Source organism: Volucribacter psittacicida, from assembly GCF_004339025.1.
GTDB classification, from domain to species: domain Bacteria; phylum Pseudomonadota; class Gammaproteobacteria; order Enterobacterales; family Pasteurellaceae; genus Volucribacter; species Volucribacter psittacicida.
The window spans coordinates 115,343-171,792 of record NZ_SMFT01000003.1; the positions used below are offsets into that span (position 1 = coordinate 115,343).

General features: G+C 36.9%; 61 protein-coding genes and 7 tRNA genes (2 of these 68 running past the window's edge). 35 read left to right on the plus strand and 33 right to left on the minus strand.

Annotation, left to right across the window (positions count from 1 at the left end; genetic code table 11):
• Positions 1 to 27, minus strand: partial view of an inorganic diphosphatase gene (gene ppa, locus EV694_RS07295; protein WP_132691054.1) — the 5' end (the start) only. The gene continues 501 nt to the left of window position 1, outside the view; only the first 27 of its 528 coding nucleotides appear in the window; the start codon lies at positions 25 to 27; the stop codon falls past the left edge of the window.
• 58 nt (positions 28 to 85) lie between these two features.
• A complete protein-coding gene (locus EV694_RS07300) occupies positions 86 to 520 on the minus strand; it encodes a GNAT family N-acetyltransferase (RefSeq protein ID WP_132691056.1) in 435 nt (144 codons plus the stop codon).
• Positions 521 to 688: 168 nt separating this feature from the next.
• Between EV694_RS07300 and tpiA the strand changes: the two genes are divergently transcribed.
• Entirely contained in the window at positions 689 to 1,456 is a 768-nt protein-coding gene (gene tpiA, locus EV694_RS07305) for a triose-phosphate isomerase (protein ID WP_132691058.1), read from the plus strand.
• A 76-nt stretch (positions 1,457 to 1,532) separates the two neighbouring features.
• On the opposite strand, the gene EV694_RS07310 is transcribed toward tpiA, so the two are convergent.
• A complete protein-coding gene (locus tag EV694_RS07310) occupies positions 1,533 to 2,087 on the minus strand; it encodes a YggT family protein (protein WP_132691060.1) in 555 nt (184 codons plus the stop codon).
• 264 nt (positions 2,088 to 2,351) lie between these two features.
• Between EV694_RS07310 and EV694_RS07315 the strand changes: the two genes are divergently transcribed.
• The 5 genes from EV694_RS07315 (at position 2,352) to EV694_RS07335 (ending at position 5,119) form a co-directional block, all read left to right on the plus strand.
• Entirely contained in the window at positions 2,352 to 2,570 is a 219-nt protein-coding gene (locus EV694_RS07315; protein ID WP_132691062.1) for a YceK/YidQ family lipoprotein, read from the plus strand.
• Position 2,571: 1 nt separating this feature from the next.
• The gene (gene rep, locus EV694_RS07320) at positions 2,572 to 4,599 is read left to right on the plus strand and encodes a DNA helicase Rep (RefSeq protein ID WP_132691064.1); all 2,028 of its coding nucleotides are present in this window, start codon (positions 2,572 to 2,574) and stop codon (positions 4,597 to 4,599) included.
• A 202-nt stretch (positions 4,600 to 4,801) separates the two neighbouring features.
• A tRNA-Ser gene (locus EV694_RS07325) sits at positions 4,802 to 4,894 on the plus strand.
• Between the two features lie 10 nt (positions 4,895 to 4,904).
• Positions 4,905 to 4,981, plus strand: a tRNA-Arg gene (locus EV694_RS07330).
• 61 nt (positions 4,982 to 5,042) lie between these two features.
• Positions 5,043 to 5,119: transfer RNA gene (locus tag EV694_RS07335), tRNA-Arg, on the plus strand.
• A gap of 28 nt (positions 5,120 to 5,147) precedes the next feature.
• Here the strand turns inward: EV694_RS07335 and EV694_RS07340 are convergent.
• On the minus strand, positions 5,148 to 5,564 hold the full coding sequence (locus EV694_RS07340; protein WP_132691066.1) for a PRD domain-containing protein: 417 nt from the start codon (positions 5,562 to 5,564) through the stop codon (positions 5,148 to 5,150).
• 202 nt (positions 5,565 to 5,766) lie between these two features.
• On the opposite strand from EV694_RS07340, the gene EV694_RS07345 reads away from it, so the two are divergent.
• From EV694_RS07345 to purT, 4 genes are all read left to right on the plus strand, one after another.
• Positions 5,767 to 6,369, plus strand: coding sequence for a beta-phosphoglucomutase family hydrolase (locus EV694_RS07345; protein ID WP_132691068.1), 603 nt, complete (start codon positions 5,767 to 5,769; stop codon positions 6,367 to 6,369).
• Positions 6,362 to 6,847 (plus strand): YqaA family protein, encoded by a 486-nt coding sequence (locus EV694_RS07350; protein ID WP_132691070.1) that lies wholly within the window; start codon positions 6,362 to 6,364, stop codon positions 6,845 to 6,847. The genes EV694_RS07345 and EV694_RS07350 overlap by 8 nt, the downstream gene beginning before the upstream one ends.
• 423 nt (positions 6,848 to 7,270) lie before the next feature.
• Positions 7,271 to 7,777: an S-ribosylhomocysteine lyase gene (luxS, locus tag EV694_RS07355; RefSeq protein WP_132691072.1), complete on the plus strand. Its 507-nt coding sequence runs from the start codon at positions 7,271 to 7,273 to the stop codon at positions 7,775 to 7,777.
• A 69-nt stretch (positions 7,778 to 7,846) separates the two neighbouring features.
• The gene (gene purT / locus EV694_RS07360; protein WP_132691074.1) at positions 7,847 to 9,028 is read left to right on the plus strand and encodes a formate-dependent phosphoribosylglycinamide formyltransferase; all 1,182 of its coding nucleotides are present in this window, start codon (positions 7,847 to 7,849) and stop codon (positions 9,026 to 9,028) included.
• A 74-nt stretch (positions 9,029 to 9,102) separates the two neighbouring features.
• On the opposite strand, the gene tsaA is transcribed toward purT, so the two are convergent.
• Positions 9,103 to 9,831: a tRNA (N6-threonylcarbamoyladenosine(37)-N6)-methyltransferase TrmO gene (tsaA, locus tag EV694_RS07365; protein WP_132691076.1), complete on the minus strand. Its 729-nt coding sequence runs from the start codon at positions 9,829 to 9,831 to the stop codon at positions 9,103 to 9,105.
• 219 nt (positions 9,832 to 10,050) lie between these two features.
• Here tsaA and EV694_RS07370 point away from each other — a divergent pair, with 219 nt between their 5' ends.
• The 3 genes from EV694_RS07370 to EV694_RS07380 all read left to right on the plus strand — a co-directional run bounded on the left by EV694_RS07370 (position 10,051) and on the right by EV694_RS07380 (position 12,035).
• On the plus strand, positions 10,051 to 10,956 hold the full coding sequence (locus EV694_RS07370; RefSeq protein ID WP_132691078.1) for a 1,4-dihydroxy-2-naphthoate polyprenyltransferase: 906 nt from the start codon (positions 10,051 to 10,053) through the stop codon (positions 10,954 to 10,956).
• 50 nt (positions 10,957 to 11,006) lie between these two features.
• Positions 11,007 to 11,504 carry a ribonuclease E activity regulator RraA gene (gene rraA, locus EV694_RS07375; RefSeq protein ID WP_132691080.1) on the plus strand — a complete coding sequence of 166 codons (498 nt, stop codon included), beginning with the start codon at positions 11,007 to 11,009 and terminating at the stop codon, positions 11,502 to 11,504.
• Between the two features lie 81 nt (positions 11,505 to 11,585).
• On the plus strand, positions 11,586 to 12,035 hold the full coding sequence (locus tag EV694_RS07380) for a DNA polymerase III subunit chi (protein WP_132691082.1): 450 nt from the start codon (positions 11,586 to 11,588) through the stop codon (positions 12,033 to 12,035).
• A 1-nt stretch (position 12,036) separates the two neighbouring features.
• Here EV694_RS07380 and EV694_RS07385 read toward each other — a convergent pair whose 3' ends face one another.
• Together EV694_RS07385 and rsuA are read right to left on the minus strand one after the other, a co-directional pair.
• Entirely contained in the window at positions 12,037 to 12,267 is a 231-nt protein-coding gene (locus tag EV694_RS07385) for a zinc ribbon domain-containing protein (protein ID WP_132691084.1), read from the minus strand.
• Between the two features lie 11 nt (positions 12,268 to 12,278).
• Complete coding sequence (rsuA, locus tag EV694_RS07390) at positions 12,279 to 12,971, minus strand: 16S rRNA pseudouridine(516) synthase RsuA (RefSeq protein WP_132691086.1); 693 nt, start codon at positions 12,969 to 12,971, stop codon at positions 12,279 to 12,281.
• 360 nt (positions 12,972 to 13,331) lie between these two features.
• On the opposite strand from rsuA, the gene EV694_RS07395 reads away from it, so the two are divergent.
• Entirely contained in the window at positions 13,332 to 17,738 is a 4,407-nt protein-coding gene (locus EV694_RS07395) for an exo-alpha-sialidase (protein WP_132691088.1), read from the plus strand.
• Between the two features lie 163 nt (positions 17,739 to 17,901).
• Here the strand turns inward: EV694_RS07395 and EV694_RS07400 are convergent, their stop codons facing one another.
• The 10 genes from EV694_RS07400 to mlaF all read right to left on the minus strand — a co-directional run bounded on the left by EV694_RS07400 (position 17,902) and on the right by mlaF (position 25,661).
• Positions 17,902 to 19,362, minus strand: a complete 1,461-nt coding sequence (locus tag EV694_RS07400; protein WP_132691090.1) for a DASS family sodium-coupled anion symporter — start codon at positions 19,360 to 19,362, stop codon at positions 17,902 to 17,904.
• A 298-nt stretch (positions 19,363 to 19,660) separates the two neighbouring features.
• The gene (locus EV694_RS07405; RefSeq protein WP_424580054.1) at positions 19,661 to 19,975 is read right to left on the minus strand and encodes a DUF5339 domain-containing protein; all 315 of its coding nucleotides are present in this window, start codon (positions 19,973 to 19,975) and stop codon (positions 19,661 to 19,663) included.
• A 175-nt stretch (positions 19,976 to 20,150) separates the two neighbouring features.
• Complete coding sequence (locus EV694_RS07410) at positions 20,151 to 20,852, minus strand: YggS family pyridoxal phosphate-dependent enzyme (protein WP_132691094.1); 702 nt, start codon at positions 20,850 to 20,852, stop codon at positions 20,151 to 20,153.
• A 56-nt stretch (positions 20,853 to 20,908) separates the two neighbouring features.
• Entirely contained in the window at positions 20,909 to 22,189 is a 1,281-nt protein-coding gene (gene murA / locus EV694_RS07415; RefSeq protein WP_132691096.1) for a UDP-N-acetylglucosamine 1-carboxyvinyltransferase, read from the minus strand.
• Positions 22,190 to 22,207: 18 nt separating this feature from the next.
• Complete coding sequence (locus tag EV694_RS07420; RefSeq protein WP_132691098.1) at positions 22,208 to 22,465, minus strand: BolA family protein; 258 nt, start codon at positions 22,463 to 22,465, stop codon at positions 22,208 to 22,210.
• Between the two features lie 23 nt (positions 22,466 to 22,488).
• Positions 22,489 to 22,863: an STAS domain-containing protein gene (locus tag EV694_RS07425; protein WP_132691100.1), complete on the minus strand. Its 375-nt coding sequence runs from the start codon at positions 22,861 to 22,863 to the stop codon at positions 22,489 to 22,491.
• Complete coding sequence (gene mlaC / locus EV694_RS07430; protein ID WP_424580055.1) at positions 22,863 to 23,465, minus strand: phospholipid-binding protein MlaC; 603 nt, start codon at positions 23,463 to 23,465, stop codon at positions 22,863 to 22,865. Before mlaC ends, EV694_RS07425 begins: the two co-directional genes overlap by 1 nt.
• Positions 23,466 to 23,542: 77 nt before the next feature.
• Entirely contained in the window at positions 23,543 to 24,043 is a 501-nt protein-coding gene (mlaD, locus tag EV694_RS07435; RefSeq protein ID WP_132691102.1) for an outer membrane lipid asymmetry maintenance protein MlaD, read from the minus strand.
• Positions 24,044 to 24,072: 29 nt separating this feature from the next.
• Entirely contained in the window at positions 24,073 to 24,855 is a 783-nt protein-coding gene (gene mlaE, locus EV694_RS07440) for a lipid asymmetry maintenance ABC transporter permease subunit MlaE (RefSeq protein WP_132691104.1), read from the minus strand.
• On the minus strand, positions 24,852 to 25,661 hold the full coding sequence (gene mlaF / locus EV694_RS07445) for a phospholipid ABC transporter ATP-binding protein MlaF (protein ID WP_132691106.1): 810 nt from the start codon (positions 25,659 to 25,661) through the stop codon (positions 24,852 to 24,854). Before mlaF ends, mlaE begins: the two co-directional genes overlap by 4 nt.
• A gap of 446 nt (positions 25,662 to 26,107) precedes the next feature.
• Here mlaF and EV694_RS07450 point away from each other — a divergent pair, with 446 nt between their 5' ends.
• From EV694_RS07450 to recC, 18 genes are all read left to right on the plus strand, one after another.
• Positions 26,108 to 27,658, plus strand: coding sequence for a cytochrome ubiquinol oxidase subunit I (locus EV694_RS07450; protein ID WP_132691108.1), 1,551 nt, complete (start codon positions 26,108 to 26,110; stop codon positions 27,656 to 27,658).
• 14 nt (positions 27,659 to 27,672) lie between these two features.
• Positions 27,673 to 28,809 carry a cytochrome d ubiquinol oxidase subunit II gene (gene cydB / locus EV694_RS07455; RefSeq protein ID WP_132691110.1) on the plus strand — a complete coding sequence of 379 codons (1,137 nt, stop codon included), beginning with the start codon at positions 27,673 to 27,675 and terminating at the stop codon, positions 28,807 to 28,809.
• An 11-nt stretch (positions 28,810 to 28,820) separates the two neighbouring features.
• Positions 28,821 to 28,931, plus strand: a complete 111-nt coding sequence (locus EV694_RS07460) for a cytochrome bd oxidase small subunit, CydX/CbdX family (RefSeq protein ID WP_132691112.1) — start codon at positions 28,821 to 28,823, stop codon at positions 28,929 to 28,931.
• A complete protein-coding gene (gene ybgE, locus EV694_RS07465; RefSeq protein ID WP_132691114.1) occupies positions 28,924 to 29,208 on the plus strand; it encodes a cyd operon protein YbgE in 285 nt (94 codons plus the stop codon). The genes EV694_RS07460 and ybgE overlap by 8 nt, the downstream gene beginning before the upstream one ends.
• 243 nt (positions 29,209 to 29,451) lie before the next feature.
• Positions 29,452 to 29,853: a tol-pal system-associated acyl-CoA thioesterase gene (ybgC, locus tag EV694_RS07470; RefSeq protein WP_132691116.1), complete on the plus strand. Its 402-nt coding sequence runs from the start codon at positions 29,452 to 29,454 to the stop codon at positions 29,851 to 29,853.
• A gap of 30 nt (positions 29,854 to 29,883) precedes the next feature.
• Entirely contained in the window at positions 29,884 to 30,579 is a 696-nt protein-coding gene (gene tolQ, locus EV694_RS07475; protein ID WP_132691118.1) for a protein TolQ, read from the plus strand.
• An 83-nt stretch (positions 30,580 to 30,662) separates the two neighbouring features.
• Positions 30,663 to 31,085, plus strand: coding sequence for a colicin uptake protein TolR (gene tolR, locus EV694_RS07480; RefSeq protein WP_132691120.1), 423 nt, complete (start codon positions 30,663 to 30,665; stop codon positions 31,083 to 31,085).
• A gap of 24 nt (positions 31,086 to 31,109) precedes the next feature.
• Positions 31,110 to 32,291 (plus strand): cell envelope integrity protein TolA, encoded by a 1,182-nt coding sequence (tolA, locus tag EV694_RS07485; protein WP_132691122.1) that lies wholly within the window; start codon positions 31,110 to 31,112, stop codon positions 32,289 to 32,291.
• A 44-nt stretch (positions 32,292 to 32,335) separates the two neighbouring features.
• On the plus strand, positions 32,336 to 33,637 hold the full coding sequence (gene tolB / locus EV694_RS07490) for a Tol-Pal system beta propeller repeat protein TolB (RefSeq protein ID WP_132691124.1): 1,302 nt from the start codon (positions 32,336 to 32,338) through the stop codon (positions 33,635 to 33,637).
• A 10-nt stretch (positions 33,638 to 33,647) separates the two neighbouring features.
• Positions 33,648 to 34,103 carry a peptidoglycan-associated lipoprotein Pal gene (gene pal, locus EV694_RS07495; RefSeq protein WP_132691126.1) on the plus strand — a complete coding sequence of 152 codons (456 nt, stop codon included), beginning with the start codon at positions 33,648 to 33,650 and terminating at the stop codon, positions 34,101 to 34,103.
• Positions 34,104 to 34,361: 258 nt separating this feature from the next.
• Positions 34,362 to 34,437, plus strand: a tRNA-Lys gene (locus tag EV694_RS07500).
• Positions 34,438 to 34,455: 18 nt separating this feature from the next.
• Positions 34,456 to 34,531: transfer RNA gene (locus tag EV694_RS07505), tRNA-Lys, on the plus strand.
• Between the two features lie 18 nt (positions 34,532 to 34,549).
• Positions 34,550 to 34,625, plus strand: a tRNA-Lys gene (locus EV694_RS07510).
• Positions 34,626 to 34,820: 195 nt separating this feature from the next.
• Positions 34,821 to 35,342, plus strand: coding sequence for a prepilin-type cleavage/methylation domain-containing protein (locus tag EV694_RS07515; RefSeq protein WP_132691128.1), 522 nt, complete (start codon positions 34,821 to 34,823; stop codon positions 35,340 to 35,342).
• Position 35,343: 1 nt separating this feature from the next.
• A complete protein-coding gene (locus EV694_RS07520) occupies positions 35,344 to 36,072 on the plus strand; it encodes a hypothetical protein (RefSeq protein WP_132691130.1) in 729 nt (242 codons plus the stop codon).
• 25 nt (positions 36,073 to 36,097) lie between these two features.
• Positions 36,098 to 36,769: a DUF2572 family protein gene (locus tag EV694_RS07525; protein ID WP_165865510.1), complete on the plus strand. Its 672-nt coding sequence runs from the start codon at positions 36,098 to 36,100 to the stop codon at positions 36,767 to 36,769.
• Complete coding sequence (locus tag EV694_RS07530; protein ID WP_132691134.1) at positions 36,747 to 37,067, plus strand: DUF5374 domain-containing protein; 321 nt, start codon at positions 36,747 to 36,749, stop codon at positions 37,065 to 37,067. The genes EV694_RS07525 and EV694_RS07530 overlap by 23 nt, the downstream gene beginning before the upstream one ends.
• Positions 37,068 to 37,130: 63 nt before the next feature.
• Positions 37,131 to 40,460, plus strand: a complete 3,330-nt coding sequence (gene recC, locus EV694_RS07535) for an exodeoxyribonuclease V subunit gamma (RefSeq protein ID WP_132691136.1) — start codon at positions 37,131 to 37,133, stop codon at positions 40,458 to 40,460.
• Between the two features lie 90 nt (positions 40,461 to 40,550).
• Here recC and cpxA read toward each other — a convergent pair whose 3' ends face one another.
• The 13 genes from cpxA to EV694_RS07605 form a co-directional block, all read right to left on the minus strand.
• A complete protein-coding gene (gene cpxA, locus EV694_RS07540; protein ID WP_132691138.1) occupies positions 40,551 to 41,969 on the minus strand; it encodes an envelope stress sensor histidine kinase CpxA in 1,419 nt (472 codons plus the stop codon).
• A gap of 58 nt (positions 41,970 to 42,027) precedes the next feature.
• Positions 42,028 to 42,735 carry an envelope stress response regulator transcription factor CpxR gene (cpxR, locus tag EV694_RS07545; RefSeq protein WP_132691140.1) on the minus strand — a complete coding sequence of 236 codons (708 nt, stop codon included), beginning with the start codon at positions 42,733 to 42,735 and terminating at the stop codon, positions 42,028 to 42,030.
• Positions 42,736 to 43,568: 833 nt separating this feature from the next.
• A complete protein-coding gene (locus EV694_RS07550) occupies positions 43,569 to 45,773 on the minus strand; it encodes a DUF927 domain-containing protein (RefSeq protein ID WP_132691142.1) in 2,205 nt (734 codons plus the stop codon).
• Positions 45,773 to 46,030, minus strand: a complete 258-nt coding sequence (locus EV694_RS07555; RefSeq protein WP_132691144.1) for a hypothetical protein — start codon at positions 46,028 to 46,030, stop codon at positions 45,773 to 45,775. The genes EV694_RS07550 and EV694_RS07555 overlap by 1 nt, the downstream gene beginning before the upstream one ends.
• Before the next feature lie 13 nt (positions 46,031 to 46,043).
• On the minus strand, positions 46,044 to 46,385 hold the full coding sequence (locus tag EV694_RS07560; protein ID WP_132691146.1) for a hypothetical protein: 342 nt from the start codon (positions 46,383 to 46,385) through the stop codon (positions 46,044 to 46,046).
• Positions 46,378 to 46,875, minus strand: coding sequence for a host cell division inhibitor Icd-like protein (locus EV694_RS07565; protein WP_243646003.1), 498 nt, complete (start codon positions 46,873 to 46,875; stop codon positions 46,378 to 46,380). Before EV694_RS07565 ends, EV694_RS07560 begins: the two co-directional genes overlap by 8 nt.
• A 114-nt stretch (positions 46,876 to 46,989) precedes the next feature.
• A complete protein-coding gene (locus EV694_RS07570) occupies positions 46,990 to 47,226 on the minus strand; it encodes a transposase (protein WP_132691150.1) in 237 nt (78 codons plus the stop codon).
• Entirely contained in the window at positions 47,223 to 47,408 is a 186-nt protein-coding gene (locus EV694_RS07575; RefSeq protein ID WP_132691152.1) for a helix-turn-helix transcriptional regulator, read from the minus strand. The genes EV694_RS07570 and EV694_RS07575 overlap by 4 nt, the downstream gene beginning before the upstream one ends.
• A gap of 48 nt (positions 47,409 to 47,456) precedes the next feature.
• A complete protein-coding gene (locus tag EV694_RS07580) occupies positions 47,457 to 48,446 on the minus strand; it encodes a phage major capsid protein, P2 family (RefSeq protein ID WP_132691154.1) in 990 nt (329 codons plus the stop codon).
• 254 nt (positions 48,447 to 48,700) lie between these two features.
• On the minus strand, positions 48,701 to 49,759 hold the full coding sequence (locus EV694_RS07585; protein ID WP_132691156.1) for a hypothetical protein: 1,059 nt from the start codon (positions 49,757 to 49,759) through the stop codon (positions 48,701 to 48,703).
• Between the two features lie 135 nt (positions 49,760 to 49,894).
• On the minus strand, positions 49,895 to 50,551 hold the full coding sequence (locus EV694_RS07590) for a hypothetical protein (protein ID WP_132691158.1): 657 nt from the start codon (positions 50,549 to 50,551) through the stop codon (positions 49,895 to 49,897).
• A gap of 183 nt (positions 50,552 to 50,734) precedes the next feature.
• Positions 50,735 to 50,968: a helix-turn-helix transcriptional regulator gene (locus tag EV694_RS07600; RefSeq protein WP_132691162.1), complete on the minus strand. Its 234-nt coding sequence runs from the start codon at positions 50,966 to 50,968 to the stop codon at positions 50,735 to 50,737.
• The gene (locus EV694_RS07605) at positions 50,955 to 51,647 is read right to left on the minus strand and encodes a phage virion morphogenesis family protein (protein WP_132691164.1); all 693 of its coding nucleotides are present in this window, start codon (positions 51,645 to 51,647) and stop codon (positions 50,955 to 50,957) included. The genes EV694_RS07600 and EV694_RS07605 overlap by 14 nt, the downstream gene beginning before the upstream one ends.
• Before the next feature lie 432 nt (positions 51,648 to 52,079).
• On the opposite strand from EV694_RS07605, the gene EV694_RS07610 reads away from it, so the two are divergent.
• Positions 52,080 to 52,340, plus strand: a complete 261-nt coding sequence (locus tag EV694_RS07610) for an ogr/Delta-like zinc finger family protein (RefSeq protein ID WP_132691166.1) — start codon at positions 52,080 to 52,082, stop codon at positions 52,338 to 52,340.
• A 9-nt stretch (positions 52,341 to 52,349) separates the two neighbouring features.
• Here the strand turns inward: EV694_RS07610 and EV694_RS07615 are convergent, their stop codons facing one another.
• Positions 52,350 to 53,558, minus strand: coding sequence for a tyrosine-type recombinase/integrase (locus EV694_RS07615; RefSeq protein ID WP_132691168.1), 1,209 nt, complete (start codon positions 53,556 to 53,558; stop codon positions 52,350 to 52,352).
• A gap of 212 nt (positions 53,559 to 53,770) precedes the next feature.
• Positions 53,771 to 53,860: transfer RNA gene (locus tag EV694_RS07620), tRNA-Ser, on the minus strand.
• A 154-nt stretch (positions 53,861 to 54,014) separates the two neighbouring features.
• On the opposite strand from EV694_RS07620, the gene dauA reads away from it, so the two are divergent.
• The gene (gene dauA, locus EV694_RS07625; RefSeq protein WP_132691300.1) at positions 54,015 to 55,742 is read left to right on the plus strand and encodes a C4-dicarboxylic acid transporter DauA; all 1,728 of its coding nucleotides are present in this window, start codon (positions 54,015 to 54,017) and stop codon (positions 55,740 to 55,742) included.
• Here dauA and ampD read toward each other — a convergent pair.
• Positions 55,729 to 56,313 carry a 1,6-anhydro-N-acetylmuramyl-L-alanine amidase AmpD gene (gene ampD / locus EV694_RS07630; protein WP_132691170.1) on the minus strand — a complete coding sequence of 195 codons (585 nt, stop codon included), beginning with the start codon at positions 56,311 to 56,313 and terminating at the stop codon, positions 55,729 to 55,731. The two genes, dauA and ampD, sit on opposite strands and share 14 nt — an antisense overlap.
• A 127-nt stretch (positions 56,314 to 56,440) precedes the next feature.
• On the opposite strand from ampD, the gene ppdD reads away from it, so the two are divergent.
• Positions 56,441 to 56,450 carry the beginning of a prepilin peptidase-dependent pilin gene (ppdD, locus tag EV694_RS07635; protein WP_132691172.1) on the plus strand. It continues 446 nt past the right edge of the window, so 10 of the gene's 456 nt are visible here — the first part of the coding sequence; it begins with the start codon at positions 56,441 to 56,443; the stop codon falls past the right edge of the window.

A 56,450-nucleotide genomic window follows, 5' to 3' on the forward strand; every position in this document is an offset into this window, starting at 1 on the left:
ACCAGCAGGTACATTTTTTAAACCCATTTTTTCTTCCTTTTTATCTATTTTTACTTATGAAAAAGATTTGGCGATTATAGCTTGATTATAGTCTCAATTCAAACACTGCTTTTTTGTGATTAAGTTTAAATCCTTCAGCTTCCCATAACTGGCGATGTTGTTGATTTTGTTCCACTACTAAAAAATGGGATTGGGTATAACACACAAACTCTTTAGCTTTTTCAATAAGTGCGGTGTAAATTTGCCATTTATTCGGGCTATCCTGAACAAAAATATCGGTTAATTGCCAATAGCGTTGTAACTGTAAAGAGGAAAGGCGAGGGTAAAGCTGAATAAAACCTTGAGCATTCTGTTGTGAATCAAGGGCGATAAATAAAATACTTTCACTAAAACGAATACGATTATTTAAAAAGGTCAAGGTTCGTTCGGGGTTTGCTGGCATACCTTGTTGTGTACGATATTGCTCAAATAAAGGCAATAATAGGGGGAGGTTCCATTGTTCGGCTTTAAAAATTTTCATCGTTATTATTCATTTTATCAACAATCTATACAGTGGATTGTAGCTTTTTAACACAAAATAATCATCTTTTATTAACGAAAAGGCGAAAATTTTTGATCTAAAACTAAAGTTTATAGGTAAAATTTGATATAGTAAGCAAATTATTAATTGATTATATGGAGAAAAATTATGGCACGTCGTCCTTTAGTTATGGGGAATTGGAAATTAAATGGTAGCAAGGCTTTTACTCGAGAGCTAATTGCTGGATTAAAAGCAGAATTAGCGGGTGTTGATGGCTGTGATGTGGCGATTGCACCGCCTGTGATGTATTTAGCTGAAGCAGAGCAAGCCTTAGCAGGAAGCCAAATTTTCCTTGGGGCACAAAATGTTGATGTGAATGTGCAAGGTGCTTTTACTGGGGATATTTCCACCGAAATGTTAAAAGATTTTGGTGCAAAATACATTATTATTGGTCATTCAGAACGCCGTCAATATCATCAGGAATCTGATGAATTTATTGCCAAAAAGTTTGCCGCATTAAAACAAGCGGGTTTAGTGCCTGTGCTTTGTATTGGTGAATCTGAGGCAGAAAATGAAGCTGGGCAAACTGAGCAGGTTTGTGCTAAACAAATTGATGCGGTAATTGACGCCCTTGGTGTAGAAGCCTTTAATGGTGCAGTGATCGCTTATGAACCAATTTGGGCGATTGGTACTGGTAAATCCGCCACTCCAGAACAAGCTCAAGCGGTACACGCCTTTATTCGTGGACATATTGCCAAGAAATCACAAGCGGTGGCAGAGCAAGTAATTATCCAATATGGTGGTTCAGTGAATGATGCTAATGCGGCTCAATTATTTACTCAACCTGATATTGATGGGGCATTAGTAGGTGGCGCATCATTAAAAGCCCCTGCATTTGCTGTGATTGTAAAAGCCGCCGCGGCAGCTAAAAATTAATGATTGATTGAAAAAGTAAAAACGGCATTATTTTTGGTAATGCCGTTTTTTATAGCACGATTTCAATTTAAAACCATTAAGCCAATAGCCATAATGGTCCAAAAAAGTCATAGCCTAATTTATTGGCAAAAATCAGAATAAAACCGAGGATCATTACCGAGAAATCAATCATACCTGTGCGAGGTAAAATACGGCGAATCGGTGATAATAAAGGCTCTGTAATTTGATAGAGTAAATATTCTGCTTGATTATTACCTCGACTAAACCAACTCATAATCGCACGAATTAAAATTGCCCAAAAGATCAGCTCACCAAAGGTTTTCACCACACTTAATGCACCTATAAGCAAGGCTAAGCCCCAGTTTATTGTCGTCTGTCCTACAAGAAAATTTAATACAGGGTATTTTAATGCACAAAGAATAAATGCCAAGAAAATAGCGGCGAAATCAATATTATGGATACTAGGGATCATTTTACGTAGTGGGGTAAGCACTGGTTGGGTAAGTTTCACTACGGTTTGTGATATAGGATTATAAAAATCCACTCGGCAATATTGTAGCCAAGTGCGTAAAATCAGGATAAAGGCATAAAGCCCCATAATAGTTAAGATTAAGTATTGAATGGCATTCATATTGTCTGATTTTTCCTTTTGTTTTGAAGTTTGGTTCTATAATGCGGGTTATTAAGGAAAAATTCAAGTATAGTCGTTCCACTTTAAAATAATACTGCGTTGGTATGTCTTGTTGTGCGGTTTTGTGCTGTTTTCGGCGTATTGCCTCGTCTTATTTTAAATTGAAACCACTATAGATGTTTATTTAGCGGGGTAAAAACAAGATGAAGCGAGGGGGAAAGATCTCTATAATAACGCCCATTCTATTTTTAATGAGTATCTGCAATGAAAAAAATTTTTCTCATATTGACCGCACTTTTCAGTTTATCGGGGTGTGGGACTATCGTGAGTTTGATTAATCCTAGCGAGCCTTATGGGGCTTATGCGGGGACGAAATATGATCTTGCTATGGCAAAAAAATGGGGATTGCCTATTTTAGATTTGCCTCTTTCTTTTTTATTAGATACGGCATTATTACCCTATGCGTTAGTACAAGAGAAATAATATGAAATTAAATTCACAACAACAACAAGCCGTTGAGAGTGTCCATGGGGCTTGCCTTGTGTTGGCTGGGGCAGGCTCGGGGAAAACACGCGTTATTATTAATAAAATTGCCCATTTGGTGGCGAGTTGTGGCTATTTGCCACGCCAAATTGCGGCAGTCACCTTTACCAATAAAGCCGCTAGAGAAATGCGAGAACGTGTGGCACATTCTATTGGTAAATCACAAAGCCGAGGGCTAATTGTTTCCACATTTCATACCTTAGGTTTTGATTTGATTAAACGTGAACACCGCCATTTAGGTTTGAAAAGCAGTATTACTTTGTTTGATGAACAGGATCAGTTGGCATTATTAAAAGAACTGACTCACGAAGTAGAAAATAAATTAGGCGAGGAATATAAGGATTTTTTGCGTGCTTTGGTGGCAAAAATTTCCCATTGGAAAAATGATTTAATTTTGCCTGAACAGGCTTTATCCCTCGCTCAAGAACCTAAACAGCAATATTTTGCCCAATGTTATCAACATTATGTCCAGCAAATGCGCGCTTATAATGCCTTGGATTTTGATGATTTGATTATGTTGCCCACCTTATTATTACGGCAAAATGAAGAAGTGCGGTCAAAATGGCAACAAAAAATTCGTTATTTATTGGTTGATGAATATCAGGACACCAATACTAGCCAGTATGAATTGATTAAATTATTGGTGGGCAAACGAGCTTGTTTTACCGTTGTAGGCGATGATGATCAATCCATTTATTCCTGGCGAGGGGCAAAACCGCAAAATATTATGCGGTTGCGTGATGATTTCCCGAATTTACAAGTGATTAAACTTGAGCAAAATTATCGTTCTACCCAGCGGATTTTGCACAGTGCCAATATTTTAATTGAAAATAACGAGCATATTTTCAGCAAGAAATTATTTTCTAATTTATCGCAAGGGGAATTATTGCAGGTTATTGAGGCAAAAAATGAAGAGCATGAAGCGGAGCGTGTGGTAGGCGAGTTAATTGCTCATCGCTTTTCCCATAAAACCAAATATAAGGATTATGCCATTCTTTATCGTGGTAATCATCAGTCACGTTTGCTAGAAAAAATGTTAATGCAAAACCGAATCCCTTATAAAATCTCAGGTGGCACGTCCTTTTTTTCTCGCACAGAAATTAAGGATATGATGGCGTATTTGCGTTTGTTGGTTAATCAAGACGATGAAGCCGCATTTTTGCGTATTGTGAACACACCGAAACGAGAAATTGGGGCTGTAACTTTGCAAAAGTTAGGGGAATTAGCTCAGCAAAAGCAAATCAGTTTATTTGAGGCGATTTTTGCCGCCGAGTTAATTGAATTTATTACGCCAAGAGCCTATGATGCTTTGCAAAAATTTGCTCGCTGGATTGTGGAATTAAATGATGAAAGTTTGCGATCTGAGCCTGAACAGGCGGTAAAATCCTTGTTGGCAGGGTTACAATATGAGGAATATTTGTATGAACAAGCCAATAGCCCTAAAATGGCGGAAATGCAGGCTCGTAATGTGGCAACTTTATTTGAATGGGTTGCCGATATGTTAAAGGGCGATGAATTTAATGAACCTTTAACCTTAAATCAAGTGGTGACGCGTTTGACTTTGCGAGATATGTTAGAACGCAATGAAGAAGACGATGAGAGCGATCAGGTGCAATTAATGACCTTACACGCCTCAAAGGGATTAGAATTTCCTCACGTTTTTTTAATTGGTATGGAAGAGGGGATTTTACCACATCAAACCAGCATTGATGAAGATAATGTGGAGGAGGAGCGGCGTTTAGCTTATGTGGGAATTACCCGAGCCCAACAAAGTTTAACCTTTACCCTATGCAAGGAACGCCGTCAGTTTGGTGAATTGATTAAACCACAACCGAGCCGTTTTTTGTTAGAGTTACCTCAAGATGATTTACAGTGGGAACGAGATAAACCTGCATTAACCGAGCAACAACGCCAACAAAAAGCCGAGCGTAATTTTGCTAATTTGCGAGCGATTTTAAATAAAAAATGATATTTTTGTAGATATCGTCGTCCCACTTTAAAATAATACGGCGTTGGCACACCTCGCCGTACGCTTGGTACTGTCTTCGGCGTGCTGCCTTGTCTTATTTCAAATTGGAACGACTATAAATTAGTCAAACAAATTAAAAGCGTAAAAAAAGGGTTTGACTTATTTTCAAAAGAAAGTATCATACCGCCCACAAACCGATTGCGGTGAGATGGCCGAGAGGCTGAAGGCGCTCCCCTGCTAAGGGAGTATGGGGTCAAAAACTCCATCGAGGGTTCGAATCCCTCTCTCACCGCCATTTACTCAGAGCACCCGTAGCTCAGCTGGATAGAGTACTCGGCTACGAACCGAGCGGTCAAAGGTTCGAATCCTTTCGGGTGCGCCATTTTATTTTTTACTCTAGGATAAATATGGTTCAATGAGCGGTTTATAGAATTTCAAACAACGCACCCGTAGCTCAGCTGGATAGAGTACTCGGCTACGAACCGAGCGGTCAAAGGTTCGAATCCTTTCGGGTGCGCCATCTTAATTTTCTTATCTTTCCATAAATTTTAATTTACTTTCAATATGATTTCTTTATGCATTTTTTGTTCTATTCTTGTTAAAACTTGTGGTTGAGCAAGTGTCAAAGAATAAATATTGGTAATAAAATGGGTTTGTTCACTTTCTGGTATGGCAAAGGGTAAAAAACCGAGAATGTGTTGATGTAAATAAAAAACTTTTGCAAAATCCACCGCACTTTTTATTTCTGCAAACATAGCTTGATTTAGTGGCTGAGCGGCATAGCCACGTTTAATTCTTCCTAACGCATTGGCTAGATGAATAAGTAACATTTGTACTTGATCGGTTTCTGTATTAACTTGCCATTGGTGACGCAATAATCCTTCAATATTAAGGACAATTTCAACAATCTGGTAGTTGATCAAGTTTCGTTGTTGCAATAGCAATAAGCGTTTTAATAATCCCATATATGTTGGTCTCTAAGAAAAGATGAGCTATTTTAATGAAATTATTTTGCTTTACAAAGTGCTATTTAAGGGGCATTACTGTATTGGCTCATTTATAGTCGTCCCACTTTAAAATTGAAATGACGATAATGAAATGCGGTTTGCTATCTGACTTGGATAAGGTTAAGATCTCGGCAAATTAAAGAAGAATGATGAAAATACTATGATTGATGTAAATTTATTTCGCCCATATAAAGGGTTAATTTTTGATATGGACGGTACATTAGTGGATACTATGCCTTGCCACGCACGGGCTTGGGAAATGGTGGGCGAGCATTTAGGTTATCCAACTAAAGGCGATGTGCTTTACCAGCTTGGTGGGGCGTCAGTGCGTACGATTGCTATGGAAACCATGAAAAAATATGGTATTCCTATGGAGTTGTTAGAGCAGGTTATTCAACTTAAACGCCAATTTGGTATTGAATTAATTCAGCAGCAATCCACATTATTGCCTGCGGCCGAGGTGGTAAAGCATTTTTATGGGCAAGTTCCCTTGGCTCTAGGCACAGGGTCGCATAAAGTGGTGGTGGATATGATTTTGCAAAAACACCAAATTGCGCCTTATTTTGAGGCGATAGTTACCGCTGATGATGTTACCAAGCATAAGCCTGAGCCTGATACTTTTTTACGTTGTGCCGAATTAATGGCGGTTGATCCTCGTCAATGTGTGGTATTTGAAGATGCTGACTTAGGTGTGCAAGCGGGATTGCGGGCTGGTATGGATGTGTTTGATGTGCGAATCAATCAGTTAATTAAATATGCTTGATTGGCTTTTTTCTAGTCAATTTTGGCTAGATTTATTGCCCAAATATGGATTATGGGTGATGTTTTTGAGTGCTTTGTTAAGTGCGACATTATTACCCGGTAATTCAGAGATTATTTTTGCAACCTTAGCCATAAACAGTTTTACTGTAGAAACAAATTATATAACGATAGGGAAATTATGGTTGGTGGCAACCTTGGGCAATAGTCTCGGCAGTATTTCTACTTATTGGCTTGGGCGTTTATTTCCTTCCTATTCTTTAGCCGCAACATCAGCAAAATCCGCTTGGGTTATAGAAAAAATACAGCGATTCGGTGCGTGGGCATTATTATTGAGTTGGTTACCTGTGGTGGGCGATATTTTCTGTGTAGTGGCAGGTTGGTTACGTTTAAACAGCTTTTGGGCAAGTTGGTGTATTCTGTTAGGTAAGGCATTGCGTTATGGTTTTTTATTGTTAATGTTATTGCCTTTTGTAAGGTGAATTTTCATTGGAATATATCATCGCTCCAAAATTGGAATGACTATACTTTTTCCGTTAGAATGGAAAGCCAATAAAAAAACCGCCCATAAAGGGCGGTAAAATAACCTAAGGAACCAATTTATAAAACAACTGTAAGTTGTACTAACTAAGACTGGCTAAATCACAAAAAGTTCAGTATTCTGAGAAAAAATTTTATTTTTATTATAGAATTGCTCTTTTGCTTTATTTTTGCACAGAATGATGAGGATTATCGTCATAAAAAAACCGCCCACAAGGGGCGGTAAAATATAACCTAAGGAACCAATTTTATAAAACAACTGCAAGTTGCTTGTTAAATAAGACTGGTTAAATTGGGAAAAGTTCAGAAAAAATTGAAAAAATTTTTTAATTTATCTAACCTAATGATTTATAAGAGGAAATACAATGCCATTATTAGATAGTTTTAAAGTTGATCATACCATTATGCAAGCTCCAGCCGTACGCATTGCAAAAACGATGACCACACCGAAAGGGGATATTATCTCGGTGTTTGATTTACGTTTTTGTCGTCCTAATAAAGACATTATTTCGCCACGAGGGATTCATACCCTTGAACATTTATTTGCGGGTTTTATGCGTGAGCATTTAAATGCTGAGGATGTGGAAATTATTGATATTTCGCCAATGGGGTGCCGTACGGGGTTCTATATGAGTTTGATTGGAACACCTGATGAGCAACGAGTAGCCGATGCTTGGTTATTGGCAATGCAAGATGCTTTGGCGGTAAAAAATCAACAAGATATTCCTGAGTTAAATGAATATCAATGTGGTTCTTATCAAGAACATTCTTTAGCTGATGCTCATCAGGTTTGTCGTCAAGTGGTGGAGCAAGGTATCGGGATCAATAAAAACGAAGATTTATTATTAGACGAAAAATTTTTGCAGCAATAACAATAAGGGCGTTGATAAATTAACGCCCTTATTATTTATTCAATCATAATGAAAGATAAGGATAACAATATGACAACAATAGGTACCGCATTAACTCCCACTGCAACTAAGGTTATGATGCTTGGGGCGGGGGAATTGGGCAAAGAAGTGGTAATTGAATTACAGCGTTTAGGGGTAGAAGTGATCGCCGTAGATCGTTATGCCAACGCACCTGCTCAGCAAGTGGCACATCGTGCTTATACGCTTTCTATGTTAGATGGCGAAGCCTTAAAAGCCTTAATTGAGGAGGAAAAACCTGATTATATTGTGCCAGAAGTAGAAGCGATAGCCACCGATACCTTACTTGAATTAGAGCAGGCAGGATTTAATGTTATTCCTACCGCAAAAGCCACCAAATTAACCATGAATCGTGAAGGTATTCGCCGACTGGCGGCAGAACAACTAGGCTTACCAACTTCGCCTTATCAATTTGTGGACAGCTTTGAGGATTTTTGTACCGCTGTTGATAATATTGGTATTCCTTGTGTGGTTAAGCCTATTATGAGTTCTTCTGGGCATGGGCAAAGTATTTTGAAATCTAAGCAAGATTTGAGCAAGGCTTGGGAATACGCGCAACAAGGCGGACGAGCAGGCGGTGGTCGTGTGATCGTTGAAGGTTTCGTTAAATTTGATTATGAAATTACCCTATTAACCGTCCGTCATATTGGCGGAACCGCTTTTCTCGCCCCTATTGGGCATACACAGGTTGATGGCGATTATCGTGAATCTTGGCAACCACAAGCAATGTCTGAAATTGCTTTGCAAAAAGCTCAACAAATTGCCGAGAAAATTACAACGGCATTGGGCGGACGAGGAATTTTTGGGGTAGAAATGTTTGTGTGCGGTGATGAAGTGATTTTTAATGAAGTCTCGCCACGCCCACATGATACAGGTATGGTAACGCTGATTTCGCAAGAGCTTTCTGAGTTCGCCTTACACGCCAGAGCCATTTTAGGCTTGCCTATTCCTGATATTCAGCTGATTTCCCCTTCTGCTTCAAAAGCCATTGTGGTAGAGGGGAAATCGCAACAGGTGCAATTTGCCCAACTGGAGCAAGTGCTAAGTGAACCTAATACCAATATCCGTTTATTTGGTAAGGGCGAAGTTGATGGGCATCGCCGTATGGGCGTATTGCTAGCACGAGATAATAATGTTGAGCAAGCCTTAGCACGAGTTCGCCGAGCCTATGATAAATTGGAAGTGAAGTTGTAGTTTGATTATACTTTCCCTTAAATATAGTCGTTTTATTTTAAAGTGAAACGACTATTAAATAAGGGAAAATCCGATTAAATAGGCTCAATTCGCAAAACTTCCGCAATATTGACCGCACTTTGGCTTTCATTAGGCTTAATTCGCCAACGAATATTAAATTGATCCAATTTCATACCATAAATACGTCCATTATATTTGCCTTGATGATAAGCAGGGCGAGGGTCTTGTTGTAACACTTCTCGAATAAAACGCTCAAAGTGCGGTGCGTTTTGACAAAATTTTTGCAGGTTTTGTTGAGCGTTAGGGCTAAACGCCACCTGTAATAAAGGACGTGGCTTATCTTGTGCAAACCCCGATTGAGCAAAAGGCTCACTATCGGCATAGGCAAGATAAGGTTTTATATCAAAAATAGGGGTTTTATCCACCAAATCTACCGAACCTACTTGTAATAATACCTTGCCTTGCTGTTGTTCAATATGTTGCAATTTTACCTTAGATAATCCCAATGGATTAGGGCGATGCGTAGCACGAGAAGCTAAGACCCCAATGCGTTGATTGCCACCTAAACGAGGCGGACGAACCGTAGGTTGCCATTTGCCGGTAGGCACTTGATCAAATTGAAAGATTAACCATAAATGCGAAAATTGCTCTAAGCCTCTTACCATATCAATGGAATGATAAGGGGGAAGTAATTCAATGGTACCTGTGCCATCTTGAACAAGTTCAGGTTGACGAGGCACACAAAATTTTTCTTTATAAGGGGTATGAATAATTGCTATAGGTTGCAGGGTTAAATTTTGCATATTTTGCCTAAATTTGATCTGGAATAGTTAAAAAGTGATGAATTACCTTGTAAAATAGCCGACCTATTTATTTTAAAGTGGAAGGACTATAATACGACATTGGTATGCCTTATCCTATTTTAAATGGAAAGGACGATATTTTAAAATAGCCGATGATTTATAATCGTCCCATCTTGTCTATTTTAAATTGAAACGACGATAATTGTTTTATGGGGATCTATGAGCCAAAGCACATTAAAAATGTGGTTAGAAACCGCAAGACCCAAAACGCTGCCTTTAGCATTAGCTTCTATTTTAACAGGTTCAGCGCTAGCTTATTGGCAAGGCACATTTAGTGGGCTTATTATGGGATTATGCCTATTAACCACGCTGTTGTTGCAGATTTTATCCAATTTTGCCAATGATTATGGCGATCATCTCAAGGGATCGGATACAGAAGAACGCATAGGGCCGTTAAGAGGTATTCAAAAGGGCGGTATCAGTTTTCATCAATTACGCCAAGGATTAATACTCATGGTGTTAGCGAGCTTGCTATCAGGGGGATTATTAATTGCGGTTTCCTATCAACATTTATCCGATATTTTGGTTTTTGCTGGATTAGGTGCATTAGCGATTATTTCTGCGATTACCTATACAGTAGGTGAAAAACCTTATGGTTATATGGGATTAGGCGATATTTCTGTACTTATTTTTTTCGGTTTATTAGCGGTAGTTGGAAGCTATTATTTACAAGTCCATCAATTCAACGGCGCTATTTTATTACCTGCTTGTGCAAGTGGTTTATTGGCAGTTGCGGTATTAAATATCAATAATTTACGGGATATTGAGCAAGATCGCAAAGTAGGCAAAAATACCTTAGTGGTAAGATTAGGGGCAGAAAAAGGTCGGCTTTATCATTTAGGATTATTGAGCTTGGCAATCTTGTTTAACCTTATTTTCGCCACAGTTTATATACAACGCTGGCAAGGTTTTCTATTCCTTATTGCTATTCCTTGGCTAATAAAGCATGGCTATTTTGTTTATCGTCATAAAGATCCCCTTGCCCTAAGACCCATGTTGGCACAAATGTCAATGTTAGCCCTATTAACCAATTTATTATTCAGCCTAGGATTATTGCTTGCATAAGCAAAGGGGCTTATACTATGACAGATTTTATATCTAAGAAAGGAAATGTTATGACAATCGATACTTCAGCGTTATGCGATATTTATCTTGACCAAGTTGATGTCGTCGAGCCTATTTTCTCGAGCTTTGGCGGCGTAGCAGAATTTTATGGACAAATTACAACCGTAAAATGCTTTGAAAGTAATGGATTAATTGCAGAAGTATTGCAAGAAAATGGCGAAGGTCGTGTGTTATTGGTCGATGGCGGAGGTTCAGTACGTCGAGCATTAATAGACGCCGATATTGCGCAACTTGCCGCCGATAATGGTTGGGAAGGGATTATTGTTTATGGGGCTGTTCGTCAAATTAGCCAACTTGAAAATATTGATATTGGTATTCAAGCATTAGCCCCTATCCCCGTATCAGCAGATGATAACACTATTGGCGAAACCGATGTTTCCGTTAATTTTGGCGGGGTAACCTTCTTCCCAGAAGACTATCTCTATGCAGATTTAACAGGCATTATCCTCTCGCAAGATCCTTTAGATCTTGAGGAATATGAAGATTAACCTCAATATTTGCACCTTTTATTAAGGTGCAATTTTCTTACTTATGTTATATAAAATTCTCTTGATTTCTGACCAAATATAATGAATAAACAAGCCACTTTCTATCTTATGCAACAAGAACAATCTTCCATAGAAAACCTAACGGCGATTGAAGCATTGGCTTGTGAGCTAGCTGCAAAAACTTGGCGTTTAGGAAAACGGATATTGATTGCTTGTGAAACAGAACAACAGGCTTTTAAATTAGATGAAGCCTTATGGCAACGTGATCCTGATGAATTTGTACCACATAATTTATCGGGTGAAATTAGCCATTATACAACGCCAATTGAAATTTGCTGGAAAGAAAAACGTAATGTACAACGGCGTGATGTACTCATTTCTTTGCAACAACAAATCCCTGAATTTGCTCAAATGTTTAACCACGTCATTGATTTTGTGCCAGAGCAAGAACAACAAAAAAACTTAGCAAGAGAACGTTATAAACAATACCGCCAACTTGGTTTTCAAATGAATATGGAACAACAGAGCTAAGTTAATTATGCCACCAACCCATAAAGAGAAGAATAACAGCGAAGATAACTAACCAAATTAAATGTAATTTCGCACTTTTTTTGTTAATTTCTGCATTTTGCAAACGCCGTTGTTCCATAAGGTGTTGATATTTAATAATGTTTTCCGAATCAAAGGAAAAACCACAATGTGGACAAGAGGCGACACTTGAGCTTATTTTTTTGCGACATTCTGGACAGGCTTGTAATGCCATAGTAGCAATCCTTAAAATAGTTTTTGTTCATCAAGCGTTAATGGACGATATTCCCCCTCGGCAAGATTTTCATCTAAAAGAATATTGCCAATACGCCAACGATGTAATGCCACCACTTTGTTACCTAAGGCAGCAAACATACGTTTTACTTGGTGGTAACGCCCTTCGCTCAGCGTAAGATTAACATTGTAATCATCAATAATTTGTAAGCTAGCCGGTTTGGTAGGTGTTTTTTCGCCACGCAATAAAATACCTTGCTGACAAGCAGTTTGATAGTGGCTTTCTACAGGATCAGCGAGGGTCACTAAATAGGTTTTTTCACAATGATGTTTCGGTGAAGTAATACGATGCGACCATTGCCCATCATCAGTTAATAACACTAAGCCTGTAGTATCCACATCTAAACGCCCAGCACTATGTAATTTATTGGTTAGAGGATAATCAAAGAATTGATAAATTGAGGGATAATCGCCATCATCATGACTACAAACATAGCCCTGTGGTTTGTGTAACATAAAATATTGCCCATTTTCAACCCAAGTAAGCAACTCACCATCAAAATAGATTTGATCGCTAGATTGAATCTTAATGGCACCTGTTTTAATGATTTCATCATTAACAGTAACCAAGCCCTGTTTTAACGCCTTACCCGCTTGTAAGCGAGTAAGTCCTGTCTGTTCTGCTAAAAATTTATCTAAACGCATAGTTTATAAGTAGTTCGTAAAAAGAAAAAGTGCGGTTAATTTTGTCATTAAATTTTGTGCTGAATTATAGCAAAATCTTTTTGTGATTGACTATTAAATGGTATGAGTAAATATCGCATGACTTTAAATTATAATTATTTTATTTCTGTAAAAAAATTTTTTGCGATAGAACGGAATTTTTACTCAAAGATATTCATCTTTTTAGGGTTTTTATGGATAACAATATTTATACAATAAATATTTAACTTAAATTTTGTGATGTAGTTCTAAAAATAATACTCCAAAATTTTACTTCATAATGGAGAAAAACTATATTATTTGTATAACAATGTAAATACGAAGAATAAAAGGAGTATTTTTATGAAAAAAAGCCTGTTAGCGCTCACTATTAGTGCAGTTTGTTTATCTGCCTATTCCGCCACACAAGATCTTGCTTTTAACTATACCAGTACAAAAGATTTGTTACAACCTATTGATATGACGACAACTTTTAAGGAGAAAGATTTATTAAATTTATCAAGTGGTTCGGTGACCTTTCGTATTAATGCAGGAAGTGGATTTGGAGCAATGTTAGGGGCATCAGATCCTACTCAAGATACCCGTTATTTAAACTTCTATTCTATGCGTAATAGAGCAGGAAAACAGGTTTTTGGTATTGAAATTAAAGATGGTCAAAACCTTATTGCAAATAATCAATTAACAGCGACAGTTGATGCTATTGATGATTTTCAGAATGTTACCTATACCTTTGATGGTGATAATCAAGAAATTAATATTTATGTAGATGGTCAAAAATTACGAACTAATAGTGGCTCTAAATTTTTTGCAGATATAAAAGGATTAACCGAAGTTTATTTGGGACAGACAAAACGAGCAACGATGCATAATATGCGATTCGCTGGCGAGGTTTTTCATTTTGATTTAGATGAAAAAGTATTATCTGAACAGGAAATTCAACAGAAACACCAACAGCTGACAGAATTGCATTTACATAGTTTAGATAAATATGATGAAACAGGCGCTTATAAAACGTCTCCTTATCCTGTTTTCCAAGGTGGTGAGGGAGAAGAATATACGGCTAAAAATTATCGTATTCCTTCTTTATTAACTACTCAAAGTGGGGTGGTTATTGCAGCGATTGATAAACGTAACCAACACGCTAGCGATTGGGGAAATATTGATACCGCTATTCGCCGTAGTTTTGATGGCGGACAAACTTGGCAGGAAGAACAGGTTATTATTGATCTTGTTAGTCAGCCTTATGGTAATCAAAATGCTGCATTTTTAATTGATCCCTTAATGGTACAAGATAAAAATACTGGGCGTATTTTTATGTTAGTGGATATGTTCCCAGAAATGAGAGGATTATTTGGGTTTGGTAATAACGCACAGGGAAGCGGTTATACTAAAGATCCTGAGGGAAATTTATATCGGGTGTTGTCTGATAAAGACAATAATTTATATAAAGTTAATGAACAAGGTGTGGTATTTGATGAAAACGATCAAGCCACAGATTATCGTGTCGTAGTAGAAGGAACACAAAGCCTTGCCTATAAAGACTTAGGCGATTTATATTTAAATGATCAACGTGTTGGCAATATTTTCTTAAATACAGCTCAAGACGGGAATGATACAGCCCCTTTACAAGCCAAGCGCACCAGTTATTTATGGCTAACTTACAGTGATGATGACGGTGCAACTTGGTCAAGCCCTGTGGATATTACTCCACAAGTTAAAGCCGATTGGATGCAGTTTTTAGGCGTTGGACCGGGTAATGGTATTCAACTTAAAAACGGCAATTTAGTTATGCCAGTTTATTACACCAACAATACAGGAAAATTAAATTCGCAATCTGCGGCAGTGATTATTAGTACGGATGGTGGTAAAACTTGGGTAAGAGGCGAATCACCGATTGATCGTTGGGAATATCAAAATGGTGGCTCACAAGCATTAAATAATGCGAGTAAACAACTCACAGAATCACAGATTATTGAGCTAGATAATGGCGAATTAAAAATGTTTTCTCGTAATATGGGCGGTAAGGTAGTGATTTCTACCAGTAAAAATGGTGGATATAGTTGGACTAACCAAAAAATAGTTGATGATATTTTGCTCGATCCTTATTCTCAATTATCGGTAATAAAATATTCTAAACGAATTAATGGTAAAGAAATTGTGTTGTTTGCTAACCCTCATTCAGGTACTCGTAGCCGAGTTAATGGTAAAGTCTGGTTAGGGGAAGTACAGGACGATGGCTCTATTGAATGGAAATATAACACCTCTATTACCACAGGAAGCTATGCTTATAATAGCTTAACTGAATTACCAAATGGCGATATAGGTTTGTTATATGAAGAAAGCAATCAAAAAATTCAATATGTTGCCTTAAATATACAAGATCTGGTTTGGCACGATAATTATATTCATCATGACATACGCAAAAATCCATTAGAGTTTCGTTTAAATTCCAATTTTGAGGAAACTTTCTATAAAATTGGCGATGGTGAAATGATTAAACTTGGAAAAGGTACTAATCAGGCAAGTATTGACGTTTATGAGGGGACTGTTACTTTAAATCAAGAGGCAGATGATAATGGTGCTAAACAAGCCTTTAAACAAGCGGTAGTACATCCACAAGGCACTTTACGTTTAGGTTCAACTGATCAAATGCCATTATCTTCAATTACCTTAAAACAAGGTACATTGGATTTGAACGGTCAAGATCTTCAGCTTACAGCCAATAATGGCGAAAATACGGGGTTATATCAGACTGACTTACAAGGTAATTTAGTTAATCATAGCTCAACGCCTGCTAATATTCATTATAGTCTTTCAGGCGAGAGAAGTATTGATGGGCAATTAGGCGATAAAAATGGGGCGATAAACTTGATTTATCAACCTGACAATGATCGTGCTAATTTATCCTTGTTAGGCAATTCTTTGCTCAATGTAATTGATGTAAAAACAGGACGTATTACTTATGCAGACAATAGCCAACATCAAGCAACATCTGCAAATGTTAGAATGAATGCTGAGTTAGCCATTAAAGGCAATAGCCAAGTTCAAATTAATCATTTAAATCTAGAACAAGATGCTAAATTAATTGTAGATAATCAACAAAATCAATTAGCTCAGTTGAATGCTATTATTGAGGGTGCTGGTGATTTGATTAAGCGAGGCGAAGGCGTATTGCAGTTAACGGGGTATGCTAATCATAGTGGTAATATCAATGTTCAGCAAGGTACTTTAGCACTAGACGGTATTTTAACGGGTAATTTGAATTTACACGCACAAGCAAATTTAGCTGGCTCAGGAGTGGTACTGGGAACAACAACTTGGCATGCAGGTAGCTTAATTGCACCAGGTATGAATTATTTACCTCAGTCAAATGCTTCTCGTACAAATACCGATTTTACTGCTCAACAATTATCCTTTGCCAATGTTGAAGATATGGGCGGGCAAGTTACCTTACGAGTCAATAATGACAATAACGATGTTAGCACTTGGCAGCATGATCGTTTATTGATTACAGGTAATCTTAGTACATCAAATGCTTCGGGCTATATTCCGGTTAATTTGCGTTTATTAAGTGATGGTGCTGGTCCAACCGATACCAATAATAATGGTAAATATGATGCTGACGAAGGAATTTCATTAATTCAAATTGGCGGTAATGCTACATTAGGTATTTTTAAAGCAGATAACGTGAGTGTTGTAGATAGCCCTTATCAATATACCCTCGTTGCTGTAGATAAAGGTAGCGCAGTTGCCGAACAGAATTTGGTAAATGATCAAGGAAATCAATATTATGATTATCGTTTGCAAACTGTTTTACAAACTGAAGATGGGAATGATCTTGAGCCGATAGTGGTAACGTCACAGCCTTTATCCACTCGAGCTAAATTAAAATCTCATATTCCAAATTATCTTGTAGCAAATACCGCAATGACAAATCAAGCTCGAGAAGTAGCCCATTTATTTAGTCAGCAATTTAATCGTGATAATGGGCTTTATTTGTTACAACAACATCAAGGTGCAAATTATACCTCTAATTTAGGATTTGACGAGTATGGTTATGGATATAAATCTCGTCAAAATCTGACCGCACTTGGTATTAATCAAAGCATTAATGAACAGACCAGTTTGAATGCGATGATAAGCCATGGAAGAACGAAAGTAGAGCCTAAAGCTGAGGAATATAGCAAAACAAACTATAAGTCCACTGGTTTATTGGCTGGTATACAACATCATATAGATAATTTCTCAATCCAAGCTGGGTTAGGCTATTATTGGCATCGTAGCGATGTAAGTGGTGGTTCAAGTATTAAAGGTAAACAATATCAAGTATTTGGTACTTTAGATTATAAATTACCATTTACCGATAATTTAGCATTGATTCCAACTATCGGATTAAAATATCAACAACTTAAAGCTGAGATTAATGATGTTGAATTAAATGTTCAATCAGATACCCATAAAGTATTTAGTCAATATGTTGGAGCGAGATTGAACTATCAATTATCTAATATGACCTTTAATTTAAGTACAGGCTATGAGCATAATGCAGAAAAAGAGCATTATGTGCATATTAGTCAACAAACCTTTAAAACAGGTAAGTTAGGTAATGCAATAGTACTTGGAGGAGATGCCAATATAAATATAGGTAAGTCTTGGAATATAGGTGTATTAGTTAACCATCGTATTGGTGTATCTCAGGCTAAATTAAAAGATACTAGCGTTACAGCTAAGTTAGCCTTTACTTTCTAAGAATTTGCTATTAATAATAAAGATCGCTTAATGGGCGATCTTTATTTTTATTATAGCTAGAGAAGTTCTAGCTATAGAAACCATAAGTTATGTATACGGAATGCAGTGATACACTATTTGATAGTTTTCAATGGGAGAGAAACTATCAGTAAAAATATAGTTCTTAATATAACCCCAACACTTTCCACCAAGCGAGTCCAATGGTAAAGAAAATACCTTGGTTTAATAGGGTAACAATAAAACCTGTTTTCCACCAAGTTGCGGTGCTGACATAGCCTGAACCATAGAGAATAGGGCCTCTGGCGTGGGTGTATTGGGTGAGTGATGAATAGAGATTACTTGTAAATGCAAACATAAAGGCGGCTACGGCAACCGGAATATTTAAGGTTATGGCAACGCCGAGGAATACGGTATAAAGTGCGGCAATTTGTGCATTACCGCTAGCAAAAAAGTAGTGGGTGTACATATAGATTGCATTTAAGATGAGTAAGATGATAACCCAATTCATACCGCCCATAATATGGGAAAGCTCATAACCAATGATTTGCCCAAACCAGTCGGTAAAACCTAATTTTTTCAGTTGACTTGCCATCATTAATAACGCTGAGAACCAAATTAAGGTATCCCATGCCCCTTTTTCTGCTTTAATTTCTTCCCAGGTTAGGGTGCTGGTAAGAAGCATAACGGAAAGTCCAATTAATGCGGCAACTGTGGCATCAATATTGAATGATGAGCCGAATACCCAGAGAATGAGCAATAACGCAACGGTAAATAACATTACCCATTCGCCATAATTTATTTTTCCCATTTCCGCTAATTGTTGTTTGGCTAGAGCGGGAGCTTCTGGTGTGCTTTTTACTTCGGGTTTGGTGATGAAATAAACTAATAAAGGCACTAAGATTAAAGCCACTAAGCAAGGTACGATAGCAATTAATAGCCAGCCACCCCAGCTCATTTCTACGCCTGCATCTTTAGCGAGTTTAGCCGCAAGTAGGTTGCCTGTGAATGCTGTCATAAAGATGGTTGAGGTAATATCATTAATATTTCCAATACAGGTAATGAGAAAAGTGCCAAGTTTACCTCTTGTTTCTTTATCTGGGTTGGAATGATAACTGCTGGCGAGGGAACGAGCGATAGGATAAATAACACCACCACAACGAGCGGTATTACTAGGCATTGCAGGGGCTAAAATAAGATCGGCAAGGGCTAAGCCATAGGCTAATCCTAAAGAATGTTTGCCAAAAAAACGGATCATTAATAAGGCGATACGTTTGCCTAGCCCTGTTTTAACGAAGCCTCTTGCAATTAAAAATGCACAGACGATTAACCAGATAAGGCTACTATTAAATTCACTTAATGCAGTTTTAATGGACGCTGAGGCAGTGGTATCTCCGCCAGCAAAGGTTAAGGCATAAATTGTGATGCCAATAATACCAATCGCTCCAATAGGAAGTACATTAGCAACGATAGCAAAAATACAGCTGACAAAGATAATTAAGGTATGCCAAGCAGGTTCAGTAAGTCCTTCGGGGGGCTGAATAAACAGCCATATACCACAAGCTAAAAGGAAAATAATTATCAGGGGAATAAATTTCACTTGATTAGGATATTGATGATGAGACATGATTCACTCCAATTAATTAATATATAAAAATAAATATCTTACGGAGTAAATATAGCTTATTTGCTTTGAGAATAATTTGATCTAAATGGGGATTTTCTACGTCTTTTGATAAGTTGTTATTTTTTTACATTACTTGAGTTTTATTTGATTAATGAATATAAGATGAGGCTGATATTGAATAAAAGTGCGGTGGGTTTTTCAATTATTTTTGTGATTATATTTTTTATAGACGTTTCAATTTTAAATAATACTGCGTCAGTTTTATTTTAAATTGAAACGTTGATATAGATATAAAGCTTTATTCGCTGTCTTGTTGTAAGGCGTTAAGTTTGGCTAAACCATGATCACAGCTTTTGGTTTGGGTCGCTAATTCCATTTCTAAAATTTGTTTTTTACTTTGGTTTAGGCGGTTCTTCATTTTATGAATTTGGGTGTGTGTACCGGGTTGCTTTTCTGCATCAGCAATTAATTCTTCTGCTTTTTGAAAAAGCTGTTGGCATTGTTGAGGCATGGCATTTGTTTCGGTTGCTGAGGAAAGGGGATTATTAGCCAGTACGGAAAAACTGACGAGTGAACCTGTAAAAATAATGACTGTTGAGAGGATTTTTTTTATCATTTTTTATTCCGTGAAATTCTTTAAAGTTAATTGATATTCATTTGCTATGTTATAGGAATCGCAAAAACTAGCAGAAAATAACAAAATTTATAGATTATGTCTATATGTTAAATAGATTTTTTCTAAATAATTTTGTTATTTTATGTGATTATTTTTAGATTTGTGAGCCTGTTCACATTTCGCGTTGACCAAAAATAGCTGTGCCAATTCTTACCATGGTTGATCCGCATTTTATTGCATTTGCCATATCCGCAGACATTCCCATGGAAAGGGTATCAATTTGCTGAGTTGGGCATTGCTGTTGTAATTGCTGGAATAGGTTTTGCATTTGGCTAAATACTTTTATTTGCTCCTCTGGATTATCCGTATTTTCTGGTATCGCCATAATACCCCGTAAACGTAAGTGCGGTAGTTTTTCCAGATGTTTTGCCAACGGAATTAATTCGTTAGGTTGAATACCTGATTTACTTTGTTCGTCACTAATATTAATCTGAATTAATACATTGAGTGGCGCTAAATGTGCAGGACGTTGTGCATTTAAACGATCGGCAATTTTTGCCCGAGAAAGGGTTTGCATCCAATCAAAATATTCTGCCACCAGTTTGGTTTTATTTGATTGCAATGGGCCAATAAAATGCCATTCAAGTTGGATACCTTGTTGTTGGCAATATTGGATTTTTTCTACCCCTTCTTGTACATAATTTTCGCCAAAGGCATATTGTCCACTTTGATGGGCGGCTAAAATGGCTTGTACGGGTTTGGTTTTACTGACAGCTAAAAGGGTTACACTATTTGGTTGTCTATTAGCTTGTTGGCAGCATATAGCGATTTCTTGTTGAATTTGACTAAGGTTTTGTTGAATTAAATGACTCATAGTTTGTTTAGGTTATTTCTATAAAAAGGCTAGCGTATGGCGCTAGCCTTTTGATGTTAGATTTCATTATGTTCTGTTGCGGTAAAGCGTTCTATCCGTCCACCTAAGGCACGCAGTTTTTCTTCAATATGTTCATAACCACGATCGATATGATAAATACGATCAACGAGGGTTTCGCCACTGGCAATACAACCTGCTAAGACTAAGCTAGCGGAAGCTCGTAAGTCGGTTGCCATGACTTCTGTTCCTGATAGGCGTTGCACGCCATGACAAATGGCGGTATTTCCCTCAATTTCTGCTTTAGCGCCCATACGAATAAGTTCAGGGATATGCATAAAACGGTTTTCAAAAATGGTTTCGGTAATAATGCTTGTTCCTTCTGCCACCATATTTAATAAGGTAAATTGTGCTTGCATATCAGTTGGAAAGCCTGGATAAGGGGCGGTACGGATATTGACTGCTTTAGGGCGATAGCCAAGCATATCTAAGGTAATGCTATCTTCTTCAATATCAATTTGGGCGCCTGCTTCTTTGAGTTTATCAATTACCGCATCAAGGGTATCGGCTTTTGTGCCTTTACAGGTTACTCGCCCTCCTGAAATGGCGGCTGCCACTAGAAATGTACCTGTCTCAATACGATCAGGCACAATATGATGTTCGCCACCGCCTAAACGTTCAACGCCTTCAATGGTAATCATATCGGAGCCAGCACCTGAAATTTTTGCTCCCAATTTATTTAAGAACAAGGCGGTATCGGTAATTTCAGGCTCGCGGGCGGCGTTTTCAATAATGGTTGTGCCCTTGGCTAAGGTTGCGGCGATCATTATGGATAAGGTTGCGCCTACGCTTACTTTTTCCATAACGATACGGGTTCCTTTCAAACGCCCTTGTACAAAGGCTTTGACATAGCCATCTTCTAATTGAATGGTGGCACCTAATTTTTCTAATCCACTAATATGTAAATCTACGGGTCTTGCCCCAATAGAGCAACCACCGGGTAAGGAGACTTGTCCTTGATTAAAGCGTGCCACAAGAGGAGCTAATGCCCAGATAGAAGCACGCATGGTTTTTACTAATTCATAAGGGGCGACAAAATGATCAATGTTGGCACTATTGAGATGGACTCGCCCTTGTTCATCACGTTCTGCCACTACCCCTAATTGACGTAAAATTTTTAAGGTAGTATCAATATCCTTTAAATGAGGAACATTGGATAAGATGACAGGTTCTTCAGCAAGAATGGCCGCAAATAAAATGGGTAAAGCGGCATTTTTTGCTCCAGAAATATTCACCGTTCCCTTTAAGCAAGTAGGCCCTTGTACACGAAATTTTTCCATAATGAAAATCCTAATTGGTTAGCTTGGCAAATTGAATAAGCGTTCACGTTTCCATTTTTCAACGGTAAAGGTTTTAATGGTTAATGCGTGAATTTCATTGCGAGAAATATGTTCCATAAGCGGAGCATAGATCATTTGTTGTTGTTTGACTTTGGATAAGCCAGCAAATTCATCGCTAACTGCAATAACGCCATAATGTGCGTTTTCTCCTTGTACATAGACTTCATCAAGATTTAAGGCTTGTTTCAAGATTTTTTCAATGTCTTGAGTTTCCATATTCTGTTTCCGTTTTAGTGAGATTAAATTAAAAATTGTTTTACCCAAGCGGATAACCCAAATAAATCACTTAGGGTTAATAATTGCGAAGGGGCATTGTTAATGACAACCTGCTTTGTTGTATGATCTAGGCTATCTCCGCCACCAAGGTTTGTTTGGGATTGATGAAGCAAGTCGCATAAAAAAGCAAATCCTGCTGAATCAATACGTGTAACTTGCTTTAAATCCCAATAAATTTGGTGGGCTTTCACACATTTATGAAGTAAAGGTTGTTGTTGCTCATAAAGTGATAATAAATGTTCACGTGTAAGCTCGCCAACAAGATGAATGTGAATTATAGCATCTTGTTCGACAACTTCCCATTGTAATACTTTGGCTGTGGTGTGATTTTTCAGCATTATTTACTCAATGTAATAGGTGCATTGGCAGATTGTTGAATTTGGGCAGTTAATGCTTCAATGCCTTGTTGACGCAAAATGCCACTCCATTCATTTTGTTTGGTCACGACCATACTGACCCCTTCGGCAGCCATATCATAGGCTTGCCATTCGCCTGTACGGCTATTTTTACGCCATTTGAAGTCAAGTTTAATCGGTGGTTGGTTGCCCGATTGAATAATATTGACGCGAATACTCACGATTGTTTTATCGCCCACTGGCTTTTCTTTTTCAATCTCAATTTTTTGATCGCTATACATGGTTAATACTTGGGCGTAAGTTTGCTCAATAAAATTGCCAAAGGCTTGGAAGAATTTTTCTCGTTGCTCTGGCGTTGTTGATTTGAAATAAGAGCCTAAGACTAATGAACCCGCATAATTAACATGCACATAAGGCAAGAGATCTTGTCTTACAATGGTGCGTAAATAATTAGGATCTTGTTTGATCTTGGCTTGATTAGCTTGAATATCGGCAAAAAGTTTATCTGAGGCTTTTTGCATTAAAACATAAGGATTATCTGCCGCCATTGCATTAAAGCTAAAAAGTGCGGTCAAAATAATCATTATTTTTGTTGTCCATTGAATCATTTGTTGTTTTAGCATAATGTTCTCCATCTTGAGTTTTTAAACAACTTTGGCAATTATGGGGTATTGCCCTTTGTTTCCTGTTGACTATTGTTGCGATCGCCATATAAAAATTGACCGATCAAATCTTCCAACACCATGGCGGATTTTGTATCCATAATTTTATCTCCCTCTTTTAACATTGCTACTTCACCATCATCAAATCCCATATTGAGGGCAATATATTGTTCTCCCAATAATCCAGAGGTTCTAATGGATAAAGAGCTTGTTTCGGGGATTTTATTGTATTCTTGGTTAATTGCAATGGTTACCTTAGGCAGATAATCATTTTCATCGAGTTGAATATCCGTTACACGACCAATAACCACGCCGCCTAATTTTAGGGGGGCTCTTACTTTCAAACCGCCAATATTATCAAAATTGGCTGTAATTTTATAAGATTTTGTTTCGCTAAATCCCTGTATATTGGCAACTTTTAAGCCTAAAAAGACCAAACAAGCAATGCCCAATAACAGAAATAAACCTACCCAAAATTCAGATTTTATTGTTTGTTTCATTGTTTTCCCTATTTATTTTTAACGCAATGTTATCCGCCAAACATCATTGCGGTTAATACAAAGTCTAATCCTAATACGGCTAATGAGGCTTTTACTACCGTATTTGTGGTTGCTTTACTGATACCTTCTGAGGTAGGCACACAATCATAACCATTAAATAAAGCAATCCAAACCACCACAATGGCAAAGCAAAAACTTTTTATTAAGCCATTGAAAATATCAGTTGTCCAGCTGACCGAGTTTTGCATAACTGACCAAAAACTGCCCGCATCAACCCCTTTCCAATCTACGCCCACTAAGGATCCCCCCCAAATGCCGACTGCAATAAAAATAATGGAAAGGATTGGCATACTGATTAATCCTGCCCAAAAGCGTGGGGCAATAATACGGCGTAGGGGATCTATCGCCATCATTTCTAAGCTAGAAAGTTGTTCAGTCGCTTTCATTAAACCGATTTCTGCGGTTAATGCTGAACCTGCACGCCCAGCGAATAACAATGCAGTAACCACAGGGCCTAGTTCTCGTAATAAAGACAGCGCCACTAATTGCCCTAAGCTGGTTTCGGCAGAAAAATCCACTAAAACCACATAGCCTTGCAAGCCTAATACCATACCGATAAATAAACCAGACAGTAAAATAATCAGTAGAGATTGTACGCCTAACACATAGAGCTGTTTAATGACGAGAGGAAAATGCTTTTTAAATTGTGGTTTACCGATTAAAGCGCCGATCAGCATAAATCCAGCACGCCCTAACGCACGACAAAAATGAATCGCACTTCGTCCTAATTGGCTAATCAGATCGATAATCATACAAATAATTCCTCTATATAGTCGGGGGCAGGATAATTAAATTGTACGGGGCCATCGGCTTCGCCTCGTAAGAATTGTAATACCTGAGGATCTTGACTCTGGCGTAATTGTTGTGCGGTGCCTTCGGCAATAACCCGTTTATTGGCGACAATATAAGCATAATCGGCAATGCTCAGCACCTCATTAACATCATGAGATACTACAATAGAGGTAAGCTGTAAGGCTTGATTTAATCGCTTAATTAAACTGACAATTACCCCCATACTAATGGGATCTTGTCCTGTAAAGGGTTCATCAAACATCATTAAATCAGGATCCAGTGCTATAGCACGAGCCAGTGCCACACGCCGAGCCATACCACCAGATAATTCGGCAGGCATTAAATCCCTTGCTCCTCGTAACCCCACGGCTTGTAATTTCATTAACACAATTTTGCGAATGAGGAATTCGGGTAATTGAGTATGTTCCCGCAACGGAAAAGCCACATTATCAAAGGTGGAGATATCGGTAAATAATGCGCCTGATTGAAATAACATGCCCATACGTTTTCTTAACCCATATAAAGCCTGATTGGATAGCTGACAAATATCAATCCCATCAAACAAAATTTGCCCTTCTTGTGGGCTGAGTTGTCCACCAATTAGTTTTAATAATGTAGTTTTACCAATACCAGATGGCCCCATTATGGCAGTAATTTTGCCTTTAGGCACATTGAGGTTTAGGTTCTGATAAATAGTGCGTTCACCTCGTTTAAAGGTTAAGTTTTTTATCTCTATCAGATTTTCACTTGCTTGCTTTATTTCCATAAGGAGTAATTAAGTATAAATAATAGACAAAAGAGTATTTTGTTAAGGGTGCATATTCTATGAAAATGCTACGCAAGTCAAATTTAAGCATAAAATTTACCAAATTTTGACCGCACTTTGCATTAGATAAAAACCGATGATTGTTAATAATATGTAACAAAATAGATAAATTTGATACAAATCAACAATGAATTAGCTAATTATTTAGGGGTATTTTTGATTTATGTTAGAAAATGTGATCAAGATAATATTTTTACTGTTTTTTATCCTTATATTTAGTAGTAGAATAGCCCCGTTGAATTTAGCTGCATAATAATTTGTTATAAAACTGCAAATTTTTATGTAGAAATTTCAAAAATAACTTTAAGGAATCTTAAGGATATTTTATCTGGGGTGATTACATTGTAATCATAATTATCAGCTTATAGCATGTAAGGGGTTGAGAGATGTTAGACGTAGTTGAACTCTCGAGATTGCAGTTTGCATTAACTGCGCTATACCACTTCTTATTTGTGCCATTAACATTAGGGTTATCTTTTATTCTTGTGATTATGGAAACCCTTTATGTGGTTACAAATAAAGTGGTATATAAAGACATGACTAAGTTCTGGGGAAAGTTATTTGCTATTAACTTTGCTTTAGGGGTTACCACTGGTATTACGATGGAGTTCCAGTTTGGTACTAACTGGTCATATTATTCTCATTATGTTGGTGATATTTTTGGTGCACCACTTGCCATTGAGGCATTATTAGCATTCTTCTTAGAATCAACATTCTTTGGTCTTTTCTTATTTGGTTGGAATCGTTTATCTAAACGTCAACATTTATTGGCGACCTATTGTGTGGCATTCGGTTCTAATTTATCTGCCATGTGGATTTTGGTGGCGAACGGTTGGATGCAACATCCTGTGGCCTCTGAATTTAACTTTGAAACCATGCGAATGGAAATGACCAGCTTTATGGATCTTTGGTTGAACCATACCGCACAAGCGAAATTCTTGCATACCTTATCCGCAGGTTATGTTTCAGCGTCTATTTTTGTATTAGCCATCAGTGCATACTACATCTTAAAAGGTCGTGATCTTGGTTTTGCTAAGCGTTCATTCTCTGTGGCAGCAACTTTCGGTATCATTTCAATTTTCTCTGTATTAATTATGGGTGATGAGTCAGGTTATGATATTGGTAAAGCACAGCCTGTAAAATTAGCCGCAATGGAAGGGGAGTTCCATACCCAGCCTGCGCCAGCTAATTGGAATATGATTGTTGTGCCAGATCAAGCGGAAATGCGTAATACCTTTGAGTTACAAATTCCTTATATGGCAGGGATCATTGCAACCCGTTCTTTAGATAAAGAAATTACCGGTTTAACCGAGTTACGTCAGCATAATGAGCAACGTGTGCGTAATGGTATTGTGGCTTATGATTTGTTAGAAAAATTACGTGCAGGTCAAACGGATGAACAAACTAAAGCAGAATTTAGTGCCGTATCCAAAGATCTTGGTTTTGGTTTATTGCTAAAACGCTATACCCATAATGTGGTTGATGCCACTGAAGCACAAATTAAACAAGCGGCAGCAGATACCATTCCTAATGTGGGGCCAACATTCTGGTCATTCCGTGTGATGATGGCAGTGGGTGGTTTATTACTTTTAGTGATTGTGATTGCTTGTGTGAAAAACTTGCGTAATACTGTAAGTAAACATCCATTATTCTTAAAAGCATTATTATGGTCTTTACCATTACCATGGATTGCTATTGAGAGTGGTTGGTTCTTAGCGGAGTATGGTCGTCAACCTTGGGCGATTTATGAAGTTTTACCTGTCGGTGTAGCGAATTCAGCCTTAACTGAGGGCGATTTATGGTTCTCTATTGGCTTGCTATGTGGACTTTATACCTTGTTCTTGGTAGTAGAAATGTATTTAATGTTCAAATACGGCAGATTAGGCCCAAGCTCATTAAAAACAGGTCGCTATCATTTTGAACAATCAGCGAAATAAGCAGGAGCCTAATCATGATTGACTACGAAATTTTACGTTTTATTTGGTGGGTGCTTGTTGGTGTGCTGTTACTGGGTTTTGTTGTAACAGACGGATTTGATATGGGCGTATTAAACTTACTTCCTTTTGCTGGGAAAAAAGAAGTTGAAAGACGCATTATGATCAACTCAATCGCCCCACATTGGGACGGTAACCAAGTATGGTTATTAACCGCAGGTGGTGCAATGTTTGCGGCTTGGCCAACAGTATATGCCGCATCATTCTCAGGTTTTTATATTGCAATGATTTTAGTGTTAGCCGCATTATTCTTCCGCCCTGTGGGCTTTGAATATCGTGCTAAAATTGATAATCCATTGTGGCGTAAAGCATGGGATTGGGGTTTATTCGTTGGTGGCTTTGTACCTTCATTGGTTTTCGGGGTAGCATTTGGTAATTTATTACAAGGTGTACCTTTTGAATTTAATGAATTATTACAAGTGAAATACACTGGAAGTTTCTTCGGATTACTTAATCCATTTGCTTTATTATGTGGTTTAGTGAGTGCGGCAATGTTGACCACTCATGGTGCCGCTTGGTTACAAATGAAAACTAAAGCGGAATTGCACGATAGAGCAAGAACTATTACCCAAGTGGGCGCTTCTGTTACCTTAATTACCTTTGCTTTAGCAGGGGTATGGTTATTCTTTAAAGATGGTTTTGTGGTAACCAGCGTGATCGATACCAATGGACCTTCAAGCATTTTAAATAAAGAAGTGGCGATTGAAACAGGGGCTTGGTTTAATAATTATAAAGCAGCACCAGTATTATGGATCTTCCCAGCCTTGGTGGCAGTGGGGGCTTTATTAAATATTTGGGCGTCTAAAGCAGATCGTTCAGGTTTTGCTTTCTTCTTCTCAGCTTTAACCATGTTAGGGGTCATTTTCACTGCAGGTATTGCAATGTTCCCATTTGTTATGCCATCAATTACTCACCCAAGTATGAGTTTATTGATGTGGGACGCTACCTCAAGTAAGCTAACACTGACCTTAATGCTAGGTTTTGCTTTAGTCTTTGTGGTTATCCTATTGTCTTATACTATTTGGGCATACTACAAAATGTTTGGACGTCTTGATAAAGAGTTCATTGAAGAAAATAAACATTCATTATACTAAGGAGAATAGATATGTTTTATGCGATTTGGGTATTGGGTGTTTTACTTGCGATTATGCTATCCGTTGTAATCAATATTAGTATTGAAAAAACGGGGCGTTTTGATGAGCATGATAATGATTAACAAACTTTATCAATTCACAAATAAGGGTTCATGGCGAACCCTTTCTTTTCTATTAGCTATCGCTTTAACACTTTGTTTCTTTTTTAATATTCAGCAATTTGCAACTCAATTACGCACCGTCAATCCGATTTTAGTATTCATTATCCTTTGGTCGGTGGTTATAAATTGGATTCACGGCATTGGTTTTGAAATTCGTTTGACCTTATGGCGAGCGGTTTTTTTACCTATGATAGGGCTGATTGTGGGAACATTTGCGTTGGTTTATGGTCTATTATAGTCGTTCCAATTTAATATCGTCGTCTCATTTTAAATTGAAACAAAGAGATTAATCAATCTAGGTGGCGAAAAGAAATATCACCACCTAAATTTTATCCCTTGATTTTGGCAAAATTTTTTTATGATTTAAGGTGTTGGGGGCTTGTTTATTAACTATACTCTCATTACAATACGCCGAAATTGTATCATCGTTCATTTTAAAATGGGACGACGATAAATTCCTTAAAATAAGAGTTGTAACAATATGATCTTTACATTTCCTATACGGATTTATTATGAAGATACTGACGCAGGTGGCGTTGTTTATCACGCACGTTATCTACATTTTTTTGAACGTGCCAGAACAGAATTTTTAAGAACACTTTGCTTTAGTCAGCAACAATTATTAACGGTACAAAAACAGGCTTTTGTGGTACGCAAAATGGAGATTGATTTTCGGTTACCCGCAAAATTAGATGAGCAACTGCAAGTGCTGACAAAAATTGTGTCATTAAAAGCAAGTAGCATTATTTTTGAACAACAATTAATGCGTGAACAAACGTTACTTTGTGATGCCACCAGCAAAATAGCCTATGTAGATTTAATTAAAATGAAACCGATAGCAATGCCAGAAAGCATTAGAGCGGAATTACATCAACATCTTTAGATTTTTAATCAACACATTATGGAGCAGTTAATGGCGACAGAATTAAATTTTTTAGAATTATTTCTCGCAGCAAGTATTGTAGTACAAATTGTTATTGTGGTTTTAATTCTTTTCTCGGTCATCTCTTGGGCAATTATTATTCAGCGTAGTCGCATTTTAAGTAAAGCATTAAAAGAATCACAACGTTTTGAAGATCGTTTTTGGTCAGGTGAAGATCTTCATCGTTTATATGACGGGCTATCTAATCGTCGTGATGGTTTAACAGGCAATGAACAAATTTTTTATGTAGGCTTTAAAGAGTTTTCACGTTTAAAACAAGCCAATACACAAAATCCAGAGGCCATTATTCAAGGTAGCTCAAGAGCGATGAATTTAGCGATGAATCGCGAAATAGAAAGTGCAGAAAATAGCATTCCTTTTCTTGCCACAGTGGCGTCAATTAGCCCTTATATTGGTTTATTTGGCACCGTTTGGGGAATTATGCACGCCTTTATGGCATTAAGTGGTGCGAAACAAGCCACATTACAAATGGTTGCCCCAGGAATTGCTGAAGCCCTTATTGCTACCGCCATTGGTTTATTTGCGGCGATCCCTGCAGTGATGGCATATAATCGTTTAAGTTTACGGGTAACCAAACTTGAACAACAATACGAAAATTTTATTGACGAGTTTACCACCATTTTACATCGCCAAGTGTTTACTACTCGTCAGCATTCAGAAAAATAATCCTATTTTTGACCGCACTTCTCGCTAAAGCCTATTTTGCGTAAAGTGCGGTGGTTTTTTAACAAGTTTTAAGAAGGTAAAAAATGTCGCAACGTCGTCAGCGTCGAGAGATAAAATCTGAAATTAATATTGTTCCTTTTCTTGATGTATTATTAGTGTTATTGCTGATTTTTATGGCAACAGCGCCTGTGATAAGCCAAAGTGTTGAGGTTGAGTTACCAGATTCTGTGGAGAGTAAAACCGTTTCCAATGAAGATAAAACACCGGTTATTTTAGAGGTAGCAGGTACTGGACAATATACCTTATTAATCGGTGGTGAACGCAACGAAAACTTAAGCGAAGAAACGGTAGTACAAATGGCAAAAGAGGCCTTTGATAAAGATAATCAAACCACCTTCCTCGTGGGCGGAGCAAAGGATATTGCCTATGAAGAAGTAATCAAAGCGATAAATTTATTTCACTTAGCGGGAATAAAGCAAGTTGGTTTAATGACTAACCCTATTTAATACCAGCAAATAATAGGATTCATTGTGCAAAGTAAGCAACAAAATAAATTTAAAAGTGCGGTCTTTATTTCCGTTATTTTGCATCTCGTGTTGTTTGCACTACTTATTTTGGGATCTTTAGCAAGTAAAGTAACCATAATGGGCGGTGGCGAAGGCGATACTGATGTGATTGGTGCTGTGATGGTGGATACAGGATCGGCGGCGCAAGAATGGGGACGTATTCAACAGCAAAAAAAAGGGCAACAACAGCAAGCCATGACAGAAAATGTGGCGGACATTGCTCAAGAGCAAAAACAACGAGAACTTGAACAGCAACAACGATTAGAGCAGCAGCGAATAGAGCAACAGCGATTAGAACAACAGAGAATCGAACAGCAAAAATTAGAATTACAAAAACAACAAGAGAAAGAGCGCCAACAACAGTTAGCGGAACAACAAAGAATACAACAAGAGAAAGCCCAGCAGGAAAAATTACAACAGCAAAAATTAGCTGAACAAGCAAGATTAAAAGCGGAAGCAGAAGCAAAGGCTAAGGCGGAAGCGAAAGCCAAAGCGGAGGCGGAGGCAAAAGCCAAGGCGCAAGCAGAAGCGAAAGCCAAAGCAGAGGCAGAGGCAAAAGCCAAGGCGCAAGCAGAAGCGAAAGCCAAAGCGGAGGCGGAGACAAAAGCCAAGGCACAAGCAGAAGCCAAAGCTAAAGCGGAGGCGGAGGCAAAAGCCAAGGCACAAGCAGAAGCAAAAGCCAAAGCGGAGGCAGAAGCAAAGGCTAAGGCTCAAGCCGAGGCAAAAGCCAAAGCACAACGTAAAGCACAACAAGCAGCTTTAGATGATTTCTTAACAGGTGGAGATATTGGGGGCGGAAGTGCTAATGTTGGTGGTAGCACCAATCGTCAAGGATCTTCAGGCTCAGGTGCCGCTTTAGGTAGTGGCGATGGTGGTAAAACAGGCGATCAATATGCTGGCGTGATTAAACGAGAGATTCAGCGTAGGTTCCTTAAAGATCCGAGTTTTGCTGGAAAAGTGTGTAGTATCAGATTATATTTGGAACGTGATGGCACAATTAGTAATTATCAACGCATTTCTGGCCCTGATGATATTTGTGCCGCAGCCATGAGTGCAGTGGCAAGAACGAAAAAAGTGCCAGCTGCACCTTCTGATGCGATTTATAACCGTTATAAAACGCCAATTATTGATTTTGATCTTAAATAATAGTTTGTTATATTGTGATAAATAAACCAACTTAGGTGGTAGGAATGAAGTTAGTGACTAAAATAGGCGGTTTTCTCGCCCTATTCATGTTGATGGTATGCTCGGTCGCGAGAGCAGAAGTGCGTATTGTTATTGATGAAGGTGTTGATAGTGCAAGACCCATTGCCGTTGTGCCATTCAAATGGAATGGACCAGGCAATGCCCCTGTGAATATTGCCGAGATTATTTCAGCAGATTTACGCAATAGTGGGAAATTTAACCCCTTAGCCGTAAGCCGTATGCCACAATTACCCACCTCAGCCGCGGAAGTAAACCCCGAGGCTTGGTCGGCATTGGGTATTGATGCCATTGTGGTGGGACAAGTTACGCCAGCAGGCGATGGATTTAATATTGCTTATCAGCTGATTGATACTATCGGTGCAACTGGCACCGCGGGAGCAGTATTGTCGCAAAATCAATATAACGTAAGCCAAAAATGGCTGCGTTACGGTGCTCATACTATTAGTGATGATGTTTTTGAAAAATTAACAGGCATTAAAGGGGCATTTAGAACTCGCATTGCCTATATTGTACAAAAAAATTCTGGGGCACAACCTTATGAATTACGTGTATCAGATTATGATGGCTATAATCAATTTGTGGTAAATCGTAGTGCACAGCCACTTATGTCGCCCGCTTGGTCGCCAGATGGTAAACGCCTTGCTTATACCACCTTTGAAAATAAAAAATCGCAATTAGTGATACAAGATTTAAATTCAGGCAGTCGTAAAGTGGTGGCATCATTCCCTCGCCACAATGGATCGCCTGCTTTTTCGCCAGATGGTACACGTCTTGCTTTTGCTTCCAGCAAAGATGGACTTTTAAATCTTTATGTTATGAATCTCGCAAGTGGACAAATTAGTCAGCTAACGAGCGGAGCAGGCAATAATACAGAGCCTAGCTGGTCGCCAGATAGCCAAACTATTGTGTTTACTTCAGATAGAAGCGGTTCACCACAGGTTTATCAAATGAGTGCTGCAGGTGGTAACGCCTCATTATTAAGCTCGGGTGGTCGCAGTTTTAGTGGCAAAATTGCCGATGATGGGAAAACCTTAATTATGATTTCAGGTGATAATATTGTGAAAAAAGATCTTAATACAGGGACAACTGAAGTATTAAGCTCCACTTTCCTTGATGAAAGCCCAAGTTTTTCGCCAAATGGAATTATGGTTATTTATAGTTCTACCCAAGGTCTAGGCAAGGTGCTACAATTAGTGTCCGCCGATGGGCGTTTTAAAGCTCGGTTACCGGGTAATGATGGGCAAGTCAAATTCCCAGCTTGGTCGCCGTATCTCAACCAAAACTAAGGAAATGTAAATGAAAAAATTTGCTAAAGTATTATTCGTTGCTCCAGCACTTTTATTAGCAGCATGTAGTTCATCTAACGACTCTGATGCTAATGCTAACGCCACTCAAACATTCGGTGGTTATACTGTGCAAGATTTACAACAACGTTATAACACTGTTTACTTCGCATTTGATAAATATGATGTAAACAATGAAGGTGCATTATTATTAGATGCTCACGCAGCATACTTATCAGCTAACCCAGCAACTAAAGTATTAATTGAAGGTTATACTGATGAGCGTGGTACACCTGAGTACAATATCGCTTTAGGTCAACGTCGTGCTGATTCTGTACAATCTTATTTATCAGCGAAAGGTGTTGGTGCACAAACATCAACAATTTCTTTCGGTGAAGAAAAACCAGCTGTATTAGGTCATGACGAAGCGGCTTATGCGAAAAACCGTCGTGCGGTGTTAGCATACTAATTTTAGTATTGATTTTATGTAAGAAACCGAATGAGTTTTCATTCGGTTTTTTTATAGAGTGATGATGTTTACAGTAAAAGTGCGGTCAGTTTTAACATAATTTTTCCTACTGATTTTCACTGAGCATATTATTGTATAGAAAATCACTGAAATTTGACGAGTATTCAGACAAATAAGTAAAAAAATAAAAAATTTGATTGATTATTAAATTAAAATCAGTATTATAGTGCCTCGTTACGAAGCAGTAACCGTTTAAATGGGTTGTTAGCTCAGTCGGTAGAGCAGCGGACTTTTAATCCGTTGGTCGAAGGTTCGAATCCTTCACGACCCACCATTTAAACAAATCCCTATTGGGTCGTTAGCTCAGTCGGTAGAGCAGCGGACTTTTAATCCGTTGGTCGAAGGTTCGAATCCTTCACGACCCACCATTCAAGCAAATCCCTATTGGGTCGTTAGCTCAGTCGGTAGAGCAGCGGACTTTTAATCCGTTGGTCGAAGGTTCGAATCCTTCACGACCCACCATTTACTTCATTAAGATTAGCAAAACCCATTACCATAGTCGCCCAGCTTTAAAATAATATCGTGTTTTGATATTGATTTATTTTACTTCTGCGATCTTCTTTCCATTTTTCGCATAGCAAAATACGGATTAATATCTTATTTCCTTGATTATGACTAGCATATATTTCAGATTTTAGTTAAATCAACAAGGCTATTATGTATAAAGGAATCACTTTATTAGAAATATTGTTGACGTTATTTATTTTCAGTTTGTTATGGCTAAATGTACCCACTTTATGGCATAGCTTAACGGATTATTTGGTATTACATAAAGAACAACAGCGTTTAAAGTTATTTTTGCAACAAGTGCAATACTATACGTCTAGCAATAATGAAATTTGGTTGTTATTGGCAAATCGTCAGCTTAGCCAACAGCATTGGTGCTTAACTGCACAGCCTAGAGATCAGCCTTTATGTGATTGCTTATTGCCCCAATATTGTCCACAATCGGTAAATGCGTATTTTTATTATCCCTATTTTCCACAACGAAGTATGTTAATAAGCCAACAATATTATCCCATAGAAATCACCCGTATTAACGGTATTCGACATACTTTTGCTACCGCCTGTTTTGCTTTGCAGGTTGGAGAACGCCAAATTTTATTTAGTCTTTTTAACGTGGGCAGTATAAGGTTAAAAGAAAATGACCGCTTAAGTGCCTGTGTTAAGGGGGAATGATATGAATGTTAGACATTATGCAGGACTAGGTCTGGTGGAATTAATGCTGTCTATCAGTTTATCTTCCTTATTAATAATGATGTTTATTGGTTTTTATAGTCAAGTTCAACAGCAAAATAAACAAATATTATTAAGTTTACAGCTACAACAACAGGTGCATAACCTATTGAAATTAATGGCTAAAGACTTGAAACGAGCTGGGTTTAGAGCGGTGAATGAAAAGGTGCTTGCCAGTGAGGAGGGGGATAATTTTTTCTTATTTGAGCAAGCCAAAGAGATTAATGCGGTGGCTATTCATTCTACTCTCGTCAATGATCAGGATTGTGTACTTTTCTTTTATGATTTAAATGCTGATGGTTGCTTGGGGAAGCAACGTAGTGGGCGTTGTGTGTCGGAGCAACGAAATCGCAGTACACAAATACGCAATGAGTTATTTGGTTATCGTAAACAGCATCAACAATTACAAAGTTGGTTAACTTATCGTAGTGCTGTAAATGATAATTGTCGGCAAGAACAATGCCAGCGTTATTTGCAAGCACCAATATGCCAACAAAATGTAGGCTGGGTAGGATTATTAGACGAACAGCTTTATCTGCTTGAGGAACTTCATTTTAGCTGGTTAGCCGGTATGGGGATTGAAATTAGCTTAAAAATAGCTTTGCGTCATTATCCTGAATTAAATTATCAAGCACAAATTGTTGTGCCATTATTAAATCAAATACAGCAATAAAATGGTGTTAAAACAAGGGTTTTGTATGACGAGTTTTGTGCAAAAAGGGGCGGCATTATTAGGTGTGTTAATGCTACTTACTAGCACTTTATTTCTGTTGCTATTGTATGATGATCAAGGGATTGGGTTTTATCGTCAACTTGTCTTTCAACATCAACAACAACAGAAACAACATCTTTATTTACAGCAACAGGCACAAGAAAAGAGCAAAAATGCCTGCATTTCTTTAGATCCCTTTTTACCTACAGATAGCCATTTATTAATATTTAAAGCAACAGATACGTCCCAATCCATACGCCAATATCGTTGGTGCGTACGAGAAAAACTTTTCAAACAGATACCCCGAAAAAATGCTTTAATTGGGCAGTTTAGCGATTATATTGATCAACAAAAATTTTCTTTATTTGCACCGCACTTTGATCGCCTCGATCCACAAGGCACCTTATATTGGTTTAGTCAGCCACAAGCCCATTGGCAAATTCAACAGGATATTTATGGCGTGATTATTGCACAAGGCGATTTAACCATTACAGGGCAAGGGCGTATTCGAGGGGCGATTATTACACAAGGGGAGTTACATTTAGATCCTCAGATTTCATTGACTTATCACAAAAACACAGTGGTGTATCTTACCCAAAAATTTAGTCGTTGGCAGATGGCGGAGCAAAGCTGGTATGATTTTACACCGATTGAATAGAGGAATAAGCCTCATTGCCTTATTAGTGAGCTTAAGTATATTAAGTGGTTTATTACTTACCTTATCAACATGGACGACACAACAACGACAAAGTGCGGTGAAAATTTACCAAGATTTTCAAGGCATACAGATTGCTGAAAATCAATGGCAACGTTTATGGCTAGGCTTGGATTGTCAATCAGAACAATGGCAAAATCATTTACATTTTACTATTCGCTGCCAAGGGCAACAGATTATTGTTAGTTATCCACTAGGCGAAACAAAACTGGCTGCCCCTTCTTCTCAATCAACTAGGTAAATGGGTAAGCATAATGATAGAATGGCGTGATTAAGCAATGATTGATTAAAAGGGCATAAGATAATGTTTACTGTTTACCATTCAAACCAGCTAGAAATGCAAAAGGAAATGCTATTAAAGTTAATGGAAATGGATCCGTTGAGCGATCCCTTTCAGGCGGAAACCATTTTGGTGCAAAGTCCGGGTATGGCACAATGGTTGCAATTACAAATTGCCGATAAGTTAGGTATTGCCGCCAATTTTCATTTTCCTATGCCTGCCAGTTTTATTTGGCAACAATATTGCGAGACTTTGCCCAATGTGAGTGAACAAACTGCATTTAGCAAAGAGGCGATGACTTGGCGATTAATGACATTGCTCACACAAAGTGATTTTGCCCCTTTACGCCAATATTTTCATTTCAATGGACAAAGGGATCAGCAAAAATGCTATCAACTTGCTCATCAAATTGCCAACCTATTTGACCAATATTTAGTTTATCGTCCCGAATGGATTTTAGCTTGGGAACAAGGCAATGACCAACTGGTTCAACAAGCGATTGCTGATCAACAACGTGAATCCATTGAACAAATTATTCCTCATATCCACTGGCAAGCAGAATTATGGCGAGCTTTGATTGCCGATATTCGTCGTCAAAATGTACAGATATTACATCGTGCTAATTTACACCAATATTATCTCGATTATCTGGCAAAACATCGTCCACATTCTTTGCCTAAACGTTTATTTATTTTTGGTATTTCCGCCTTACCACAAAGTTATTTAGTCACATTTCAAGCAATGAGCCAACATTGCCATATTCATCTTTTTTTTAATAATCCTTGCCGTTATTATTGGGGCGATATTATTGATCCCCATTATTTGCAACGTTTAAAATTACGTTCTCGTCAAATTTATCAACAACAGCAAACCTCTCCGCTCTTTTCCTCTTCACAACAGGCGTTACTTGAGCAACTCCAAACAGCCCCACATTTAAATGATGAACAACATTTAGTGGGTAACCCCTTACTTGCAAGCTGGGGTAAGCTGGGACGAGATTTTCTCTATGCCTTAACAGAATTAGAAAATAATGAAATATCCGCCTTTGTCGATCCTGTGGGGGCAAATGAACAAAATGCAGGATTACTTGCACAAATTCAGCATCGCATTCTCAATTTAGATTATCAAACCCCATTGACTTATCAGGAAACGGACAGATCTCTCATTGTTCAATCTTGCCATAGCCCAATGCGAGAAGTGGAAGTGTTGCACGACCATTTACTGGATTTATTTGAACAAGATCCCAATTTAACACCGAAAGACATTGTGGTGATGATGGCGGATATTGATCATTATGCCCCTTATATTAATGCCGTATTCGGACAATATCGTCAGGATAAACGCTTTATCCCCTTTTCCTTATCCGATGGACGTTTAACGGAAAATGATGTGCTGGTTGCAGGCTTTCTCAAGTTTTTACAAATGAAAGAAAGCCGTTTTAGTGCGGAACAATTACTTGAATTATTGGATATTCCTGCCATTAGAAAAAAATTTGAAATTGAACAAGAAGAATTGGCAAAACTTCGTTATTGGGTGGAACAAACGGGCATACGCTTTGGTTTAACCGCACAAATGGAGCAAAGCCAATATAACTCGTGGCAAAAAGGTTTAGAACGTATGTTGCTTGGCTATGCCATGCGAGAGCAAGATGGGATTTGGCAAGATAGTCTTGGTTTTAATCCAAGTTATGGTTTAAAAGGAGAATTTGTTGGGCAATTAGCGGCTTTTGTTGAACGCATAACCCAATGGCATCAATATTTAATGCAAGCTCATCATATTACGGATTGGTGTGAACAATTATCTCAGCTCATCAAGGATTTTTTTGCAGAAGAAGACAATAATCGAGAAACCTTATTTTATTTACAGCAAACCCTAACCCAATTTAATCAGCAACTGGAAGATATCCAATATCAAACGCCGATTTACATTGAGGTTATTGCCGAAGTTTTGACGGAAAAATTGCATAACAGCCAAAATAGTTTACGCTTTCTAACGGGTAAAGTGAGTTTTTGTACACTCTTACCAATGCGTTCCATTCCCTTTAAAGTGATTTGTTTATTAGGAATGAATGATGCGGATTATCCGCGACAACAGCCACGTAACAGTTTTGATCTTATGCAATATCATCAACAAAAGGGCGACCGTTTACGCCGAGAAGATGATCGTTATCTCTTTTTAGAAGCCTTATTATCGGCACAACAACAGTTTTATCTCAGCTATGTAGGACGCTCCATTATTGATAATCAACGCAAAGAACCGTCCGTCTTAGTCAACCAACTTTTGGATTATCTGGCAGAAAATATGCCACTAAAGGAAAACATCAGAGATTTACTGGTTATTGAGCAGCCTATGCAGTTATTTAACCCGAAAAATACGGAAAAAAATGACCGCACTTTTACCTTTGCCACACAATGGAAACCTTTATCACAATCTTCAAATTATCAACTTACAGAATTTATCCAACCTTTGCCACAATATCATGACGTCAATGCACAAGTGGTAATTGAACTTCCACAGCTTATTGCTTTTGTTAAAAATCCAGTAAAATTCTTTTTTGAACAAGGTTTAGGCGTTTATTTTAAACAATTACCAGAAACCATTGATGAAAATGAAAATTTTGTTCTCAATAATCTTAATCTATACCAGATTAACCAAGCCTTACTCACGCAAACGCCACAACAACGAGAACAATATTTTGCTCAATTAAGAGTCAAAGGCATATTACCTCGAGCGAATTTTGGGCAAATTTATGCGGAAAAGATGGAACAACAAGTGAGCCAATTTCAGCAACAAATTCAAGATTACCTCAATCAGCCAGCACAACAGCAATTTATTGCTTTATCCTTTGATAACGTAAAATTGGAAGGCAATATTAACCAACTTTATGGCGAACAAAAAAAACGTGTTGCTTGGCGTTTAGGGAACATTCGTGATGAGGATATTATAGAAAATTGGCTTTATTATCTCGCTCTACAAGCCAGCACCGAAGAGGTTATTACCCCAGCGATGTTTTATGGCAAACAAAGTCAACCAGAATCTTGTCCTCCAATGAACCAACAACAAGCCATTGAGCAATTACAAGTGTATATTCGGGATTATCTCGCCTCAGCACAGCAATTACAGCTTGTGCCAACCAAAAAAATTAAAGAATATCTAAAACTGATTAATGATCCAAATTTAACAGAGGAACAGGTCTATTATCAGCATTTTAATGAGATTGCACGAAGCGATAATTATGGTTATCAAACAGAAGATCCCTATTGGCTACGTCTATTAAGCCAAACAACCTCATTAGATCTTAATAAGATTAATCAGCAATTTCTGACGTGGTTTAGTTATTTATTGCGGGAATAAAATTGAACTTTAAATTGAAACCACACTAAAAAAGTGCGGTCAGTTTTAAAAAAATTTTTGCAAAACTGACCGCACTTAATATTAATATTTTCAATCAAGCCAAAGAGGTAATTTAATCATAATTTGCAAACCGCCCAAGGGACTTTTATCAGCCCAAACTTCGCCTTGATGTTGTTTAATGGCATTGGCTACAATGGCAAGGCCTAAACCTGTTCCTCCTGTTTCTCTGGTACGAGCCGCATCAACACGATAGAAAGGCTCAAAAATTTGATCATATTCCTCTGGTGGCACGCCCGGACCATTGTCATCAACTTGCACTAATAAATATTTATTTTTCTCAAGATAAACAGACACTTGAATTTGGCTATTCGTGTATTTCAAGGCATTACGGATTACATTTTCTATGGCACTAGATAATAAACTTAGATTTCCATTAATAAAATGTTGTTCTGGTTTATCAATTTGAATTTGGATACGGCAATCCAAATGGCGTTGTTCCGCTTCAAATTGTGCGTCAGAGAAAATATCCTCCCACATCGCATTAATAGGAAAAATATCTCTGAGTAAATGACTGTTTAATTGTTGGCGAGAAAGCAATAATAAGTCATTAATCATTTTATCTAATCGCTCGGTTTCCATATCAATACGTGCTAATTCCGTACATTCTCCTTTACGTCGCCGTAATAAGGCGGAGGATAATTGTAGTCGGGTTAAAGGCGTACGCAATTCGTGCGAAATAGCAGAAAGTAATCGTTGTTTATTTGAAATTAATTCATCAATGGCTTTAATCATTTGGTTGAAACTCCGCCCTACTAAGCGAAATTCTCTTGTGCCATCTTCTTCTAATTCTTTATTAATTTTGAAATTTCCTAAAGCCACTGCATTAGCGGTTGAACGAAAACGTCGCATTGGGCGGCTGATACTCCAAGCTAACCAAAGTAATAACGGCGAAGAAATTAGCATAAATAACAATAACATAATGAATGGGTGATCAAAGATAAAGCTAAGAAATTCTTGCTGTGGATTTACTTTGCGTACAAAGTACAACATATAGGTTTCTTCCTTATTTTGTCTAAACGTAATTAAGAAAGGTCCTGAAATTTGTACATCAAAAAACCGTTTCGTCATTGGGTGAGCAGGGTTATCTGATTGATAAATAAATTTTTGCAGAGGTTGAACATCATCAGGTTTTGCACCAATAATTGCCCGTTGATTGTTGACTAAGACTGGGCGAGGCATATTAGGCGGAGGTTCCATATAGGGTTCGTTACCTTGTTCTAAGGCTATAGGGAAATTTAATAAACGCATAATATGTTTATGACGGATAGCAATATTTACTTCGTTTTGATAATAGCGTAAATCATCACCTTTTAATTCGGTATAAGCCCGTGCATCTAGTGTCGGCACAAAAAAGGCTAAAGCCAGTAAAATACTAAAAGTAAGCCAAAATAAAGCAAAAATTTGTACCGTTAGTGAATTAATACGATTGGTAATTGGAGAAAGTAACATAATAGTAACTCTAAAAAGAAAAGGCTTAATGTAACATTAAGCCTCTAATAAATCACGATTATTTTTCAGTAACGAGGAGATAGCCACGTCCACGCAAGGTTTTAAACCAAGGTAAATCATCATGGCGTAATGGTAATTTCTTACGTAAATTTGACATATGCATATCAATAGCACGATCAAATGGTGTCAAACGTTTACCTAAAATTTCCATACTTAATAATTCTCGAGAAAGAATTTGCCCCGGATTTCTTACTAAAATTTGTAATAATGCGAACTCAGTTCCCGTTAAATCTAAATCACGCCCTTCAAAAATAGCTTGTTGACGTCCTGGATATAAAGTAACCCCACCAAATTCTAATTGTTTACGATCATCTGCGTGATTAATTTCAATATCTGGTGTGACTTTAAGATTGGTACGGCGTAAAATCGCTTTAACACGTGCGACCAATTCACGATCATTGAAAGGTTTAGCAAGATAGTCATCTGCACCTAACTCAAGCCCTAGTACACGGTCAATATCATCGCCTCGTGCCGTAAGCATTAATACAGGTGTCGTGAATTTTTGACGGATTTGCTTTAATGTTTCAATACCATTTAATACAGGCATCATCACATCAAGTAGTACAATATCATAACTTAGATCAAGCTTTTCTAAGGCTTCTTCGCCATTATGTACTACTTCTACATCAAATCCTTCCATACCTAGTAATTCAGCAAGTAATTCTGTTAATTCAACATCATCATCAACTAATAAAACTTTTGGCATAATAGTCCCTTTTATTTATAGAAATTAAAATATGTTCAATAAGACATAGCTGTTAAGAAAAAGTTCATTTAATCTTTACATTTCTTTTTTACTATATAATGGGTTGAATATTAAACTTTTTCTAGGGTGTGTAAAAGTTAGGATAGGTTAAATTTGAATATTTAGATGGCGGTGAGAGGGAACATCAATACAATCACCTAACCTATTGAATTATAAATAGTTTGCTTGTAATCCTTTTGTTTCTAGGGAGCTATCTAGGGATCTAAAAATCCGTAACGGAGTATAAAGAAAGATCATGCTAAATACAAATATAAATGAAAGATAAGTAGCGATTATATAACCGCATTAATACTGTATAAAAATATAGATTTCTCCCTATTTGATTTTTTTAGTCTGCTGATTTTGACGGATGGTTATTGAGTGAAAAAATTTTTTTATTTGTCAGTGGGTGAAATTGAATGGGAAAATTGGGAAAATGGGAAAATCTTGATTTTTTTATTATTTTTCAATGAATTATAAAAAATCGGCTTTGGGAAAATTTGGGCAAATAATGGGAAAATTCCCAAAATTTTTTGGGAAAATCTGATTATTAATATTGTTCAAAATTTACCCAATGGGAAAAAATGGGAAAATTTAAGGGCTTTTTTGGCGGTTTTGGGAAAAAATGGGAAAATTATGAAGCTGTAAGTTATTGATATATAATAATATTATATTTTATTTCCCAATTTTCCCAAAAATATTAATATTACTATGCTAGAAAAGCCATTTTTTCAGGTCTGGAGATAAAAAAAGACGGCTGTTTTTTGCCGTCTTGTTACTGGATAAATTTATAGTTATTGATTTTCGTTTACTGGGTTTTCTTCTTCCTCTTCTTCGTATGGATAAATAATATAGTAACGTCCTTTCGCTACGCCTTTTTCTAGCGTTTGTCTGCTTGCTTTATGCAAATAAGGGCGTGTTTTGCGTTCTGATGGTGTTGTGTTTCTTGTCATTTTCAATTTTTCTAAGGTTTCTAGCACCATCATTTTAGGCATTTCTAAATATTCGCTTACTATTCGGCTAAAGGCATTATTTAAGAAATAAAAATGCTCTTTAGATTGCCCTGTAATTTCTAAAATGCGGTAGCCGCACATATCTTTTACTGGGCGATTATCAAATTCACTATGTGGGATTTGATAAAATAAGGTTTCAGCGTTGGCAATAAGAAAATCATTAAAGAAATTTAAAATCTTGCTTTCTTCGTGTTCTTTCTCGCCAAAGCCTGCTATCCAGTCATTGAATGATTTAATTAATGCCTCGCTATTTTCGCTTTCTGTCCAGCCTGTTAGCTCTTTTGCCAAGGTTAAAGCGGTTTCTAAAATGGCAAAACGGCTCGCTACTCGTTGCACTTGGCTAGCACAATCTTCCGCTAGACGATTTTGCCAAAGGGCATTTAAGCGAGCATATTCGACTTTTATGCGTTCGGGGTGCTGGGTTAATAATTTAATCCATTCACGCCCTACTACGCCATAATTAACCTTGCTTGCCTCATTTAAGTGGTCGGCGTGGGCTTTCGGGCTGGTAAAGCCATGTAGCTCTTGCACGTCAACCAATGGAATATTTAACAAGCGAACTAATTGCCCTGCATTAATTTGTAATCCCTTGCTTTGTAAAAAGCCTTCTACGTCTTTTTCCCCTGTGGAAAGGGCAGTAATTTTCCAGCGGTTTAAATTCACATTGCCGCCCTCTTTTGCCCCTCTATTTCGCCCTACCTCGTTAAATAGGGAATAGGCAATCGTTGCCACTTCGTGAATTTTCTTGGCTTGCCCTAGCTCGTCAAGGGTAATAAAGCCGTCATTTCTCGCACTGGCTTCATTGGTTACGGCGGCTTGCGTGGTATCCCAAGATCCTTTGATCTCGTTAGGGTTGCCATAAATGCTATTGGCAATGTTTAGGCTGGTTGTTTTCCCCTTTGATGAACGGTTATAAAGGTGTACGCCGAATGAATCAGCGTGCAAGAATTTAAGCAACGGGCTAGCGAATGCGGTGGCAAGGGCTAACATCATTGAGCTATTGCCCCGCACTTTATCGGCGATATTTTCCCGCCAACTTTCTAACGTGCCTGCGGTGTCGTAACCTGTGGTCATACCGCTTTTACCTTTGAAAATAATCGGCTGGCTAGGCTTGCCAATAATTTCGCCATTGGGCAATAAATACGCCCCATTATGCCAACCTGTGCAATGGGTAACACTCCAGCGAGGGGCAAAATTGGCTTGAGCGTGAAAATGCTCTACAAGGTTTTGCGTAATGGTGCGGGGTGTCATTAGCAAGCCTTGATTTTTGAGTAATTTCCAGGCGGCTTCTGTGCCAAAATCGCCACAGTTTACTGCCTCTATTCTTGGGGTTTTCTCGTCAAGGTTTTGCCATTGGAAAATATAAAAATACTCGCCAACATCATTTTTGCCACTGCCTACTAATTCAAGGGGATCACATATCCACTGCTGTTTTTCGCTAATCAGTTCGTGAGTGTCTTTATCAAATTTCGGCGTAACAAAATAAAGCCCTTTTAATACGCCATTATCCCGATATTCAATATAAGGCTCGTTTTTCGGCTTGTCGCTTTGCTCGTTGGCTTGTTGCATTAATAGCTGGCTTTGTTCATCTTCTCGCAAACGGGCAACATAAGGGCTTAAATCCTCGATTAAATTGCCGAGATTGTCGCAAAGTGTCAGGGTTTGCACTTGGCTAAAGCGGGCAAGGTTAGCACATATTCCGCTAATTTGTCGTTGCGATAGCTCGCCAAATTGGCATAATCGCACGATTTGCTTGTCTAGCGGTGCAAGGTTGAGTTGATTGATCTCTTTGAGCTGGCTCTCGCCAACAATAACGGGGATTTCCCCGTTATCAAACTTAACCGCATCACAAAGCAAATGCCATTCTAAGCCTTTCCCCTTGTCCCAGGCTTGCCACGCTTGCGAGCCTACGAGAATAAACATTTCTTCTAGCGGGCTTTTATTTTGTTTATCCAAAAATGGGGCGTTTTTTCGTCTTCCGTTCATCACAATTCCCCTTTTAAATCGTTTTGCATATTAATAATAAGGTCATGTAATTGTTCGTATGACTGTGCAAGATGATTGATATAAACTTGTTCAATCTTAGCCGTTGAATTAATAATGCCAAGCAGTTCTTGCTTATCGGTATTCAAGCCAAATGCGGATAGATTTTCATAAATATAGGGAAACGCATTAAGATGCGTTATGCTCTCGCTGATTTCTTCCCTTAATTCATTAATCATATTGCGTTTTGTTAAGTCCATATTTTCCCCCTATTTAAACATTAAAATAACGTCTTAATATGTCATGAATGGCTTGTAATGAATGGGTTAGCCCTCGTGCGTGCCCTGTATGAAGATAATCACGAGCAAATGCAAAATAAGGGGAAATTTCTTGTAGGGCGAGTTCCGCTTTTTCTATGGCAAGCGGTTCATTATGGTAAACTTCTCGCTCTTCGGATAATTCCCGCAAAGGGATATAAGCGGCATATTCAATCGCTTTCAAATACTGTTTTGTTTTTGTTAAATCATCATTTTTAAAATGTTCATTAGCTTCTTGAATAAAAAAGTTTACTCGGTTAATTTGTTGTTCTAAAGCGGGTTTGTCAAATTTACGCATAAACGCCCCCTTTAATCACTAAAGTGCGGTCATTTTTGGCAGAATTTGGCAAGCGTCCTAATAGGATAAGCACATAATCACGGGCTAAATAGACTCTGGCTTGATTTTCGCTTTCCGCTAATATGCGGATTTGTTCGGCTTGGGCTGGGTCATAGTGCTGGCGTGATACGCCTAAAAATTGGTAAATCATTTCTGCGATATCCTTGTATTGATTATTCAAAGTTACCGCTTGAAAGTTCTCAGGCTCTGGGCGGTAACGTATAACGGGCTGAGAAACTGCGATACAAGGAACACAGCAAAGGGCGAAACCTTTCCCGCTATACGCTACCATAGAATGACGCCGTTGGCGTGCTTGGGGTGTGCGTATGCTACGAATAAAAAAACACGCTTTTGGCGTGCTATTCGCCTTGTATAAGTTCGAGTTCTCAGGCTCGGCATTAGATTTTGCTAATGCAGTGCGAATATAATTGAGATTTCTATCATTTGTCAATAGGAAAATCCTATTTTGAGCTAAAAATAGCTTGAGATTTTTTATTTTTGACATAAAATTATCCTGAATTATCGTTAATTGTTATTAGAGTTAGGCGGGCGAAAGCTCGCTTTTTTAATGGGGTTTTGTCAGCTTTTGTTTTATGGCAATATCTTGTTGCCATTGATGATTTTGCTTGACGGGCTCAAATGTTCCTTTTTGAATATGTTCTAGTTGTACATTGATTTGAGCCTTTATATCGCATTCAGGGCAGTAAGCTCTTGCAAGGGTTAAACAAGCCCCTGGGCGTTCAGAGGTGCGGATCTTTAAGGCTTTTCCACATTCTGGGCATTTAATCATTAATCCTTTCATTGTTGTTCCCTGTGATTTGGATTTTTTCTATTTAACCAAGTTTGCACATCTTCTAATTGCCATAAACTGCGGTTTCCTATTTTAATGGGCTTGGGAAAATCATTATTTTTTACCAGTGCATAGATTTTTGATCTTGAGCCAATTTTCATTTGTTGTAATTCATTAATAGTAAGTAATGTCATTGTTTTACTCCTTGAGAAATTGCGTGAAGTTCATCACGCAATACATGATTAATTTAAGATTACGTTGTTATGATCAATCGCACTGATTAAGCCTAAATCCTCAATAACATAGCCTTGTTCACGATAATAACTGGTGATAATACCTTGTCGATCTTCATCATTGCGGATTGAATAACGTCCGCTATTTTCTACGGTATAAATACTAAGATTATTTAGTGTGGTTACACATGCACCTTTAGGCGGAAAGTTTGGTGGCGTGAATGTTTTTAAACCGCCAAAGGTATTTAATAGATAACGATTATTTAAGGCGGAATGTTCTGCCATCATGCTATTTTCTAAAATCGGGCCAGGGCTGTGAGCTAATAAATCTATTCCTACGAGAAAGACTAAATCATTCCGTTGTTGATGATGTATATCTAAACGTTGTCTTAAATAGATAGCTAATTTATTAAGATCAGTAAAATCGGCATCTTCTCCAAAGATTTTTACAGTATCGCCATGTTTTCCTTTGCTTTTAAAGTTTTCTGGTTTCTGCTCTTTTAGTAACGTAAGCCAACCTTTATTTACATCGGATAAATCTTTTGATGATGTATTTATTGCAACGGTATGCCCATTCCAGCCAATTTGTAACATATCTAATCCGATTTGATTAAAAATGATGTTGTCATAAAGCTGTTCAAAATTTTCTTTCATAAACGCAAATTGATCGAATAATTGCCAAGGAATAAGAAAACCACTATCTGTTTCAACTAGTTGATAATAATCATTATTAGCTTGTGGAAAAGCGATATTTCTCCCATTCTCTTGTCTTCCTGTTATATAAGGGGCTAGCGTGCCAATAATTTTTTTACCTGTTGAAAATGGTACAGGGAATAGATTAATCAATGAAAGAAAAGGACAATGTTGCTGAATGCAATAAGAAAAATTTTTGTGCTGTTCAGCATTAAACGTAAATACATTACTTTTTCCCGATTGCAGGATTTCACCGTATTTTTTACTTTTTTCATTGATAAGATAATCAAGATCGAATGATTGCATAATTGTTACTCCATTGTTGAACTGTTTAAATAAACAAAATTCTGTTTTTTTACGTTTGCCCACGTCCTAAAAAACGCCGTTTTGTTTGCAAGGGGTACTATATGGAGAAATTTTGATAGGCTTGGCAATAGCAAAAAATAAATCAAAGATATTTTTTATCTTATTGATTTAAAAAAGTATTTTTAGTTTTTTGATTTTGCCTAGAATGGAATAGAAAAAAGCCTGATCTATTTTAGATCAGGCTGATTATTGATTTACTGGTTAGCTTGTTCTTCAAGCTCTTTAGCGATTTTCTTTAAGGTGCGGCTATAAGTGCTAACATTTCTGATACTGTCATGATCTTCTGTATTTTCTTCTAGGTATTGAATTATTGATTTACTTAAACCATGATAATTTATTCCACGCCGTCCCCAATATTTGAATTTTTTATCTCTTTTATCCAATGCTAATATAAGCCCTTGTATTAAGGTTTCTTGGGTTTTTATAATGCGGTCTTTGGCATCATTTAAAGACGTTGAATTGTTATCTATAATAACATTATTATCTTCTGTTAAAATACTAAAATCACAAATAGCCTCTCTGTGTTGATATATTGCAAATATATAATCAATATCCTCTTTATTAATATAAATATTATTCATTATGTCTGTGAATATGTTCTTATTATAATTTGTTTCTATAATTATATCTATTGATGCCTCTAAATTTTCTTCTAACATTTCTCTAGAAGAAAACCCCATAAGATATATATATTCTAGACGAAATTGATTTTTATATTTATTTATAATAGGAAATTCATTATTTCTTACGTTTGATAAAAACAAAGGGAATATATTATTTAGATAATAATCCACGTCTTCTAATATAGGGGGATTTACTCTAAAATATCCCTCAAATGATTTTATATTATTTAAACGATAATGTAGTTCACATTTATCTTTCAGTTTTAATTTTGATGTATAATGAACATCTGCCTTGATATTGAATGAGTTATCTTCTAAGCAATCTACTTGTGATACTTCTAGATCACTCTCTTCATAGTTGTCAAAGAAATTATATGTATATAACCCACCTTCAAAATAACGGTATTTTAGTTTTATATCAGCTAGATATTTAGGTATGTTATATATCTTATTCTTAGTGAAGAATAATTTGTTTTTCTCATATATTATATAAGTATATAAATTAATCTTCTTATTAATAAACAATACCAAAATATCTTTAATATTTATTTCTCCATTTTTCTCTTTTTTATATAAAGATATTAGATCTTTGATAGAAAGGAAATATTGATTTTGTTCATTGAGCCTCATAGCTAAAACCTGTTTATCTATCCAGTTTATTGGGTAGTATACTATATATTTTTATAGTATCAAGTGGTTTAGTATAGTCTAACCAAGTAAATTTCAGGGAGTAAAAAAGCCACAGGAATGTGGCTAATGATTGAATTATGGCTTTGCTATCGTAGCTTGTAGTTGTTGTATTCTTTCTTGTCTATCAAAAAGTGTAATGTAGGGAATATCAAATGCCTTTTGATAGCCAATAATATCAAGCTCTGTTAAATCAACATCACTAAGCTGGCTTTTGAGGTAGGAAGAAAGATAATCTAAAAAGCATACTTTATCGTTAGTGGCTTGCTCTGAATTTATAAATAGCTTGTGTAATAAATTTATACTATGAATAACTTGCGGGCTAAAAACAAGTGGCATAGCTTTTTCACTTAGATAATTAAATAATTTCTTATATTCAATAGATAAGGCTTGTTCTTTGTCTTTATATTCAGTAATCAATAGCAATTCAATTTCTGCATTGGCTTTGTTTATTGCTTTTTGTAATAAAGTAATCTTTCTGTTATTGGAATTAATTTCATCTGAATATTTATCAATATCAGTAAAATCAATATCGCCATCTATATTTAAGCCGTCTATTTTATTTTCTAAGCTATCGTTTTCTTGTATAAGTGCCTCAATGAGTTTTTTATTTCTTGCTATGTTAGCTTGTTTTTCAAGTAGCTTATTTTGGATTGAATTAAAATCGTTTTGGATAATATTTATTCTGTTTTTTAATTCAATGGTTTTGTTATCTTGTTTTAATGTGTCAATCATAATATATCCTTACCAGTCTAAATGTTAAATAGTTTTGCTATTTCTCTCTCTACCTTATTTCTAATAGAATAAAGTTGATAATTCAATAGGTCTTTTTGTTGTTCATTTTTCAATGTGTCGTTAATGAATTCTATACTTTTATCTATATCATCTCGTATTGCAACAAGATCTTGAAATAACTTATTATTCTCTACTAAGCTCATCTTTATTCTCCCTGTTTTTAATTTTATTATTAATCCAGTTGTCAATTTCACTTTCTAACCAAGCTACACTTTTAGCATAAAGTGGAATACTTTTTGGAAATTTATTTTGTTTCATATAATTATAGATTGTTGCCTTGCTTAATCCTGTACGCTCTATAACTTCATTAAGCCTAATAAATTTTTCTTTTTTATGAGTTTGTTTATAGTTGCTCATTTAATATTTCCTCAATAATAGCGTGCATAATTGCCGCACTTACTTCCCCGCTTTCATCTAAAAAAGGTCTTTTAGTTGTTTTTATAATCCATTCTTTTAAGCGTTTTCCCTCCCCTTTTGTTGTCATTTTACGAATAATTACACCAGCTTGATCCACAGTTAGCTTATTTTGTATCTCTTTTAATGTAGGTTTTCTCCATCTTACTTTTCCTGATCTATATTTTTTCACGAATATTTTATAGCCTAGATCTCTAAGTTTTCTGGCTTGTCTTTTAGTACAAGGTTCTTTACCCTCTTTACTACCTCCTTTAAATTTGCCAGCTTTAAAATGATGATCTAAACCGTATTGATGTTCTGCCGCAATCCTGCCTGTAATCTCGTTTCTATAAAATAGTTTTCCACTTGCATTTAAAATCCCTGCCTCTCCTTTACTATTGAGCAAACGAGCAAGTTTTCTAAGCATTTTGGCATTTCCTGTTTTTCTTGGTTTCCAAGGTTTACCATCGGGAGAACGCTGGTTAGTGGTATTTTTTACCGTTTCACGTTTAAATTCCCTTAACGTATTAATAATGATCTGTTTCTTTAATTTTTTAGGTAATGATAGTAATTCAAAATCTTTTTTAATTTCTTCTATTGATTGGCTTGATAAGCCCATTTTTAAATAATTTGCTCTTTTCATTATTGCCCTTTTGACTTTATAGCGTTTATAAAAACCTTAATAAACTAATTAAGACAATATAATAATAGGGGGATTTTTAGGGGAAAAATATTGTATTTTGTTGTGATATTGATTATCACAATACAAAATTAATGGATTTATCTTATTGATTTGACAAGTAAAATTTTCACGTAAAACTTCACGTCACGAAAAATTCACTCCCTCCCCCGCGCAATTTTTGAAAAATTTTGCTGATTTTTCAGTTAAATTTCATTTATAATTTTAACTTAACTATTTGATTTATAAGACTAAATAATCAATTAATAAAATTTTCTTAACTGAAATTTTTTCAGTTAATTTCAGTGTTTTTCAGTTAAGAAAAATGATATAGTATTATGAATTTTACTTAACCTATTGATTTTAAATAGAATAATAAGTTTTACGTGAGAAAATATGATAAAAATTGAATGTAATGTGTGTGGTTCTAAAGCAATAATTACCCGCACAGAAAGAATGACAGAAGACCATAGCTATAGTAGGTTATATTGTTCTTGTAAAAATAAAGCCTGTAACCATAGATTTGTGATGAATTTAGAATTTAGCCATTCAATCAACACTGGCTTATTAGAAAAAGATAAACTTATTATAGCCCTTATTGAGCGTTTATCTGAAAATGAAAAGAAAGCCTTATTAAATAGTTTACAGAATGGCTAAAAAATAAATTTAGGCTGTTATTGCTTTTATTTTACATTTCTCAACAAAATCGCCCCATGTTTGCATAATGGTTACTCTTGATTTCCATTTTTTGGATTTATCATAAGCGGCTCTTACTTTTCCTCTATTTTCATGTGCTAAGCATAATTCTATTGCTTCGGAAGAAAATATATCTAGATCGTGTAAATAAGTGCTTGCTATGGCTCTTAAACCATGAGCAACTAATAAGCCTTTAAATCCCATTCGTTTTAATGCAACATTCGCCGCTTGGCTACTCATATGATGGGTATAAGGTGCGGAATAAGTACAGAAAACATATTTTCTATTTCCACTATATTGTTTCATCTGTTCTAAAATAGAAATAGCCTGTTTAGAAAGAGGAACAGAATGAGGACGTTTACCTCCTTTCATTTTATCGGCAGGTAAATTAAGGGCTTTACGCTTAAAATCAATTTCGCTCCATTCTACCTTAACGGCTTCTGAAGAACGTAACATTGTTAATAATTGCCATTCAATTAAAAGGGCGGTCGGTTTCTGAATATTTGCTTTATTTAAAACCTGAAATAAATAGGGAAGTTCATCAGGTTTTATTGTGGGCTGATTTTTTGTTTGAATATAATTAAATTCATCATGAACCTTTTTAAATGGATTTTTACTAATTAAATCTTCATCTTCAGCTAATTGGAAAATTTGGTTAAGGGCAATATTAATTTTATAGAGTGTATTTGAATGCTTTAACGGCTCAATAGCGGGATAAATTGTTTTAATAGATACATCTTTAATATTTAAGTTTCCTACAATGGGCAATATATGTAATTCAATTCTTCTAAAGGCTTCATTAATAGTTACCTTTTTTAATTTACCTTGCATTAAGCGTTTATCACGCCATTTTATCGCCATTTCTTCTAGTGTGATTTCTTTCTCAAGTAAATATTTCTCAAGGTTTTTTCTGTAATTGGCAGGATCAATGTTTTGTAACAATAATCCTCGATAATCTTGAGCGATTTCTCTTGCTGTAGCCAAAGATAAATCAGGATAAGCACCTAAACAAACCTTTTTACGGCTAAGCCCATATTTGTAGGAAAAATACCATGTTTTAGAACCAGTTGGATTTATTCGTAGCCATAAGCCTTTACCATCTGATTTTATATATTCTTTTGCTTGCGGCTTTAAGTTGTTAATCGTTGTATTTGTTAAGGGTTTTACAATTCTACTCATATACTAAACCTTATGGAAAATAAAGTTATTTCGGTATTTTAGCTCCCTGAAAAAATGGGATAACTCTTTAGGGAGCTATTCGGGGAGCTAAAACAGTTGGATACAAGCAAACAAAGAAAAACAGAGAAATACAAACAAGGACAATAAACCGTTGTTTCTATTGTATTTTTAGGGTGTTTTTGGACGTGGGCGAACGTATTAAAACAGTATCATGGCGGTGAGAGGGGGATTCGAACCCCCGATGCACTTTCGCACATACACGCTTTCCAGGCGTGCTCCTTCAACCACTCGGACATCTCACCTTAGGGATTTGCTTGAATAAGCAAGGCTGAGAAATATAAGGGTTTCTTGTTATTTCGTCAAGTGTTTTTTGTTGTATTTTGTTGTGTTAAGACAGGATTTTCTTATTTAAAAAGGCGTAGAATAGGTTATTTATTGTTGATGGCTGAGAATATTATGGGAAATAAATGGTTATTTAATAAAAATGCATTACTTGCGGTATTACCTTTTAGTGCATTACGAGACAGTTTTAAAGCCGGCTATGATCGTCGTGCCTTATTTAAGGACTTAATTGCGGGATTAACAGTAGGTATTATCGCTATCCCCTTGTCTATGGCATTAGCGATTGCCAGTGGTGTTGCTCCTCAATATGGTTTATATACCGCTATTGTGGCAGGTATTGTGATTGCCTTATTAGGTGGTTCACGTTTTAATATTTCTGGTCCTACAGCGGCTTTTGTGGTGATTCTTTATCCTGTTACTCAACAGTTTGGCTTTAGCGGTTTATTATTAGCCACTTTATTATCAGGCATTATTTTAATTTTGATGGCGTTATTTCGTTTAGGACGGTTAATTGAATATATTCCTTTGCCCGTAACACTGGGGTTTACTTGTGGCATTGGTATTGTGATTGCAGTTTTACAAATTAAGGATTTTCTAGGATTAAATATTGCTGAAATGCCACCGCACTTTTTAGCGAAACTCAATGTAATTATTTCGGCATTGCCAAGTTTAAGTTGGGCAGACACAGCGGTAGGGATTATCACTTTATTGGTATTAACACATTGGCATAAATTAAAATTGCCTATTTCAGGGCATTTGCCGGCGGTTTTATTGGGAACATTATTCGCCTTATTATTGCAGTATTTTGATTATCAAGTTGCTACCATAGGCTCTTCTTTTTATTACCAACTTGAAGACGGGAGCATGGGCTATGGTATTCCTGATAAGTTGCCTGAATTTATCTTGCCTTGGCAAATTCCTGATGAACAAGGGAACATTATCCCTTGGGATTTTGATTTGTTACAAGCCCTGTTACCTGTGGCATTTTCTATGGCAGCATTAGGAGCGATAGAATCCTTACTTTGTGCAGTGGTATTAGATAATATGACAGCAACTAAACATCATTCTAATAACGAGCTACTTGCCCAAGGTATTGGTAATCTTGTAGCCCCTTTCTTAGGAGGGATTACGGCGACAGCCGCCATTGCACGCTCTGCGGCAAATGTTAAAGCGGGAGCAGTATCGCCACTGGCGAGTGTTTTTCATGCTTTATTAGTATTGTTGGCGTTATTATTTTTCGCCGATTATCTTTCTTACCTTCCGCTTTCATCGATGTCGGCATTATTACTGGTGGTGGCTTGGAATATGGCAAATATTGGGCAAATTATTCAGCTTTTACGCCGTTCAGGTAAAAGCGAATTTGCCTTATTATTTACCTGTGTCATATTGACCGTTATTTTTGATATGGTAATTGCCATTAGTGCTGGAGTCTTATTAGCCAGTTTATTGTTTATAAAAAGTATTGCCGAAATGACTAAATCCGTTGAGCTAAATTTGCCGGAGGATTTAGAGGAAACAGTGGCTTATCGTATTAGCGGTCCTTTATTTTTTGCCGCTGCTGATAATTTATTTGCGGATTTACATGAGAAAACCACAAACAATGTACGCACTATCAAGCATATTATTTTACAATGCGAGGCGGTTACCGTGTTAGATTCAGGAGGAATCCACGCATTAATACGTTTTGTACAAAATATGCAAGCAGGACAACAATTATACCTCTGCCATTTGCAATTTCAGCCGTTAAAGGCTTTAGTTAAAGCAAACAGGCTTAAAGAAATTCAACAAATTCATTTTGCTTCGGAACTCAATGAGGTATTTGCCCAAATTAGACAGTTGTAGAATGGTCGCTATATTTATTTAGCAAAGAAAAATAATGCTCCCAATCAAAGTATCTACCAGGATCAATTTTTCTTGTAGGAGCGATATGGCAATGCCCAACAATGCGATCTAAGGTAATGAACGGATAATGTTGTCTAATTTGTTGAGTCAGTTCTGCTAATTTTTGATATTGTAATTCAGTAAAGGGCTTTTCATTGCTCCCCACTAACTCGATCCCAATAGAAAAATCATTACATTTTTCTCGCCCCGCAAAACAGGATACACCCGCATGCCAAGCACGATGATTAAAATTAACATATTGAATCAGTTCTCCTTGTCTGCCAATCAAACAATGGGCTGAAACTCTCAGATCTTTAATTTGCTGAAAATAAGGGTGTTGATTTGGATCTAATTTTCCTTGAAAAAAGTCATTGATATAGCTTATTTCAAATTGTTCTGGTGGCAAACTGATATAGTGAATCACCAATAAAGAAATATCTTGCACATTAGGGCGTTGATCATAGTGGGGCGAAAGTACCTTATCGGCATTTTCAAGCCAACCTTGATTGATGACAAGTGTGTTTTTTTGCATAAAAATTTTTATTTTGTGATGTATATTCCAAAAAGTGCGGTCAATTTTAGCAATATTTTTCCTTTTTACTGAATTTATTACAAAATTTTTCTTGCCAGTCATCTTTTTGTTTGGGGAGGAAAAAATTATGCGAAGTG

Excerpts from the sequence above, each read along its gene's own strand:
- EV694_RS07300 (WP_132691056.1), bottom strand. The coding sequence starts at position 520 with ATGAAAATTTTTAAAGCCGAACAATGGAACCTCCCCCTATTATTGCCT.
- tpiA (WP_132691058.1), top strand. The coding sequence starts at position 689 with ATGGCACGTCGTCCTTTAGTTATGGGGAATTGGAAATTAAATGGTAGC.
- EV694_RS07310 (WP_132691060.1), bottom strand. The coding sequence starts at position 2,087 with ATGAATGCCATTCAATACTTAATCTTAACTATTATGGGGCTTTATGCC.
- EV694_RS07315 (WP_132691062.1), top strand. The coding sequence starts at position 2,352 with ATGAAAAAAATTTTTCTCATATTGACCGCACTTTTCAGTTTATCGGGG.
- rep (WP_132691064.1), top strand. The coding sequence starts at position 2,572 with ATGAAATTAAATTCACAACAACAACAAGCCGTTGAGAGTGTCCATGGG.
- EV694_RS07340 (WP_132691066.1), bottom strand. The coding sequence starts at position 5,564 with ATGGGATTATTAAAACGCTTATTGCTATTGCAACAACGAAACTTGATC.
- EV694_RS07345 (WP_132691068.1), top strand. The coding sequence starts at position 5,767 with ATGATTGATGTAAATTTATTTCGCCCATATAAAGGGTTAATTTTTGAT.
- EV694_RS07350 (WP_132691070.1), top strand. The coding sequence starts at position 6,362 with ATGCTTGATTGGCTTTTTTCTAGTCAATTTTGGCTAGATTTATTGCCC.
- luxS (WP_132691072.1), top strand. The coding sequence starts at position 7,271 with ATGCCATTATTAGATAGTTTTAAAGTTGATCATACCATTATGCAAGCT.
- purT (WP_132691074.1), top strand. The coding sequence starts at position 7,847 with ATGACAACAATAGGTACCGCATTAACTCCCACTGCAACTAAGGTTATG.
- tsaA (WP_132691076.1), bottom strand. The coding sequence starts at position 9,831 with ATGCAAAATTTAACCCTGCAACCTATAGCAATTATTCATACCCCTTAT.
- EV694_RS07370 (WP_132691078.1), top strand. The coding sequence starts at position 10,051 with ATGAGCCAAAGCACATTAAAAATGTGGTTAGAAACCGCAAGACCCAAA.
- rraA (WP_132691080.1), top strand. The coding sequence starts at position 11,007 with ATGACAATCGATACTTCAGCGTTATGCGATATTTATCTTGACCAAGTT.
- EV694_RS07380 (WP_132691082.1), top strand. The coding sequence starts at position 11,586 with ATGAATAAACAAGCCACTTTCTATCTTATGCAACAAGAACAATCTTCC.
- EV694_RS07385 (WP_132691084.1), bottom strand. The coding sequence starts at position 12,267 with ATGGCATTACAAGCCTGTCCAGAATGTCGCAAAAAAATAAGCTCAAGT.
- rsuA (WP_132691086.1), bottom strand. The coding sequence starts at position 12,971 with ATGCGTTTAGATAAATTTTTAGCAGAACAGACAGGACTTACTCGCTTA.
- EV694_RS07395 (WP_132691088.1), top strand. The coding sequence starts at position 13,332 with ATGAAAAAAAGCCTGTTAGCGCTCACTATTAGTGCAGTTTGTTTATCT.
- EV694_RS07400 (WP_132691090.1), bottom strand. The coding sequence starts at position 19,362 with ATGTCTCATCATCAATATCCTAATCAAGTGAAATTTATTCCCCTGATA.
- EV694_RS07410 (WP_132691094.1), bottom strand. The coding sequence starts at position 20,852 with ATGAGTCATTTAATTCAACAAAACCTTAGTCAAATTCAACAAGAAATC.
- murA (WP_132691096.1), bottom strand. The coding sequence starts at position 22,189 with ATGGAAAAATTTCGTGTACAAGGGCCTACTTGCTTAAAGGGAACGGTG.
- EV694_RS07420 (WP_132691098.1), bottom strand. The coding sequence starts at position 22,465 with ATGGAAACTCAAGACATTGAAAAAATCTTGAAACAAGCCTTAAATCTT.
- EV694_RS07425 (WP_132691100.1), bottom strand. The coding sequence starts at position 22,863 with ATGCTGAAAAATCACACCACAGCCAAAGTATTACAATGGGAAGTTGTC.
- mlaC (WP_424580055.1), bottom strand. The coding sequence starts at position 23,465 with ATGATTATTTTGACCGCACTTTTTAGCTTTAATGCAATGGCGGCAGAT.
- mlaD (WP_132691102.1), bottom strand. The coding sequence starts at position 24,043 with ATGAAACAAACAATAAAATCTGAATTTTGGGTAGGTTTATTTCTGTTA.
- mlaE (WP_132691104.1), bottom strand. The coding sequence starts at position 24,855 with ATGATTATCGATCTGATTAGCCAATTAGGACGAAGTGCGATTCATTTT.
- mlaF (WP_132691106.1), bottom strand. The coding sequence starts at position 25,661 with ATGGAAATAAAGCAAGCAAGTGAAAATCTGATAGAGATAAAAAACTTA.
- EV694_RS07450 (WP_132691108.1), top strand. The coding sequence starts at position 26,108 with ATGTTAGACGTAGTTGAACTCTCGAGATTGCAGTTTGCATTAACTGCG.
- cydB (WP_132691110.1), top strand. The coding sequence starts at position 27,673 with ATGATTGACTACGAAATTTTACGTTTTATTTGGTGGGTGCTTGTTGGT.
- EV694_RS07460 (WP_132691112.1), top strand. The coding sequence starts at position 28,821 with ATGTTTTATGCGATTTGGGTATTGGGTGTTTTACTTGCGATTATGCTA.
- ybgE (WP_132691114.1), top strand. The coding sequence starts at position 28,924 with ATGATTAACAAACTTTATCAATTCACAAATAAGGGTTCATGGCGAACC.
- ybgC (WP_132691116.1), top strand. The coding sequence starts at position 29,452 with ATGATCTTTACATTTCCTATACGGATTTATTATGAAGATACTGACGCA.
- tolQ (WP_132691118.1), top strand. The coding sequence starts at position 29,884 with ATGGCGACAGAATTAAATTTTTTAGAATTATTTCTCGCAGCAAGTATT.
- tolR (WP_132691120.1), top strand. The coding sequence starts at position 30,663 with ATGTCGCAACGTCGTCAGCGTCGAGAGATAAAATCTGAAATTAATATT.
- tolB (WP_132691124.1), top strand. The coding sequence starts at position 32,336 with ATGAAGTTAGTGACTAAAATAGGCGGTTTTCTCGCCCTATTCATGTTG.
- pal (WP_132691126.1), top strand. The coding sequence starts at position 33,648 with ATGAAAAAATTTGCTAAAGTATTATTCGTTGCTCCAGCACTTTTATTA.
- EV694_RS07515 (WP_132691128.1), top strand. The coding sequence starts at position 34,821 with ATGTATAAAGGAATCACTTTATTAGAAATATTGTTGACGTTATTTATT.
- EV694_RS07520 (WP_132691130.1), top strand. The coding sequence starts at position 35,344 with ATGAATGTTAGACATTATGCAGGACTAGGTCTGGTGGAATTAATGCTG.
- EV694_RS07525 (WP_165865510.1), top strand. The coding sequence starts at position 36,098 with ATGACGAGTTTTGTGCAAAAAGGGGCGGCATTATTAGGTGTGTTAATG.
- EV694_RS07530 (WP_132691134.1), top strand. The coding sequence starts at position 36,747 with ATGATTTTACACCGATTGAATAGAGGAATAAGCCTCATTGCCTTATTA.
- recC (WP_132691136.1), top strand. The coding sequence starts at position 37,131 with ATGTTTACTGTTTACCATTCAAACCAGCTAGAAATGCAAAAGGAAATG.
- cpxA (WP_132691138.1), bottom strand. The coding sequence starts at position 41,969 with ATGTTACTTTCTCCAATTACCAATCGTATTAATTCACTAACGGTACAA.
- cpxR (WP_132691140.1), bottom strand. The coding sequence starts at position 42,735 with ATGCCAAAAGTTTTATTAGTTGATGATGATGTTGAATTAACAGAATTA.
- EV694_RS07550 (WP_132691142.1), bottom strand. The coding sequence starts at position 45,773 with ATGAACGGAAGACGAAAAAACGCCCCATTTTTGGATAAACAAAATAAA.
- EV694_RS07555 (WP_132691144.1), bottom strand. The coding sequence starts at position 46,030 with ATGGACTTAACAAAACGCAATATGATTAATGAATTAAGGGAAGAAATC.
- EV694_RS07560 (WP_132691146.1), bottom strand. The coding sequence starts at position 46,385 with ATGCGTAAATTTGACAAACCCGCTTTAGAACAACAAATTAACCGAGTA.
- EV694_RS07570 (WP_132691150.1), bottom strand. The coding sequence starts at position 47,226 with ATGAAAGGATTAATGATTAAATGCCCAGAATGTGGAAAAGCCTTAAAG.
- EV694_RS07575 (WP_132691152.1), bottom strand. The coding sequence starts at position 47,408 with ATGACATTACTTACTATTAATGAATTACAACAAATGAAAATTGGCTCA.
- EV694_RS07580 (WP_132691154.1), bottom strand. The coding sequence starts at position 48,446 with ATGCAATCATTCGATCTTGATTATCTTATCAATGAAAAAAGTAAAAAA.
- EV694_RS07585 (WP_132691156.1), bottom strand. The coding sequence starts at position 49,759 with ATGAGGCTCAATGAACAAAATCAATATTTCCTTTCTATCAAAGATCTA.
- EV694_RS07590 (WP_132691158.1), bottom strand. The coding sequence starts at position 50,551 with ATGATTGACACATTAAAACAAGATAACAAAACCATTGAATTAAAAAAC.
- EV694_RS07600 (WP_132691162.1), bottom strand. The coding sequence starts at position 50,968 with ATGAGCAACTATAAACAAACTCATAAAAAAGAAAAATTTATTAGGCTT.
- EV694_RS07605 (WP_132691164.1), bottom strand. The coding sequence starts at position 51,647 with ATGAAAAGAGCAAATTATTTAAAAATGGGCTTATCAAGCCAATCAATA.
- EV694_RS07610 (WP_132691166.1), top strand. The coding sequence starts at position 52,080 with ATGATAAAAATTGAATGTAATGTGTGTGGTTCTAAAGCAATAATTACC.
- EV694_RS07615 (WP_132691168.1), bottom strand. The coding sequence starts at position 53,558 with ATGAGTAGAATTGTAAAACCCTTAACAAATACAACGATTAACAACTTA.
- dauA (WP_132691300.1), top strand. The coding sequence starts at position 54,015 with ATGGGAAATAAATGGTTATTTAATAAAAATGCATTACTTGCGGTATTA.
- ampD (WP_132691170.1), bottom strand. The coding sequence starts at position 56,313 with ATGCAAAAAAACACACTTGTCATCAATCAAGGTTGGCTTGAAAATGCC.